At 39.2% G+C, this 49,118-nt stretch carries 40 protein-coding genes, 1 pseudogene and 1 other annotated feature; of the genes and pseudogenes, 15 read left to right on the forward strand and 26 right to left on the reverse strand.

The genetic code is table 11. The features are described from left to right. A partial coding sequence (locus ON15_RS11985) for a hypothetical protein (RefSeq protein WP_010580397.1) occupies positions 1–203 on the reverse strand: 203 nt, incomplete at its 3' end. Next, the gene (locus tag ON15_RS05065) at positions 200–1,321 is read right to left on the reverse strand and encodes a GGDEF domain-containing protein (RefSeq protein WP_010580398.1); all 1,122 of its coding nucleotides are present in this window, start codon (positions 1,319–1,321) and stop codon (positions 200–202) included. The genes ON15_RS05065 and ON15_RS11985, both read right to left, overlap by 4 nt. 423 nt (positions 1,322–1,744) lie before the next feature. Here ON15_RS05065 and ON15_RS05070 point away from each other — a divergent pair, with 423 nt between their 5' ends. Then, the gene (locus ON15_RS05070; RefSeq protein WP_010580399.1) at positions 1,745–2,602 is read left to right on the forward strand and encodes an NAD(P)-dependent oxidoreductase; all 858 of its coding nucleotides are present in this window, start codon (positions 1,745–1,747) and stop codon (positions 2,600–2,602) included. Positions 2,603–2,819: 217 nt separating this feature from the next. Here the strand turns inward: ON15_RS05070 and ON15_RS05075 are convergent, their stop codons facing one another. Together ON15_RS05075 and ON15_RS05080 are read right to left on the reverse strand one after the other, a co-directional pair. Next, positions 2,820–4,031 (reverse strand): NAD(P)/FAD-dependent oxidoreductase, encoded by a 1,212-nt coding sequence (locus ON15_RS05075; protein ID WP_010580400.1) that lies wholly within the window; start codon positions 4,029–4,031, stop codon positions 2,820–2,822. Positions 4,032–4,053: 22 nt separating this feature from the next. Further along, positions 4,054–4,959, reverse strand: coding sequence for a prenyltransferase (locus ON15_RS05080; RefSeq protein ID WP_026049498.1), 906 nt, complete (start codon positions 4,957–4,959; stop codon positions 4,054–4,056). A 119-nt stretch (positions 4,960–5,078) separates the two neighbouring features. Between ON15_RS05080 and ON15_RS05085 the strand changes: the two genes are divergently transcribed. Further along, complete coding sequence (locus ON15_RS05085) at positions 5,079–6,062, forward strand: polyprenyl synthetase family protein (protein WP_010580402.1); 984 nt, start codon at positions 5,079–5,081, stop codon at positions 6,060–6,062. A gap of 76 nt (positions 6,063–6,138) precedes the next feature. On the opposite strand, the gene cydC is transcribed toward ON15_RS05085, so the two are convergent. From cydC to ON15_RS12285, 8 genes are all read right to left on the reverse strand, one after another. Continuing rightward, entirely contained in the window at positions 6,139–7,887 is a 1,749-nt protein-coding gene (cydC, locus tag ON15_RS05090) for a thiol reductant ABC exporter subunit CydC (RefSeq protein WP_010580403.1), read from the reverse strand. Between the two features lie 2 nt (positions 7,888–7,889). Further along, positions 7,890–9,605 carry a thiol reductant ABC exporter subunit CydD gene (gene cydD, locus ON15_RS05095; protein WP_010580404.1) on the reverse strand — a complete coding sequence of 572 codons (1,716 nt, stop codon included), beginning with the start codon at positions 9,603–9,605 and terminating at the stop codon, positions 7,890–7,892. 2 nt (positions 9,606–9,607) lie between these two features. Next, the gene (gene cydB / locus ON15_RS05100) at positions 9,608–10,627 is read right to left on the reverse strand and encodes a cytochrome d ubiquinol oxidase subunit II (protein WP_010580405.1); all 1,020 of its coding nucleotides are present in this window, start codon (positions 10,625–10,627) and stop codon (positions 9,608–9,610) included. Then, on the reverse strand, positions 10,627–12,048 hold the full coding sequence (locus tag ON15_RS05105; protein ID WP_010580406.1) for a cytochrome ubiquinol oxidase subunit I: 1,422 nt from the start codon (positions 12,046–12,048) through the stop codon (positions 10,627–10,629). Before ON15_RS05105 ends, cydB begins: the two co-directional genes overlap by 1 nt. A 335-nt stretch (positions 12,049–12,383) precedes the next feature. Next, positions 12,384–12,737, reverse strand: a complete 354-nt coding sequence (locus ON15_RS05110; protein ID WP_010580407.1) for a DUF1516 family protein — start codon at positions 12,735–12,737, stop codon at positions 12,384–12,386. Between the two features lie 100 nt (positions 12,738–12,837). Then, positions 12,838–13,674, reverse strand: a complete 837-nt coding sequence (locus ON15_RS05115; RefSeq protein WP_010580408.1) for an alpha/beta hydrolase — start codon at positions 13,672–13,674, stop codon at positions 12,838–12,840. Positions 13,675–13,929: 255 nt separating this feature from the next. Continuing rightward, positions 13,930–15,396: a PTS transporter subunit EIIC gene (locus ON15_RS05120; protein ID WP_034992726.1), complete on the reverse strand. Its 1,467-nt coding sequence runs from the start codon at positions 15,394–15,396 to the stop codon at positions 13,930–13,932. 6 nt (positions 15,397–15,402) lie between these two features. After that, the gene (locus tag ON15_RS12285; protein ID WP_026049499.1) at positions 15,403–15,900 is read right to left on the reverse strand and encodes a PTS sugar transporter subunit IIA; all 498 of its coding nucleotides are present in this window, start codon (positions 15,898–15,900) and stop codon (positions 15,403–15,405) included. A 176-nt stretch (positions 15,901–16,076) separates the two neighbouring features. Between ON15_RS12285 and treR the strand changes: the two genes are divergently transcribed. The 7 genes from treR (at position 16,077) to ON15_RS05160 (ending at position 23,542) form a co-directional block, all read left to right on the forward strand. Further along, the gene (treR, locus tag ON15_RS05130; protein ID WP_010580409.1) at positions 16,077–16,829 is read left to right on the forward strand and encodes a trehalose operon repressor; all 753 of its coding nucleotides are present in this window, start codon (positions 16,077–16,079) and stop codon (positions 16,827–16,829) included. A 3-nt stretch (positions 16,830–16,832) separates the two neighbouring features. Further along, positions 16,833–18,506: an alpha,alpha-phosphotrehalase gene (gene treC, locus ON15_RS05135; protein WP_010580410.1), complete on the forward strand. Its 1,674-nt coding sequence runs from the start codon at positions 16,833–16,835 to the stop codon at positions 18,504–18,506. A 90-nt stretch (positions 18,507–18,596) separates the two neighbouring features. Beyond that, positions 18,597–19,964, forward strand: a complete 1,368-nt coding sequence (locus ON15_RS05140; RefSeq protein ID WP_010580411.1) for an NAD-dependent succinate-semialdehyde dehydrogenase — start codon at positions 18,597–18,599, stop codon at positions 19,962–19,964. Between the two features lie 242 nt (positions 19,965–20,206). Beyond that, positions 20,207–21,112, forward strand: coding sequence for an AEC family transporter (locus ON15_RS05145; RefSeq protein ID WP_010580412.1), 906 nt, complete (start codon positions 20,207–20,209; stop codon positions 21,110–21,112). 146 nt (positions 21,113–21,258) lie between these two features. Next, on the forward strand, positions 21,259–21,771 hold the full coding sequence (locus ON15_RS05150; protein ID WP_010580413.1) for a TetR/AcrR family transcriptional regulator: 513 nt from the start codon (positions 21,259–21,261) through the stop codon (positions 21,769–21,771). Between the two features lie 10 nt (positions 21,772–21,781). Then, the gene (locus tag ON15_RS05155) at positions 21,782–22,843 is read left to right on the forward strand and encodes an ABC transporter permease (protein WP_010580414.1); all 1,062 of its coding nucleotides are present in this window, start codon (positions 21,782–21,784) and stop codon (positions 22,841–22,843) included. Positions 22,844–22,846: 3 nt separating this feature from the next. Continuing rightward, positions 22,847–23,542 (forward strand): ABC transporter ATP-binding protein, encoded by a 696-nt coding sequence (locus ON15_RS05160; protein WP_010580415.1) that lies wholly within the window; start codon positions 22,847–22,849, stop codon positions 23,540–23,542. Positions 23,543–23,733: 191 nt separating this feature from the next. Here the strand turns inward: ON15_RS05160 and ON15_RS05165 are convergent, their stop codons facing one another. The 3 genes from ON15_RS05165 to ON15_RS05175 all read right to left on the reverse strand — a co-directional run bounded on the left by ON15_RS05165 (position 23,734) and on the right by ON15_RS05175 (position 26,918). Then, positions 23,734–25,389 (reverse strand): FAD-dependent oxidoreductase, encoded by a 1,656-nt coding sequence (locus ON15_RS05165; RefSeq protein ID WP_010580416.1) that lies wholly within the window; start codon positions 25,387–25,389, stop codon positions 23,734–23,736. 15 nt (positions 25,390–25,404) lie between these two features. Beyond that, positions 25,405–25,968, reverse strand: a complete 564-nt coding sequence (locus tag ON15_RS05170) for a peroxiredoxin (RefSeq protein WP_010580417.1) — start codon at positions 25,966–25,968, stop codon at positions 25,405–25,407. A 95-nt stretch (positions 25,969–26,063) separates the two neighbouring features. Beyond that, positions 26,064–26,918: a hypothetical protein gene (locus ON15_RS05175; protein WP_010580418.1), complete on the reverse strand. Its 855-nt coding sequence runs from the start codon at positions 26,916–26,918 to the stop codon at positions 26,064–26,066. Positions 26,919–27,080: 162 nt separating this feature from the next. Next, positions 27,081–27,319: a binding site (T-box leader), on the forward strand. 233 nt (positions 27,320–27,552) lie between these two features. Here ON15_RS05175 and ON15_RS05185 point away from each other — a divergent pair. Together ON15_RS05185 and ON15_RS05190 are read left to right on the forward strand one after the other, a co-directional pair. Then, complete coding sequence (locus ON15_RS05185) at positions 27,553–28,371, forward strand: 2-keto-4-pentenoate hydratase (RefSeq protein ID WP_010580420.1); 819 nt, start codon at positions 27,553–27,555, stop codon at positions 28,369–28,371. A gap of 229 nt (positions 28,372–28,600) precedes the next feature. Next, complete coding sequence (locus tag ON15_RS05190; protein ID WP_010580421.1) at positions 28,601–29,428, forward strand: undecaprenyl-diphosphate phosphatase; 828 nt, start codon at positions 28,601–28,603, stop codon at positions 29,426–29,428. Positions 29,429–29,533: 105 nt separating this feature from the next. Here the strand turns inward: ON15_RS05190 and pgmB are convergent, their stop codons facing one another. The 9 genes from pgmB to ON15_RS05235 all read right to left on the reverse strand — a co-directional run bounded on the left by pgmB (position 29,534) and on the right by ON15_RS05235 (position 44,889). Beyond that, positions 29,534–30,202 carry a beta-phosphoglucomutase gene (pgmB, locus tag ON15_RS05195; RefSeq protein ID WP_010580422.1) on the reverse strand — a complete coding sequence of 223 codons (669 nt, stop codon included), beginning with the start codon at positions 30,200–30,202 and terminating at the stop codon, positions 29,534–29,536. Continuing rightward, entirely contained in the window at positions 30,202–32,469 is a 2,268-nt protein-coding gene (locus ON15_RS05200; protein ID WP_010580423.1) for a glycoside hydrolase family 65 protein, read from the reverse strand. The genes pgmB and ON15_RS05200 overlap by 1 nt, the downstream gene beginning before the upstream one ends. Positions 32,470–32,746: 277 nt before the next feature. After that, positions 32,747–33,757: a LacI family DNA-binding transcriptional regulator gene (locus tag ON15_RS05205; protein ID WP_010580424.1), complete on the reverse strand. Its 1,011-nt coding sequence runs from the start codon at positions 33,755–33,757 to the stop codon at positions 32,747–32,749. 202 nt (positions 33,758–33,959) lie between these two features. Further along, positions 33,960–35,384, reverse strand: a complete 1,425-nt coding sequence (locus tag ON15_RS05210) for a glutamate synthase subunit beta (protein ID WP_010580425.1) — start codon at positions 35,382–35,384, stop codon at positions 33,960–33,962. 14 nt (positions 35,385–35,398) lie between these two features. Further along, on the reverse strand, positions 35,399–39,868 hold the full coding sequence (gene gltB, locus ON15_RS05215) for a glutamate synthase large subunit (protein ID WP_010580426.1): 4,470 nt from the start codon (positions 39,866–39,868) through the stop codon (positions 35,399–35,401). Between the two features lie 306 nt (positions 39,869–40,174). Beyond that, on the reverse strand, positions 40,175–41,134 hold the full coding sequence (locus ON15_RS05220; protein ID WP_010580427.1) for an ABC transporter permease: 960 nt from the start codon (positions 41,132–41,134) through the stop codon (positions 40,175–40,177). Position 41,135: 1 nt separating this feature from the next. Beyond that, positions 41,136–42,212: an ABC transporter permease gene (locus tag ON15_RS05225; protein WP_010580428.1), complete on the reverse strand. Its 1,077-nt coding sequence runs from the start codon at positions 42,210–42,212 to the stop codon at positions 41,136–41,138. Between the two features lie 12 nt (positions 42,213–42,224). Next, positions 42,225–43,751 carry an ABC transporter ATP-binding protein gene (locus ON15_RS05230; protein ID WP_010580429.1) on the reverse strand — a complete coding sequence of 509 codons (1,527 nt, stop codon included), beginning with the start codon at positions 43,749–43,751 and terminating at the stop codon, positions 42,225–42,227. Positions 43,752–43,866: 115 nt separating this feature from the next. After that, on the reverse strand, positions 43,867–44,889 hold the full coding sequence (locus ON15_RS05235; protein WP_010580430.1) for a BMP family lipoprotein: 1,023 nt from the start codon (positions 44,887–44,889) through the stop codon (positions 43,867–43,869). A 214-nt stretch (positions 44,890–45,103) separates the two neighbouring features. On the opposite strand from ON15_RS05235, the gene ON15_RS05240 reads away from it, so the two are divergent. Continuing rightward, complete coding sequence (locus ON15_RS05240) at positions 45,104–46,048, forward strand: nucleoside hydrolase (protein WP_010580431.1); 945 nt, start codon at positions 45,104–45,106, stop codon at positions 46,046–46,048. Positions 46,049–46,136: 88 nt separating this feature from the next. Then, a complete protein-coding gene (locus ON15_RS05245; protein ID WP_010580432.1) occupies positions 46,137–46,454 on the forward strand; it encodes an ArsR/SmtB family transcription factor in 318 nt (105 codons plus the stop codon). A 94-nt stretch (positions 46,455–46,548) separates the two neighbouring features. On the opposite strand, the gene ON15_RS05250 is transcribed toward ON15_RS05245, so the two are convergent. Beyond that, positions 46,549–47,001 carry a MarR family winged helix-turn-helix transcriptional regulator gene (locus tag ON15_RS05250; protein ID WP_010580433.1) on the reverse strand — a complete coding sequence of 151 codons (453 nt, stop codon included), beginning with the start codon at positions 46,999–47,001 and terminating at the stop codon, positions 46,549–46,551. An 18-nt stretch (positions 47,002–47,019) separates the two neighbouring features. Further along, a complete protein-coding gene (gene jag, locus ON15_RS05255) occupies positions 47,020–47,691 on the reverse strand; it encodes an RNA-binding cell elongation regulator Jag/EloR (RefSeq protein WP_010580434.1) in 672 nt (223 codons plus the stop codon). 166 nt (positions 47,692–47,857) lie between these two features. Between jag and ON15_RS05260 the strand changes: the two genes are divergently transcribed. After that, positions 47,858–48,712: an aldo/keto reductase gene (locus ON15_RS05260; RefSeq protein WP_010580435.1), complete on the forward strand. Its 855-nt coding sequence runs from the start codon at positions 47,858–47,860 to the stop codon at positions 48,710–48,712. A 213-nt stretch (positions 48,713–48,925) separates the two neighbouring features. Further along, positions 48,926–49,118: pseudogene (locus ON15_RS11990) on the forward strand (ISL3 family transposase); the annotation flags it as partial.

Consider the following 49,118-nt stretch of genomic DNA (forward strand, 5'->3'; position numbering starts at 1 on the left):
CCATAATAAACATAATTTAAATTATCAATTGAAATAACAATAATAAAACTTTCTTGCACCACATATAATACACTGACACACAAAATCATTATTGCCCAACTAATTTCACCATGTAAAACATAATGAAAAAAAGTATGTCGCGATAACAAAAAGCTCAATAACACCATTGGTAGTATAAACCCTATCAACAGAATCTCAATCATCCCTGATCCTCCTCACCATAATTAACCTTTGCTTTGCCACTTTTTTTAGCCTGATAAAGGAGGGTATCAGCGTATCTTAAAGCATCACGAGGATGGATAGTTTTAGTTGAACGGGCAATTCCTCCCGAAAATGAGAAATCAATTTTTTGATGTGTTTTTAACCTAAACGGATGCTCCTTTAAAACTTTTTTTAAGTTTAAAACTGTTTGATAGCAATCAGTAACTGAAATATCACGAATAATAACACAAAATTCCTCGCCACCAAAGCGATAAATAAACACCTCATACTTATACTCTTTCAAAAAAGTACTGTTTAATTTGTTCGCAAAAAAGCGGAGAATTTGATTCCCAACAATATGTCCATACTGATCATTTAAGTTTTTGAAGTTGTCAATATCAATCATCAAGATTGTTAGGTCATCCTGCGAAGTCTGTTCACTAACAAAAACTGAGAACGCTCGATAATTTAATAAATTCGTTAAACGATCATGAAGACTATCATAAGTTATCTGCTTTTTCATTTCACGACGCCGCTTAAGATCCCTTAAATAAGCATAAATAAAGATAATAATCAGTGCCGTTCCAAATAAGATGCATAAAAAAAGTATTATCCGATCTTGAATACTATAAAAATTTCTTAATGTAAAAAATGTGATCACCGTGTTGAAAATATTAATGAAGGATAAAGCCAGGCTAAACTTTCCAAAAAAACCGATATTTTTCAACATAACAATTAACCAACAAGTTAACCAAACAAAAAAAGCTTTCAAATAGATTTGAATTAATGCTGTACTGACCAATCCAGTTTTTAATTTTAAAAAGCCAAAAACTATTAAAGGTGTCAAAATAAAATTTAAGTTCGCATACCTTTTTCTTCCAAGAAAAAAAGTAGCAATTGGTAAAACATATTGAAAACAAATCAAGCCTAAACTGATAAAAGAAAAATCAATGATTATAATTTCATGAATAAAGAAGATTAATCCTTCCATTAAATAATCCAAAATAATTGATTTGTGATCAAAGCTTTCCATGACATAAGTGTAGAAAATATGACGTGCTAACAATAAACTAGTCAGCATAATCGGCATATAAAATCCCAAAATAATTAGTTTTAACATTTTCCCCTCTAAAGGTTCCCTATTTTAAAAGTTTACTTCAAATTCAGAACTTTAATTACTATTTTGTAGAATACTTTACACTAATTATAATAACAGGAAAAGTTAAAATAAACCTTTGTTAATTTAAAATAATTATTAACTTTGAATAAAAGTAAAATTTATCACCCTAGTTAGTCTAAATAACTTTAGCAAACCAATTTTTCATTAAGTTCGTCTATAATTGCGTTTGTGATTCTTGAATCCTTTATACTAATTTCTCTTTTAATTCAACGAAGTTTCGTCAAGGCTGGGAAGCTTGCTGAAAAATAAATAAATTTTGGGTTAAACAAGTCACTTGAGTTTACACCTGTCAAATCAGCCAGTATTATGAAAACAGGGTACCGTTTTATTTTTAAGTTGTATTTTCGGAAAGGAAGGATCCACTTGAAAATTGGTTTTATCGGAACTGGAGTTATGGGAGCGGCAATTGCTGAAAATTTATTAAAAGCTGGTCAAAAACTAGCTGTCTATAATCGAACTAAAAGCAAGGCTGATCAGTTAGTTGCTAAGGGAGCAGTTTGGTGTGATAGCCCGGCCCAAGTTGCTAAAACTAGCGAAGTCGTCTTTACAATGGTTGGGTTTCCGCAAGATGTCGAAGAAGTTTATTTTGGAGAAGAAGGGATTTTTAAAACTTTAACTCCCGGATCAGCAGTTGTTGATATGACAACCAGTAAACCTTCGCTCGCCGCTAAAATCGGTCAGTACGCCGCTAAACATGATTTTGCTGCTTTGGATGCTCCAGTTTCCGGTGGTGACATTGGAGCTAAGCAAGCAACATTAACAATTATGGTTGGCGGATCAAAAACTGCTTATGATCGTTTGCTGCCGCTTTTTAAGATCATTGGTCAAACTACGACTTATTTTGGTCCGGCCGGTGCTGGACAACACGCAAAGATGGCTAACCAAATCATGATCGCCGGAACAATGACTGGTTTAACAGAAATGTTGCTCTATACCCGCAAAGCCGGCTTAGATGAACAAAAGATCTTGAAAGCTTTGTCAAATGGCGGTGCTGACAATTGGAGCATGGAAAATTATGTCCCCCGGATTTTAAAGAATGATTACACCCCTGGATTTTTTGCCCGGCATTTCTTAAAAGATCTACGAATTGCTTTAGAGGAGGCCGATAACATGGGCTTGGATCTGCGAGCAACCGCCAATGCTAAGCGCTTGTACGAAATCATGGTCGACGTCAAAGGACTTGGCGATCAGGGTACGCAAGGTTTGATTAATATTTATTGATCCCCATGTATTTGCTATAGCAGCTACTCAAGTTTAACAGCTTAGTGCTGCTTTTTTATTAACAAATTTTTCACAATTCAACAATTCCAATAAACTAATATTAGCAACCAAAATATTTAAAATTTAAAAATTAGATTGACATTTTGCAAAATAATGAGCAAAATGTAGTTATTAAAAAGCCTTGACTACTAATTAGCCAAAGCTTTTAATATTGAGCCTAATGGTACAAGTCAAAGCGACCTTTGGCAAACATTTCTTTCAAACCGCCAGTTGCCAGCAATGATTTATCCATGATCGCTTTTTTCACAAATGAAGCCGGATAACCTTTGATTGCTGTCTTACCGACTAAGCCAAACGCATGCGTATTACCGATTGATGCAACTGAGCCAGCTGATTCAAACGTAAATTTGTCGCCTTTCTCTCCTTTAAGCTGAGCTAATAAGTTTTTAGCGGCTTGATCACCCATTTTTAAAGCAATCTGTGCTGTTGTCGGATACGGTCGATTGTTTTGGGCATTCATAACTGCTGAAACATCCCCGATAATATAAACATTGCTATATTCTGGATCAGTTAGATCATCAGCAACCATGACCCGACCCCGGCGCTGTTTGAAACCGGATACTTCCATTACCCGGCTGCCGCTGACACCTGTTGTCCAAATGATCGTCTTGGCAGTCAAATTCTTGGTAGTACCGGTTTCTTTGTCTTCCTGATAAACAACCGTATCAGGCTTAATGGCTTTGATTGGTTTACCAGTTAAAAACTTCACGCCCCAGTTCTTTAAATGCGAAATCCCATAATCAGCCAATTCTTCATCGAACATTGGCAATAAACGAGTAACAGCTTCCACACAATAAAATTCCAGTTCTTGCGGCTCAACCCCAGCAATTGAAGCTAAATGACGACGTGCATCACATAGAGCACCTAGCAATTCGATTCCCGTAAAACCGGCACCGCAAACTACTACCCGCAAACTAGCTGGATTATGAGTGTGCGTATAATCCTTCATTTGACTGACTAAATGCTGATAAACTTTTTCAGCCGTTTCAACATCAACCATTTCTAAAGCATGTTCTTCCACTCCTGGAATGCCAAATGATTCCGAGCGAAAGCCCAGCGAAACGATCAGATAATCATAATGCAATTTTTGACCATTTTTTAGATCAATTTCTTGGCGATCACGATTAATTTTCTCAACAGTTGCTTGAATAAAAGTCGTAACTGATGGGTTGATCACATCTTTAATCGCATAAGTGATCTTTTCTCTGGTTTGAGTTCCAGCGGCCACCTCATGCAAATCAGTTGCTTCATAATGATAATCATTACGATCAACCAAAGTAATATGAAAACTGCTGTTGCTTTGAGCCTGCAAGCGATGCAAGGCCCGTAAACCAGCATAACCCGCTCCTAAAATAACTACTTCCTTCAACTTATCCATCTCCTTATAAAATTTAAACAAACGGCATAAACACTAAATAAAATAATGCTTGACTAGCAGCACCGACAGCTAAGATCTTAACTGCGCAAATGAACGTTTCCCGCTTGACCTGTTTTTTTAGAAACAGCCGGATCTGACTAATAATAAACGGTAAAGCCAGCAAGGCCAAAAGGACTGTCCATGGTGCAATCTTGACTGCCACCGCTGCAACTAGACTGATCACCGCTATCACATTCATTATAACAAATAAATGTAGTGCACGTCTCTTTCCAAGATAGTGAACTAAAGTATATCGTTGATTACTTTCATCTTCATCCAAATCACAGATATTATTAGCCAACATCAAATTTGAGATCCATAACGTATTAGGCAGTGAAATCAGCAAAATTCTCCCTAGGTTTGCCCAATCCCAACTGAACATTTGATAAGTATTGATATAAACACAGATTAAGGTGATCATCAAGCCCATCGTTGGTCCAGAAAATAATTCACCTAACGGCAGACTTGATAACGGTCGTGGCCCAGACGAATAAAAGATTCCGACCAAATAACAAATGGCTCCCATAACCAGCAACGGCCAACCCACGATAGTGACGATCCATAAACCAATCGCAGCTGAGACTACGATCATGCTGACCATCATCCAAAAGACTTGGTGCAATGATAAATTCTCACGGCCAATAATATTAGTCTTTTGCCGATAATTATTGGTATCAACCGCATGATGATAATCGTTATAATTGTCCATGATATCAACCGACATGTTGAAAATAAACATGGCAACAAAAAAGGCTACCAACAACCCTGGATGAATGGATTGATAATTGAACCAACTAAAACATGCCCCCAAAATAAATGGCAAGACACTGGCTGTTTTCGCCTTAATTTCGACAAGTTCCAAAAAGACTGGAAGTGTCATTTTATTCGACATATTATCTACCTCCAATTTTATTCTTTCCGCTATTTAAAAAAATGTGGTTTAATAATATTTAGAGATTACCAAGCAACTAATTGTTGGGACAGGAAAGGATTTAAATCATGTTAGATTTATGGAAACATTACCCTCAGATTGCTAAGCAGCTGAATGATGTTCGTTCGCTGATGCATCAATTATTATCTTCAAACAACCAAGCGATTCAAGCACTGCTTAACGACTGTGCCCAACAGCAAGGAAAAATGTTGCGTCCTGGATTATTTCTTTTATTTGCTCAATTAGGCCAGCCAGATAAGCGGCAAACAGAAAAACTGACCAAAATAGCCACTTCACTTGAAATCTTGCACCAAGCGACCTTGATTCATGACGACATTATTGATGATTCGCCCCTACGACATGGAACAATCACGATCCAAGCCAAATATGGCAAAGATACTGCTGTTTATGCTGGTGATCTATTGTTCACTATCTTTTTTGAACTTTTGATTGAAACCATGAATGGTACCCCTTATCTGAAAATCAATTCCGATACGATGCGCCACTTGCTGCATGGTGAATTGAACCAGATGGCCGCTCGTTTTCAACAACAGCAGCCAATCAGCAATTATCTAGCCAATATTAAAGGCAAAACTGCTGCTTTATTCCGCTTAGCCTGTATGGAAGGAGCTTATTTTGGCGGCTTGAACCAGCCAAAAATGGTCGCTCTTGCAGCTCAAATTGGGGAAAACATTGGAATTTCCTTTCAAATTTACGACGATATCCTTGATTATTCAAGTTCAACAGTAACTTTGAAAAAACCCGTCTTGGAAGATGTTGCCCAAGGTGTCTATACTTTGCCGCTACTGCTTGCTTATCAACAACATCCCGCCGAATTCGACCAGCTATTAGCTAAGAAACGGCAAATTTCAAAATCCGAAATCCAGCTAGTCAGCCAGCTAGTCAAAAAATATCACGGGGTCAAACAGGCTAAACAACTGGCTTTGAACTACACTCACCAAGCGATTCAACAGATCAATCAGTTGCCCAGTGGAAAAGCTGCCGAAGAACTCCAACAATTAACTAAAAAATTATTAAAACGAACTTTTTAAGATCAGCTCTGGCACTAGGAAAGTATAACTGCTAACTGCTGTCCTAGTGCTTTTTTGCTGCTTGATCGCCAGTTATTCAAATTCCGCGGTCAATCGCTAACAGTTTTTGATAATGCTGATTATGAATTGCTAGTTCCTGTGGTGAACCGCTCATCTGTAACCGCCCATCTTCAATAAAAACTACCTGATCCATTAAAGACAGCCCCTGTAAATGATGAGTAATCCAAATCAGTGTTTTACCGGCTAACTGCTGGTTAATCGTTTCAATTAGCTCTTGTTCAGTAATTGGATCCAAACTAACAGTCGGCTCATCTAAAATGACGATTGGAACATTTTGCAGCAGAATCCGGGCTAAAGCTAACCGATGTCGCTCACCGCCAGAAAAACGCAGACCAGCTTCATCAACTTCGGTCGCCAAACCAGCGGGCAGTTTAGCGACTAATTGTTTGAGTCCTACTCGCTCCAAAGCATTCCACAACTGCTGATCAGTCGCCTGCTCATTCGCTAAGCGTAAATTATTACTCAAAGTCGTATGAAATAAATATGGCGACTGATGCAATACCCCAATATATTGGCTGATCTCTGGATTTAACTGCCAAGTTGCTACACCATTTAAAGCTACTTGACCAGCCGTTGGTTTAAGGTCGCCACGCAAAAGATGAGCTAAAGTTGTTTTGCCGGAACCACTCCGTCCGAGAATCGCCAGCCGTTCACCAGACTTGATCGTTAAACTCAAACCTGCCAGTGCTTTTTGGGCAGTTGCCGGGTATTGATAGTCCAGCTGCTGGACTTCAAGCGTCAATGGCCCTTTAAGCGCTGGTATAGTTTGATCCATTGGCGGTTGGCCGCTTTCTGTTAATGTTAGTTGATTTAACCGTTGAAGCGAATCCTGATAAATATTCGTCTCCTCAGCTGCTTGGCTTAAAGGAGCAAAAGCATCAACTAGTGGGAAAATTGCCAGCACAAAAGCTGCAATCCAATTAGCAGCTCCCCCATGACTGCCAGGAAAGCGAAAACTGGTCCACCCTAACAAAACGACGGTCAGCAAACCAAAGACCACTTGCACCAAAAAATCGCGTCGGTGGTCGAATTTTTGAAGCGTTTGGCGGACATAGGCCAAATGCTGCTCATTAGCCAAATGGGCCGTCAAATATTCTTTCGTCCGTTGACTGAAAATCCAATCAGAAACCCCCAGTACATTATCTGTCAGCTCAGTATACAGCTGATTTTTTAAAACCTTCTGTTGTTCTTGACGGGCCGCATTAGCCAATAGTGACCAAAGCGGGAAGACAAAAATAATAATCGCAAACAAGAGTAACATAGCCAATCCAAACCACCAGGAAAACCAGCCTAAGCCGATAATGATAAAAACATATAAACTCCAGGCAGTGATCGTTGGAAAAACTGTTCGTAAATATAAGTTTTCTAAATGATCAATATCGTTGGACAATAACCCCAAAACATCCCCAGTTTGATGATGGCTCTTAAAAAAGACTGCATCCTGTTCTAATGTTTGGTACAACTTCAAGCGCAATCGCGAAGTTAAGCGTAAGACCCAGTTGTGACTGGTCAGCCGTTCAGCATAACGAAAAACTGGCCGGCCAATTCCAAAAGCTCGCGTCAAGACAATTGGAACATAAATAATCAAGATATTTTCCGGCAGAGCAGCTGCACGGCTGATCAAATAACCAGAATTAAACATCAAGGCAGCTGCACAAAAGTAAGTCATAAAGCCCAAAAATAATGCCAGAATCAATGAACGGCGATATTTTTTCAAAAATGGGCGCACCCAGCTATCACGTTTAAAAAGTTTAAAAATCTGCATGATCAGACACTCCTTAATGAACGACTTAACTGAACAAATGCACCATGTTGCTGCTGCAGTTGAGCCAGGGTCCCTTGTTCGACAATCTTTCCTTGATCAATTACCAAAATCCAGTCCATTTCCTGCATCCAATGCAAACGATGAGTTGCAAAAAATACTAAATGATCTGTCATTAATGGCAACATCCGCTCCTTCAACTCAACTTCAGTTTCAATATCCAAATGGGCAGTTGGTTCATCAAATAAAAGTATTTTTCGGCTTTGATCAAGAAAAGCTCGCGCTAAAGCAATCCGCTGGGCTTGACCTCCACTCAGTGCGCGGGCACCCTCACCAATTTGCGTATCCAATCCCGCCGGCAACTGAGCTACTAATCTTTCCAAGCCAACGACTTTAACTGCCTGCTCAACTTGGGCTGTCGTTGCCTGCGGTTGATAAAAAGCAATATTGTCACGCAATGAAGCTCGAAAAATATACGGGTTTTGCGGAATATAGATTAGCTGCCGTTGCCAATCAGGCTGAGCAAAAGATGCTAGTTCCTGACCAGCGATTTTAATTTGAGCTGACTGCGGTTTTAAAAAGCCACCCAAAAGATTAATCAAAGTTGACTTACCTGAACCGCTCAATCCAATGATCCCGATCTTTTGAAAACCAATCGCTTGAAAATTCAACTGCTGTAAAGACTTTGACTGCTGCGGATAAGCAAAGTCCAACTGGGAAATTGTCAACTGGCTTTGATCATTCCAGGCTGGCAATGAAACTTTGGTTATTTCAGTTGTTTTAACTGCCAAAATCTGGTTGATTGCCGTTAAAGCATTTTTGCCATCTAAAGTTGCATGATAATCATTTGAAAAATCCCGAATCGGCAAGAAATAATCCGGACTTAAGGTTAAAATTGTCAAGGCCGGGAACAATAAGATTGTCCCGTCAACTAAGCGGATTCCTAGTAAAACAGCGACCACTGCAATCGAAAGGGTCGTAAAGAAATCGAGTGCAAAAGTTGATAAAATTGCTACTTTCAGTGTACTCATCGTTGCGCGGCGAAACCGTTCACTCGTTTTAAAAATACTGCGGGCATAGCGTTGGCTTAATCCTAAATATTTCAGGGTATCAATCCCACGTAGTGAATCAACAAAATGATTTGATAGCAGCTGATAAGTATGATATTGGCGATCAGCTTTGGCTTGGGCAGCATAGCCTAAGACGATCATAAAAATCACAATTAAAGGATAAATAATCAGCAAAAAAACACCCGAGCGCCAATCTAAATACCAAATAACTGCCAAAATCAGCCAAGGAACAACCATCATGGTAGTTGATTTAGCCAAAATCAGCCGCAGATATTTTTCGACTTGATCGATTCCCTCTAAAGCCATCGTTGTCACATTACCTGTCCCTTGACCTTGAATCAGCGATGGCCCTTGTTCAAAGACTTTGCTAAGCAATTCTTGCCGCAAACGTTGCGCTTGCTGACGCGAATAACTATCAAGCAAGTCCTCTTTGCGCCATAAAATCAAATGCCGTAGCAAATAACATAGCACAAAGAAACCAATCCATTGCCATTGCTCGCTTAATGCTTGGCCAGCCCATAAATCAGTGATTGCTTTAGCTAAAAAACAAGCCTGCCCCAATATTGAAGCGGCTTGCAAACCGGCTAATCCCAAAAGCAGCACTAACACTAGCCGAATTCGCGGGAAAGTCAGTAACTTTTTATCAATCATAATTAATACCCAGAGCCAGTTTCCGGACGGTGACTGATCCGTTCATGAAAAATATAGTAGGTCCAACCAATATAAGCCAAGACAAACGGCAAGAAGACACAAACAACGATTGTCATAACTTTCAAGGTATATGGGCTTGAAGATGCTGTCGAAATCAGCAAATCATATTTTGGGCTGATTGAACTGATCATAACCCGGGGAAATAAACCAGTAAACAAAAGTGCAACTAATGCAACAAAGGTTAAGCCACTAGCTAAGAAAGCTGGCATTTCCTTTGATTTCATTACACTAATATGAGCTCCAACTGTTAATAAAACGATCAAGACTAGCAGTCCTAAAGTTGCTGCAAAATGAACGGCGAAGAAATCCGTCTTGAAGTACATTAGAATAGCAAAAATTACTAAACCAACGTACAAGATCCAATAAAACATGCTAGCTTGATTTTTCGCCCGCTGCCGAATCGGACCAGTTGTTTTCAAAGCAATGTAATTTAAGCCGTGCAGATAACTCAGCAAAGTGACTGCCACTCCGCCAACAACCGAAAACCAATTAATATAATCAGTAAATGAAGCGCTCATATTGCCCTTAGCATCAAGTGGCATTCCTTGAATCATACTGATGAAAACCACGCCAAAGAAAAACGGCACGATTAAGCTGCCCAGCACTAATGCTGCTTCCCAAAGTCCCTTTTTATGATCCAGCGATTGTGCCTTAAATTCAAAGGAAACTCCGCGAATGATCAAACCAACTAAAATGATAAAGAACAACAAATAGTAGCCACTAAAGAGAGCTGAATACCAAAACGGGAAAGAAGCAAACATCGCTCCGCCAGCCGTAATCAACCAAACTTCATTGCCATCCCAAACCGGACCAATTGTTGCAATCAGCTGATCTTTTTCCTGCTCGTTAACAGCTAACCCCTTTGTTGCCATTCCAACTCCGAAATCAAATCCTTCAAGGAAGAAGAAACCTGCAAATAAGACTCCGATTAGTAAAAACCAAATAAATTGTAAAGGACTCATTATTCGAACGCCTCCTTGTCAAATGGATCAACTTTGTCTGCTCGACGATCTTTTTCAGCTTGTTGTTCCTCATAGCCCGGACCTTTCTTCAAAACTACCCGAACTAGTGAAATCATCGTTGCTGCCAAGAATGTGAACAGTAAGAAATATACAATATTTGAAGTCAGTAGCGAACCAACTGAAACATTTGGCGAAACACTTTCTGGAATCGTAAATAGGCCGTAAACTGTCCATGGATAACGTCCTAACTCAGTTACTAGCCAACCAGCAGTGTTTGCCAAAAATGGTGCAAAGGTACATAAACCAATGATCCATAGCATCCAGCGGTGCTCATATAAAATCGGCTTTTTTTTGCGCGTCAAGAATAAACCCAGCGCAGAAACCAGCAGCATTAAAGCGCCAAAACCAGCCATGACTCTGAAACTCCAAAACAAAGCATTGACCGGTGGATAGTAATTATTCTGCTTGCCGTATTTCTTTTCTAATTGCGCATTGACTTCATTCATCCCTTTGACTGCTCCAGAAGTACGGCCATAAGCTAAAATACTTAACATATCCGGAATGTCCAAACTGAAGTCGTTTTTATGTTCTTTTTCATTTGACCAATCGATTACTGCCCAAGAAGCGTGTTTGCCGGTCGTATTGTAAAGCCCCTCAGTTGCGGCAAATTTCATCGGTTGTTCATTGATCAAATATTTCATCTGCTGATCACCGGCAAAAATTACGAGAACTGAACCAATCAAAGCCAACAACAAACCTAAGCGCAATGACTTTTTATAAAAATGAGTCTCTTTAGCTGTTTTGCTTAAGAGCTGAAAAGCTGCCAACCCAGCAATAATGATTCCGCCAGTAACGATTGTGCCGGAAATAACATGACCAAATTCATACCAAAGCTGCGGATTTTTCAATAAAGCACTAAAGCTCGTCATGACAGCATGACCATTTTTGATAGCATAACCTGTCGGATGCTGCATGAAACTATTAGCTGTCAAGATCCACAGAGCGGAGATCATTGAAGCAAAAGTTACCAGCCAGATAAAGGTCACGTGCAATTTTGGCCCAACTTTCTCCCAAGTAAACATCCATAAACCTAAAAAAGTTGATTCCATAAAGAATGCCAGCAGCGCTTCAATCGCCAGCGGTGCTCCAAAAATATCCCCCATAAATCTTGAATAATCAGACCAGTTCATCCCAAATTGGAACTCTTGAATGATCCCGGTAACAACTCCAACGGCAAAGGTCAATAGAAAAATATTCCCCCAAAACTTTGCCATCCGGAGATATTCTTTCTTTTTAGTTACAACATAGGTCGTTTCCATAATGGCAACAGCAAGCGCGGTCCCAATTGAAAATGGTACAAAGAAAAAATGGAAGACCGTGGTCATTGCAAACTGAAAGCGTGCCAATGAAACGATACTCATGCAGATCTCCTCCTTTATAATTGCTTTTTGTCTCTTGAAAGCAACAATTGCTCCCTTCAACAACAAATAAAAATAAATAATTGAATTTACCACTCTTAATATACTCCACCTTAGTGAAAAATCCAATAAGTTTAATAAATAAAGCTTGTGAAAAATGTATTTTTCACTGCACTAGTCAGGAAGCTGAGTACTCAATCTTCCTAACACTAGTTGCCACAGTTATCCGCTTTCACCATACTTTCATGTTTATTCTTTAATTATAAAAAACAAGAAGTCTCAATTATTTACTTACTTTTAATGCATAATTATTCACAAGCTATTAAAAAATAATTTTTCTAAACTAGACTTATTAAGGGATAACCTGCTGATAACAGCAAACCAAAGATGATCAGCACAATCACTGACATTAAAATCAGTCCGCGACCAAGACCCGTAAGCTGGCTGACACGTTTAAAGAGAATTTCACAAAGTCCAATCACTACCAAAGCCGCTAATGCTTTTAAAACAGCCAACACCGGCGACTTTGACCAAGCATAGTCAAACAGCATTATTCCACTAATAATGGCAATTAAATAATCAATTCGAGCCGTCATTACAACTGTTGCAAGTGCCTTTTTTTTAATAACAGTGATCAAAATTACGCCAAATAAGATAACTGCTGCTAATAAATGGAGCCATAACCAAATCATCAATATTTCCTCCAAATTATGTAAGTTCAAATCCATAAAAAAGTGTACCTTGTCTGCAAACACAATTCAAACAAAGTACACTTATGTTTTATTTTAAATTCTAAGAAGCTTTCCATAAAAACTGGTTAATCAAACGACTGACTTTAAGATTATGGTGTAATTGGCTATGTTGGGCTGATGCTCCAGAAATTTTAATTTGCTGATAGCTTTTAGCACGATGTTGCAATAAATATTTTAGAGAACGAGCTGAAACTGTGCTAACACGTCCATCAGAATTACTTCCATTATTCAAATTTCCATAGATATTCATCACTCTTGTCTGGTCAAATGAATAATGATCGCGATGAGTTAAAAAGTAATGATAAAAAAAGCTAAGTCTCGTCGGTAAACCATTTTTTTGTAAACGATTATTTAAAAAACTATATCCATCAATATTAGATCCGTCAAATGGACCTGCGATATCAACTTGATGCTTAAGTTTAAGCCCTGACAAGCGTTTGTCTCCCAGTAAATAATACATCAGATCTAAGTTTCCCATCGAGTGAGCTACAACGTTATATTTATGAAAATGATATTTTCGTTGCAAACGATGTAAAACATCCGCTAACCAATCTGCATCTTGATGATAATTTCGATCCCGATTATCAACAAAATCAACTTCAACAATTGGATTACGACTATTCCTTCGCCAGGTAGCTGAATGTTGCAACAATACCTTTCCTGTTGGCAAAACATTAGCTCGAACTACTGAATCAGTTACTCCAGCTTGTTTCGCTTTCCGAACAAAAAAAAGTTCTGCTCGATAGCTGCTGCCATAACCATGCAAGAAAAACGTTGGGGTTTGTGTCCGATTGTTGGTTTGGCTCCCCTTTGTCCATCCCACCATGGTCACACCTAAAATAGCCAAAACAACCCATAAACCGTAATATCTTTTCATCCAGCCCACTCCCTTGAGCTTATTTTCGCTTAGAATACCATAATTTCTATAAGAATCAATCGCTGAAGGTTTAAAAAATCATTAAGGTTGCTAAAGATTTACTTAAAAATTTAAAGTTCAGTTAAAGAAGCTAGTCATCAGCAGATGTTTGGTCGTAAACATTTTTAAATCCTAAAAATAAAAAAATACTGTTTCACTCGAGAACGTTTTTGTTCTTTCTTTGTGAAACAGTACAATTTTAATAATTTTTTTCAACTAAGCTTTCGCCGGATTCTTCTTCTTTTCAACTTTTTGGCCCATGACCATTTTATCATTGTAACCCCAGAACCAGGTTACCAAGAAGCTAACAATAATCGCTGCCAAACTTGATAATAAGAAAGCATAAAAGCTGGTCAAATTAGTCGGATTTTTTGGATCAAAGAATGATGAAAAGCCAATCAACGATCCCGTAAAGCCAAACATATTACCATGCATTAAACCAGTAATGAAACCACTGACAGCGGATCCAATCAAGCCAGAAACAAAGACGCGCCGATAACGCAGGTTAACACCGTAAATTGCGGGCTCAGTTACTCCACAGAAAGCTGAAATTGCAGCGGCAAAGCCAAGTTCTTTTAATTCACTTTTATGTGACTTAATAGCAACTGCTAGGACCGCAGCTCCTTGTGAAACCATTGTACCAGAAATAATTGCGTTCAAAGCACTTTCGCCACTGCCGGAAATTTGCTGAGCGACCAGTGGCACAACGCCCCAATGCAAACCAAAAATCACCAAGACTTGATAGAAACCGCCAATTACTAAACCACCAAGCCAACCAGAAACACTAACTAACCAATTAATAAAATCAGCAATTCCGTTGGCAGCCCCTTGAATAACCGGACCAGTAATCACTAAAGTAATTGCACTGACAATTAAGATTGTAAATAATGGATTAAAAATCATTTGCAAATAACTTGGCAAAACTTTTTTAAACCAGTCACCAATTTTTTTAGCTAACCAAGCTGCCAAAATCATTGGAAAAATTGAATAGGTATACTTCAAAAACTGAAAATCAAAGCCACCAATCGAGAACATCGTCTTAAAGGCTGTGCCCCAAGTAACAATCTGCGGATAAGTTAAAACACCGCCGATAACGGCCGCTACGATTGGATCTCCGCCTAAATAACGAGCAGCTGCAAAGCCAACCATAATTGGCAGGAAATAAAAGGCCGAATCTGCCATTGCGCTAATAGTAATATAGACTGTACTCTTAGCATTTAAAATTGCGCCAAGCTGAGGAAGTGTTAATAATGCCAAAATACCTTTAATAATCCCAGAAGCTGCAATTACTCCAATTACTGGCGTCATTGATCCAGTGATCAAGCCAATCAACTTATTGACCGCACGAACAAAACCATTACCGCTTTCTGGTTCTGCACTAGCTGCTGTTTCACTAGCAGTACCATCATTTAATTTAGCTGCAAATTGTGGCCCTAGTTCATCAACAACCGCATCATAGACATTGGTTACTTCGTTGCCGATAACAACTTGATACTGACCGGAAGCTTTAATAACGTCGATTACACCTTTAGTATTTTTCAAGGCTTCATCATTGGCTTGACTTTCATCTTTTAAATAAAACCGCAACCGGGTAATGCAATGGATCAGATTATTGACATTTTCTTCCCCACCAACATCTTGGATAATTGTCTTGGCTAATTCTGAATAATCTTTTTTTGCCATTTTTGATCACTCCTTTTCGTGAATGAGAGTTGCTACTGACTGACCTACACTGACTTGCTGTTCCGCAATTGGCTGTAATTCAATTGCTTGATCAGCTGAATTGGTAATCACTAAAATCACAGTCGTTGGCAGACCGGCCGCTTTAACGGCAGCTAAGTCCATTGCCATTAATTTCTGACCGGCTTTGACCTGCTGACCTTTTTTAACATAGACTTCAAATGGTTTTCCATTCAAACCAACTGTATCGACCCCCAAGTGCAGCAAAACGTCCAAACCATCGGCCGTTTTGATTCCCAGTGCATGTTTAGTCTCAGCAATCATTGAAATTTCACCAGCTACTGGGGCACTAATTTCCCCACTAACAGGTTCAATTCCTAAGCCTTTTCCCATTGCTCCTCCAGAAAAGACCGCATCTTGAACTTTGCTCAACGAAATCAAGTTCCCATTAACTGGGGCTGTCAATTCTGTTGTTGGACCACTTTTTTTCTTTTTGAACCCAAACAAACCAACCACTCCTTTTAAGCGTTTTCAATTTTCGATATTATCTTACAACTTGTCTATACATCTGTCAAATAATTTGAAAAAGTCTTTTAAAATCAAATGTTAATCAATGCACTTGTTTGTCTATACATAAATGCTATAATAGTTTTTAGAAAACGATTTCTAAGGAAGTGAGCTAAATGCAGCCAGCCAACAAGCAAAATATTATTGCTCAAGATATTGCTTCAAAGATCCATCACGAAATCTATGCACCAAAAACCTTTTTACCGAGCGAACACCAGCTTTGCGAACTATATGGGACTTCACGTGAAACGATTCGTAAGGCTTTGGATCAGCTAACTGAATTAGGACTGATTCAAAAAATCAAGGGTCGAGGTTCTTTAGTCTTAGACATTCAGCGCTACACTTTCCCAATTTCTGGAATTACCAGTTTCAAGGAATTGAACGCTGCTTTAGGAATGCATGCTTGCACTAAAGTTCTACATTTAAAGAAAACAGTTTTACCACCTCAACTGATCACTGAAGAAACCAATAAAAAGCAGCCAGCTTTTTTTGTTGAACGCTTACGACTGATTAACCAGCAACCAGCTGTTTTAGATCGTGATTATCTATTGTCCCCACCGGTTAGTACTTTGCCAAAAACCGCAGCAGCTGATTCAATCTATGCCTATTTGGAAGGAAAATTAGGCTTGCAAATTTCTTATGCCACTAAAGAGATCACCGTTGAAAAAGCTGATCCAACTGTTGCGAAAAAACTGGCTCTGCTGGCTGATGGGCTAGTTGTGGTTGTCCGCAGTCATAGTTATCTGGAAGACACAACTTTATTTCAAATCACGGCTTCGTTTCACCGGCCGGATAAATTCAAATTCATTGACTTTGCCCGACGCAAAAAAATCTTATTGCATCCAACAACAGCGAAAAAGGAGTTTTAAATCATGGAAAATTCAGATAAGCAGATAAATTTAGGCCAAAAAATAATTTACCAAATTTATCCCCGCTCATTTTACGACAGTAATCAAGATGGAATTGGCGATTTGCGCGGAATTATTCAAAAAATTCCTTATCTCAAACAACTAAAGATTGACATGATCTGGTTTAATCCTTTTTTTGTTTCACCGCAAAATGACAACGGTTATGATATTGCTGATTATTACCAAATCGATCCACAATTTGGCACAATGGCTGACTTTGAAGAATTAACTGCTAAATTGCATGAAAATCATATCGACGTCATGCTTGATATGGTTTTCAATCATTGTTCAACCAGCCATCCCTGGTTTCAAAAAGCCTTAGCTGGTGATCAATTCTACCAAAAATTCTTTTATTTGCGGCCACCAAAAAAAGATGGCAGCTTGCCAACTAACTGGCAATCAAAATTTGGTGGCCCAGCTTGGGCGAAATTTGGCGATTCTGGTTGGTACTATTTGCATCTCTATGATCCAACCCAAGCTGATCTCGACTGGCACAATCCGGCCGTTCGACAAGAAGCTGCTAAAATTGTAAATTTCTGGCGCAAAAAAGGGGTCAAGGGATTTCGTTTTGATGTTTTCAATGTCACTGGTAAAGATCAGCAATTAGTTGATTCAACTGATCCGCTGCAAGAAAAGAAGCTCTACACTGATACGCCGATCGTTCATCAGTATCTCAAAGAACTCAACCAGGCCAGCTTTGGTCAAGATACCAGCATTATTACCGTGGGAGAAATGTCATCAACCACCATTGAAAACTCAGTTAAATACACACAGCCGAAGAATCATGAACTATCGATGATTTTTACTTTTCATCATTTAAAAGTCGATTACCGCAATGGCAATAAATGGGATAGCATGCCGTTTGACTTTTTGAAACTCAAGCAGCTGCTGTTTGACTGGCAAGTAGAACTTGATCAACACGCTGGCTGGAACGCACTTTTTTGGAACAATCATGATCAGCCACGAGCTTTAAGCCGCTTTGGCGATCCACAAAACTATCGGATTAAATCAGCTCAAGTTTTGGCCACGGTTATGCAACTAATGCGCGGAACCCCATTTATTTATCAAGGTGAAGAAATCGGGATGACTGACCCAGACTATCAAAAGATCAGCGATTATAAAGATGTTGAATCGTTGAATGCTTATCAAGAACTCTTAGCAGCTGGAAAAACACCAGCCCAAGCCTTAGCTGCTATCAAAAAGAAATCACGGGACAACAGCCGAACGCCAATGCAATGGAATGCTGACCAATTTGCTGGTTTTTCAAAAGTCAAGCCTTGGTTAAAGCCGACCAATCAAACACAGATCAACGTAGCGGCTGAATTGGCGACTGGACAAATTTTCAATTACTATCAGCAGCTCTTTCAGTTAAGAAAAACTGAACCACTAATTTATCAAGGACATATTCGGCCATTATGGATAGATCACCCACAAGTTATGGGCTATTTACGTTATTTAAAGCAACAGTGTTTATTAGTGATTACTAATTTCTATGGCAAGTCGACCCAAGTTATCTTGCCGCCAGAATTACAACAACAATCCTGTCAAGTTCTATTAACTAATTATCAACAAAACATCAATAAAATTCCAAGTAGCTTAAAATTACAGCCTTATGAGGCTATCGTACTTAAGCTTTAAAGCTTTTTAAACTTTTTGCTTCTTTTATTAGTGATTTTTCATTATAATGAATTTGTAATGTCGCTTAAAGAAGAAAGGGGAAGATTTTTAATGGCTTATCGTGCAGTTAATCCATACAATGGGGAACTGATCAAAGAATTTCCAGCTGCAACTGATGCTGAAGTTGAACAAGCCTTAACAGCTGCCAAGGCTTTTTATCAACAAGCTAAGCAGCAACCGCTTGAGCAACGAGCTAAACAATTAGCAGCTTTAGCGAATGAATTTACTCAAAAGACTGATTATTATGCTAAATTTTTGACAACCAACATGGGAAAATTAATTAATGATGCTCGTGGAGAAGTCCAAAAAACTGCGGCATTCGCTAATTACTATGTTGAACACGGGGCAGCAGCTTTAGCAGATCAAGATTATACTGCCATAGCTGGTCGTAAAGCCCATCTGGAGTTCAGTTCAATTGGGGCAATCGTCGCCGTTGAACCATGGAATTTTCCATATACCCAGGTTATGCGTGTTTTTGCACCAAACTTCATTCTTGGCAATCCAGTGATTCTCAAACATGCCAGTATTGTCCCAGAATGTGCCCAAGCTTTTGAAGATGCCTGCCAAGCTGCTGGTTTGCCAGCTGGCGCCTTTAAAAATTTATTTGCCACTTATGATCAAGTTAATCGCATGATCAGTGATCCGCGAGTTCAGGGCGTTGCTTTAACTGGCTCTGAAAAAGCTGGTGAGCGAATTGCTGCTGAAGCTGGACATAATCTGAAAAAATCAACAATGGAACTGGGTGGTACCGACGTATGCATCGTCTTAAATGATGCTGATCTCAAAAAAGCTGTTGCTGGAGCTGTTAATGGTCGTTTACGCAATTCTGGCCAAGTTTGTACCTCAGCTAAACGCTATCTGGTCCAAAGCGGGATTTATGATGAATTTTTAGCAGCCATCAAGGAAGAATTTGCTAAATATCAGCCCGGCGATCCTTTAGATGAAAAGACAACCTTAGCTCCACTATCCTCTAAGAGCGCTCAACAAAACTTGCAAACTCAAATCAAAGCCGTCTTAGCTGGTGGTGCTAAAGTTTTATGGGGTGATCCGACCCCAGTTACCGGTCCAGGCGCATTCTTCATGCCTTTGATTATTACCGGCATGACTTATGACAATCCAATGTACGATCATGAACTATTTGGACCAGTTGCACAGATTTATCAAGTTGAAGATGAAAGTCAGATCGTTGAATTAGCAAATCACTCCAATTATGGTCTCGGTGGCGCAATTTATTCTGAAGACTTAGACAAAGCCCGTCAGTTAGCTTCAAAAATCGAAACCGGACAAATTGCAGTTAATCAGCCATTGTCCTCTTTGCCAGAATTACCTTTTGGCGGAATTAAAAAATCCGGCTATGGTCGTGAATTGAGTGATCTGGGAATTAGAGAATTTGCTAATATTAAAACTGTTTTAGGTTAATCATTTATTAAAGCTTGAATTTTCTAACGTGAAATTTCTAATCAGAATTTCACGTTTTTTGTTTGAATTTTCAGCAGTTATCTTTGAATTATTAACAATGATCAAAGATTAACTTAAATATAGCTGAAAATAATTGGCCTAAACATTATAAACCAATCATTTTTATCATTACCTTGTAACTAAAATTAAAACTCGTATACTTTGGTCATATTTAGTTACTAAAATTGCGAGGTCCTTGTTTAATGCTTAAAACTTTAATTTTTGCACTACTACCGATAATTGTGACGATTTTTTTAGGCTATTTTGCAGCCAGCAAAAACTACTTTAACGATTACGACAGCCAAAAATTTGTACGGTTAGTCATGAACTTCATGCTCCCACTAAGTGTTTTTGCTGGGATTTGGCAGACGCCCCGCAAAATTATTATCAGCGACTTGCCGTTAGCTGGTTGGCTACTAATCAGTATGCTTGGCTGCTATTGTTTAATGCTCTTAATTAATCTTCGTCACCATTCGCTTCAATCCGCGACTTTATTTGCTATGTCAGTAGCTGATCCTTCAGTCCCTTTTGTTGGTTCAGCTATTTTGCCTTTATTGTTTGGCAGTTCAACCAGTGCAATTACGATTGGAATTTGCACCTTGATCATCAACATTTTACTGCTGCCAATCGTTTTTAGTTCCTTAAATCACGAACACTCTTTTAGAAAAAGGATCCTTGGCACTCTTAAAAAGCCTTTAGTTATCAGCGCACTGCTTGGTTTTATTTTGGCTTTACTTGGCTGGAAAATGCCAAGTGAATTAGTGAATTCATTTGAGTTATTGGGCAAAGGAGCAGGTGGTCTAGCTATCTTTGCCATTGGGATTGTTTTATATACCAGAAAAATTTTAACCAATCGGATTGTTGTCTTAACGGTCCTTGAAAAGAACTTGCTGTTTCCCTTAGTTATCTGGTTAATTATGCTTGGTCTCCGGCTCCCAACTGAGCTGCAAAAAATCGTTATTTTAACGCTTGCTATCCCCACTGCCACAATGCCGACTACTTTGGGAATTCAATATAATCTAGCGGAATCTGAATTAGCTTCAATTCAATTTTGGAGTACCATTTTCTCATTTGTGACCTTATCATTGTTTCTGCTAATTTTAAGCTAGCAATCATTTTTATTACCACTTGAAGATTGGAGCCTAGTCAGCGACATGCTTGACTGGGTATTTTTTCATTTTAATTGACACGGTGTCAATTAAATGCTAATTTAAGAATAGTTATCTTGACATGGTGTCAATCAAAGGAGGAAATCATGACACTAACGAATTTATCCCATCTTTCCCCAACTAAATTAGGACGGATTCAAGCAGCTTTACTGCAAGAATTTTCAACTTATCCTTTAAGCCAAGCCCAAGTTGCCCGCATCGTCAAAACGGCAAGAATTTCACGGGGAGCCTTTTATACCTACTTTACTGATCTGTCAGCTGCTTATCGCTACCTTTATCAGCGAGCTCTAATTGAGCTTCACCAGCCGTTGACTTTTGAAAATTCGCTACTAATCAATTATGATCCTCAGCTTTATTACAAGGTTGCTGCCGACTTTACCCGCCGGCTTCAAAATAGCTGTTACTACGACTTCATCAAACTCCATCTAATCTATAATGAACCATTTTTAAACACGCCAGCGAGTTCTTCAATGCTTTTAGATTCCCAACACTGGCAAGCAATGGTTCTGGTACACGCAACGATTCAAGATATTTTGTTAAAACCAACCCAGCGCGAAAAATATTTAGCCCGTTTAAAAGCCGCATTGATTAAACAATAAAGGAGAAAAAATGTTTTTAGCCTTCAAAGAAATCCGTCACGAAAAATTGCGTTACGGTCTAATTATCAGCATGATTGTTTTGATTGCTTACCTAGTTTTTATTTTAACTAGTTTGGCTCAAGGACTTGCCGAGGAAAACACTGCTGCTATTCAAACTTGGAACGGGCAGCGAATCGTCTTAAATCAAAATGCGGATATCAATCTCAGTCAGTCACTGATCACTAAAAAAGCCAGCCAGCAACAAAAAATCACCCAGCAGGAAGCATATCTCGGTCAAGCAGCTGTGGTAGCCAAAAAAGCTGGTCATGCTAAAATCTCAGCCCAATTTATCGGAATCAAAAATCACCAATTCATTGCCAAAAATCTCAATTTAACTCAGGGCAAGCTGCCACAAACTCCACAGCAAATCGTCGTTGATCAATCCTTTAAGGACCAAGGCTATCATTTGAACGACCAGCTGCAGTTAAATTCACAAACAGCCCCTTTTAAAATCGTTGGTTTCACTAAGAATGCCAAACTGAATATTGCCCCGGTAATTTATGGACAGCTTACAGCTTGGAAAAAATTAAAAAATTTAACTGGTGACTTCCAAGCCAGTGCGATCATTTCAAAAAAAGCTTCTTATCAAGCAACTGCCAAAGGGTTAACGGCTTACCCAATTAGCAAATTTATTAGCGAATTGCCTGGCTATGCTGCCCAAAATGCAACTTTTAGTTTGATGATTGGTTTTTTAATGGTTATTGCCTTAATTGTGATCGCTGTTTTCTTATATATTCTGACGATCCAAAAAGCCCGTAATTACGCCGTTTTACGAGCTCAAGGTGTTCCAGCAGGCTTTTTAATCAAAGCGACTCTAGCCCAAGCTGGTTTATTAGTCATTGTCGGGATCTGCCTCGCTGGGGTCTTAACTGGCCTAACTGCGTGGCTGACTCCAGCCAATGTGCCAATGAGTTTCCAGCCAGCAGTTTTAGGTAGTCTAGCGGCTGGCTTAGTCGTTACGGCTATGTTAGGTGCATTAATTCCAATTTGGACAATTATCAAAATCGACCCAGTCAGTGTAATTGGAGGATAAATTATGAATTCAGCAGCAATTCTAACCTTAGAAAAAGTCAGCAAAGTTTTTGGCCAGCAAGAAAGTCAAATCGAAGTCTTACATCAGATAAATTTTACGGCTGCCAAGGGTCAATTGAATCTGATTATTGGCCCTTCTGGTTCTGGCAAGAGCACCCTTTTGACCATTGCTGGCGGCTTGCAATCAGCCACGCACGGTACTGTCAAAATTGCCGGCCAGAATTTAGCGCAAATGACCGCCAAACAGCGTGATGCTTTACGCTTAACCCAAATCGGTTTTATTTTGCAATCATACAATCTGCTGCCTTATTTGACAGTCAACGAACAGTTTACTTTAGTCAAGAAATTTAAAAAAACTGCTAATCTCAGCTCAACTAGCTTAGCGTCCTTATTAAATGAATTGGGAATTGCTGCTTTAAAAGACAAATATCCAGCTGAATTATCTGGCGGCCAACAGCAGCGTGTTGCGATTGCCCGCGCACTTTATCCGGATCCGCCATTAATTTTAGCCGATGAACCGACAGCTGCGTTAGACAGTCAGCGTGTCAAACAAGTTGGCCGCTTGTTCAGTCAATTGGCCAAGCAACGCCAAAAAGCCGTGATCATCGTGACTCATGATTTACGACTACAACAGTTTGCTGATCATCTATATCAAATCAGCGATGGTCAAATTTCCGAGGTTAAGCAGCTCAAAGTTTGATTTGAAGCCATTAGCTAGATTGTCACTGCTAATTCTCCAAGCCACTTTTAATTTTTTTGAATTGATTTGATGACTTTTATTTTAATTGTTCCAATAACCAAACACCTCTCCAGCAGAAGTTAAAACTTCTACCAGAGAGGTGTTTTTTATATCCGTTACTTCTTAAATTTTATTATTCAAAAACTTACTTATCATTGCTTTTCACAAGCTGCTACTAGCTGCTCAGGTGTTTGACTACCGAAAATAACCTCACCATCATTGATCATCGTTGCCGGCACACTCATAATATGCTTTTGTTTCCTTAATTCAGGAAATAGCTGTAAATCAAGCATTTCGGCTGAAACATTCGGATTGAGTGCTGCCATATGCTGACAAGCCGCAACGACATCTGGGCAGAAATGACAAGTCAATGCTACTCCAATTTTGATTCTCGTCGGCGGCAATGCCTTGATCCGCGCAATCAGTTGCGGACTGAGTTCTTGCCCGGGACCTGCTAGATTATAGACCGCCAAAACTAATGAGTTAAGCTCATGACCGGTTGGGATACCTCCAAAACGAATCCCAGTGTCCTTTTGCTGGTCATTCAATAATCGCAAAACTGGTAAATAAGTCTCCTGACTTGGCGCCGGGGCAACCTGAAATTGCAAATGCTGGTCTAACTGACAAAACTCAGTAGCAAAGCTTTGCAATTCCTGACTTTTTTGACTGCCATCATCCCAAACCTGTAAAATGACTTTTTTAGTCAGCCGTGCTAAGATCTGCTGCAGCTGCTCTTTCATTTTAACTGGGAACCAAGCACCTTGATGGACCACTGATGCCGCTGAGTCATCAGCTAATTGACTGGTTTGTCCAACCGTTTTTGCCGGCTGTTTCTCCTGTCGCTTAATCGGAATATGCAGCCGCTCTTTCAAAGCGGTGACATAATGTTCAGCACTCGTAGCAGCTAAAGCTCCATCCCCAGCAGCCGTGACGATCTGCCGCAATGGTTTAGCAACAATATCCCCCGCCGCAAATACGCCCGGCAAGTTAGTCTGCAGTTGCTGATCAACTTTGAGATAGCCATGCTGATCATGCTCTAGAATCCCCGTTAACCCGGTGGTAGCTGGTTGCGTACCGATATAAATAAAAATTCCAAATGTTTGAGCTTGTTGATCAGCTTGGTAGGTGAACTCTTCACCAGTCTGATTGTTTTTAAAGACTGCCGTTTGCAAATAATCTTGGCCCGTGACTCGAACAATTTCCGTATTGAATTTAACTGTAACTTTGGGATTATTTAATGCACGCGCTGCCGTTAGTGGTGCACAAGTAAAATGATCCTCGCGGGCAATTACCGTGACGTGTTTCGCGTAACGCGTCAAATAGTCAGCTTCTTCAGCTGCTGCGTAGCCTCCACCGATGACAAAAACTTCTAAACCACTGAACAATTCACCATCACAGGTTGAACAAAAAGCAATTCCATGCCCGCGAAATTGCTTTTCCCCTGGGAAATCCAGTTCTCGCGGTTTAGCACCACCAGCTAGAATAACGCTGCGGGCATAATAATTTTGTTTAGAACCGTGCAGCACTTTCAAATCATCTTTTAAATCATAACCCGCAATTCGATCTTTAGTCAGCTGAACTCCAAAATGGGCTGCCTGTTGCTGCATTTTATTCATTAACGCTGTTCCGTCAACTTTTTCAACTCCCGGATAATTCCAAACTACAGAAGTCGTTGTGACCTGACCACCAATCTGATCCGCTTCGATCACTAAAGTATCCAAAGTCGCCCGACCGGCATAAATTGCGGCCGTTAAACCAGCAGGCCCAGCACCAATAATGACCGTGTCATAAATCCTTTTCTCTGTCATTGGACACGACCTTCTTTAAATTTTGCCGACTAAATCAAGACTTGGAGTGATGGTATCATCACCTGGATGCCAATGAGCGGGACAAACTTTATCACCATGTTTTTCAACAAACTGAGCCGCTTGCAATGTTCGCAAAATTTCTCCAGCATCCCGGCCAATGCTCATATCGTTGATCGTATATGATTTGATCTTGCCCTCTGGATCCACAATAAAGACACCACGATAAGCTTGGCCTGATTCCTCATCTAAAACGCCAAAGAAACGTGCCAATTGGCCAGCAGGATCCGCCAGCATTGGATATTGCACATTGGCAATCGTCTCAGTTGCTTCTGCCCAAGCCTTATGAACAAACTCAGTATCTTCTGAAACTGAATAAACTTCCGCATTTGCTTTTTTGAACTCCGCGTAATGATCTTGCAGATCTCCTAATTCAGTTGGGCAAACAAATGAAAAATCAGCTGGATAAAAGAAGAAGACCGACCATTTACCTAAAACATCTTGCAACGATACTTGATGTGTCTCACCTTTTTGATAAGCATTGACTTTGAAGTCGGTCAACTTTTGATTGATAAAGTTCATAAAAGCACCCTTCCTTTGAAAGTTATTTAGAATTTTTCTAATTCCATTGCCTATTATAGAATTAATTGTACACAATGTAAATAGCTTTAAACGAATTATTTTATACTGACTGCCATTTTTAAAGCCGTTTGCGGTGTATGAGTCTGCAATCGGTAAACCACATTATTTTTTTGCCAAATAATTTCTTGATCACGCTGACGATTGGTAATTGCCGTTTGAAAGCTGATTCGGCCATATTTTTGCGGAGCTGGCAGACTATTTGATGCTAAAAATGCTACCGTCTGTTTAGCTAATGGCGTTGGATCCTCTTGATTCACAGCTGCTGCATGAACTGTTAAGTACCAATTGCCTTCATACCAGCTTAAGTACCGTTGGCCCGCACCAGCATCAATCGTTCCGGTGATCCCATAACCCAAGTTGGTCTGCGGTAAACCAGAAAACTCATCAGCTGAGCGATAATTGATCTGTTGAGCAGCTTGCGTTGAATTTTCAAAAGTTTGTTTGCTGTAAACCGCATATGGATTTTCTTGGTTTAAAGAAGAATCATTAAAGTCTTTGGCTGTTGATCCAACACTATAATCGATTGTAAAATTAGCGGCATTGCCTCGATAACGAACATTCAAGCGCTGGCTGCCAGCATCAAGACCATCAACTTGGGGCAAAACAACTTGACCTAGCGCTTTAACCAGTTGTTGATTCATTAAAATGATTCGCGGATAAGTTTGATTTTGATTGCTACTCTGACTGCTAACTGATGAACTCGTTGTCGTCGCAGAGGCTGAGGACGTGACTGCAGAAGATTTTTCAACGCTGTTAGTCACCGAAGATTTTTTTGCCGCTGAGGTTTGTGAACTATTAACTTTGGAAGTCGCAGATACTGCTTGCTTTGATTGCCCACCACAACCGCTTAATAACAGTAATGCTACAACGAAAAATAATTGCTTTTTCAATTCGATCCCTTCCCTTAAATTAAATTTATCCCTTGCTTTCAGCTTACCTGAAGACTAAGGTGAAAACAAACAATATAATATTTTGTTCAAAAAATTCAAAGTTTCTCTTGACATTTAATGATAGTCGGGTTAAGATACAGTCATTAAATCATTAGATTTCGGTTAAAAGCAATGACGAGGATAGTAATTATGATTTAACCAAAAAGAGAACTGTTGGTTGGTGCAAAACAGTGGTTTAGATCTTAATGAATATCACCTTTGAGCTGTCAGTCGAACTTAATTAAGTAGACTTAACTGGTTCCCTCCATTATCAGGGTTGCTGATTGTTAGCACAGTCAGTGCAAGTGGCAATTTTTAATAATTGCAATCAAGGTGGTACCGCGTTCGTTGACGTCCTTTTGAAACAGAAAACTGTTTCAAAAGGACTTTTTTTATCGAAAACTAAAATTCCGTTTAAAAAGAGGTGGGGGATCGTGAAAGATTCCAGTGAGATTCAGATTTCAGATGATGGTCAGATTCAGATTAAGTTGATTCATTCAGTCCAACGATTGGTTCTTAAAATTCACAGATCTCCCCAGAGTGTGGGCAACTAATTTTGGGGGAGACTGTTCATAAAAAACGGAGGTAATTGATTATGACAGATACACAAACCAAAAATACAGTAACATTAACAGCTAACGAGGAAAAATTTGCACAGGCTCTTTACCAGGCTTATACTTCACAAAAGCCTCTGCAAGAAACAACTTGGAAAGATACCGTAACTGACGATCAGACCGCATACCAAGTCCAGGCACGACTAACTGAACTAAAACAGGAGACAGTCGGCGGTTATAAAGTATCTCTGACAAGTGAAGAAACACAAAAGATGTTTGCTTCGACGACTCCACTTTATGGTGCCCAAGTCAAAAGTCATTTCTTAGCTTCCCCTGTTAAACGCAGTCTGAAAACGTTGATGGAACCCTTAGTTGAAGTCGAATTAGAATTCCGAGCTAAAGAAGATCTCCGGGCAAGTGACTCACTGGAGGAGCTAATGCACAAAACTCAAGTTGCAGCCGGTATGGAAGTCCCAGATTCTCGTTTTAGCAACTGGTTCCCGAAGCTTTCAAAATATATGGTCATGTCCGATGCGGCTGTCGGCGGTTTAGTCCTTTACGGTAAAGAATTCGAAACTACTAACGTCTTCAAAGATGTCGCTGACGTCGCCACCGTCAAATGCGAGCTATACCACAATGACGAAAAGGTCAGAGAAGGTGTGTCAGCCGAAGTTCTGGGCAATCCTTTAAAATCACTCCATTGGTTGGTAGCCAAACTTGAGGAACAAGGCAAAAGCTTCAAAGCTGGTCAAATGGTTTCGTCCGGCACATTTGTTTTGCCTCCCAAACTGAGTGTCGGCAAGTGGTCAGCCCGTTTTGATCATGGCCTAGGCGCGGTTGACTTTGAGGTAACTGACTAATTTTACTTAACCATAATCACTCATGATTCAACTATCTTAAAACTGGTTGACAGCAAGAAAATTTATCAGGCAATCATTGGCCTGATAAAAGTATTGACTGGCACCAGTTTTTTTATCAAATCGTTTGAATTTAAATTAACCTTAAATCATCAGCTCCAAATTGTTTAATTTAATTAATTGCTGTATTATTAAGCGGTAGCATTGATTTTTAATTAAGGGGAATATTTTTATGTTTGATATTATTAAAGCTGCTATTTTGGGTATCGTGGAAGGAATCACCGAATTCCTGCCGATCAGTTCAACTGGTCATTTGGTACTAGTTGACGAGTTTATCCAATTACAGCAGTCAAAGCAGTTTATTGATATGTTCAATGTCGTGATCCAGTTAGGAGCGATCATGGCTGTCGTCGTCATTTACTTCCACAAGTTAAATCCTTGGTCGCCGCAAAAGACTAACTTAGAGAAAAAACAGACTTGGACCCTATGGAAAAAAGTCATCTTAGCTGTTATTCCATCGGTGATCGTTGGCTTGCCCTTAAATGATTGGATGGATGCTCACCTGATGAATTGGCAAGTCGTTGCTGGTGCATTGATCATTTATGGTATTTTGTTTATCATTATTGAAAACCATAATCGCAACAATCGGCCACGATTTGCTGATTTGAATAACTTGCCATATTCGATTGCGTTGGCAATTGGCTTATGTCAAGTCTTGTCACTGGTACCGGGGACCTCACGTTCAGGTTCCACCATTCTTGGTGCGATCACGATTGGAACTTCACGTTATGTGGCAACTGAATTTTCATTTTTCTTAGCAATCCCAACTATGTTCGGAGCTTCCTTACTGAAATTATTTAAGTATTTCGTTCATGGCGGTAGCTTAGCCGGCTTGCCTGGAATCGTTTTGCTGGTTGGTGTCGTGGTTTCATTTGTCGTTGCTTACATATCAATCAGATTCTTATTAAACTATATTAAAAAGAACGATTTCAAAGTGTTTGGTTGGTACCGAATTATTTTAGGGATCATTGTGATTGGCTACTTTTCATTAGTTCATTAATCTAGCAAAAAAAGATTGGCTGAAAATTCAGCCAATCTTTTTTTGCAAATGATATAAATAGACCATACTGATTAACAAAACTAATAGCGGCATTTAGACAGACCTTCAGCTGTTGACCCGGCGCCAAACTGATTCTAATAAGACAAAAGAAAGTTTTGCCGTACTTGTCACAACTTCATCAGCTTGTCGCAGTTCGTGCGGATCGCCGACGCCGATTGCTGGCATCCCGGCTGCTTTAATTGCCTGGATACCGGCAACTGCATCCTCAATTCCAATACATTCAGCTGGCGGCAAATTAATTTCAGCGGCACCTTCTAAAAAGATATCCGGTGCTGGTTTGCTGTGAGCGACCTTTGCTGGATCAGCAATCGCATCAAATCGGTCATCTAAACCTAATTTTTTTAAAATAAAGGGAGCATTTTTACTGGCTGAGGCTAAGGAAAGCTGAATATCATGTTCTTGCAGTTGATTAATCAACGTAGTAATTCCGGGCAGGATATCACTAGCTGTCAGATTAGCAATTTCTTTTAAATAATAATCATTTTTTTGAGCTGCTAAATCAGCAATTTGTTGATCATTATAATGTTCACGAATTTTGCCCCAGTTTAAAATTCGAATTAAAGAATCAATTCGGCTAATTCCTTTTAATTCAGTTTCAAACTCGGCTGGCAGCTGTAAAGTTAGTTGATCGGCTGCCAATTTTTTCCAAGCGGCAAAGTGGTACTTGGCAGTATCAGTAATTACGCCATCTAGGTCAAAGACACATTCTTTCATTATTTAGCCTCCTTTAGTGTTAATGCTACTTGTCGATCATGAAGTTCAATCGTGATCGGTTCTCCCTTTAATAATTCGATCTTGGTTGCTTGTTTGTTAACTGTGACTTTTAATAGCCGGCCACGAAAATTAACATGGAAGCGATAGCCGTCCCAATTTTTAGGAGTAAATGGATCAAAATGCAGTTTCCCCTGACGGACACGCATTCCAGCAAAACCCTGAACGATTGCCAACCAACTGCCGGTCATTGAAGTAATATGCAGACCATCTTTGGTATCATTATTGTAATTGTCCAAATCTAAGCGGGCTGTTCGCTGATACATTTCAACTGCCTTTGCTTCCTTATGCAAATCAGCAGCTAAAATTGCATGAATCGATGGCGACAGACTTGATTCATGCACCGTCAGCGGCTCATAAAAATCAAAGTTTCGTTCTTTTTGTTCTTGGGTGAAATCATCAATGAAGTAATATATTCCTTGTAAAACATCTGCTTGTTTGATATATGGTGAACGTAAGATTCGATCCCAGGACCAGTGTTGATTGAGCGGCAATTGATCTTGCGGCAAATCTTTAACCAACGTTAAATCTTTATCTAGATAATCATCATTTTGGACAAAGATTCCTAATTCTTTATCAGCTGGCAAATACATATTATCAGCAATCTCGTGCCATTTTCGCCGTTCCTGATCGGTTAAATTCAATTCTTTGAGTTTAGTTGGATCAACTCGTTGGGCGACTTGATTAGTATAATTAAGGACCCATTTAGCCAACAAATTAGTGTACCAATTATTATTGACATTATTTTCATATTCATTCGGCCCAGTAACGCCATGAATCATGTAACACTGTTTACGCTTTGAATAATGGACTCGATCAGCCCAAAAGCGGGCAATGCCGGTCAAAACATTAAAACCTTCATGTGTTTCATATTCATGATCGCCTGTATAACGCGTATAATTAAAAATCGCATAAGCAATTGTTCCATTCCGATGAATCTCTTCAAAAGTAATTTCCCATTCATTATGGCATTCGATTCCATTGAAGGTCACCATTGGGAAAAGCGCTCCTTTAAGTCCTTGCTGTTGAGCATTATGATATGCACCAGGCAACTGTTTATAGCGGTACTCCAACAAGTTATGAGTAACTTGCGGATCTGCTAGCGCTAAATATAACGGAACAGCAAACGCTTCTGTATCCCAATAAGTTGCACCACCATATTTTTCGCCAGTAAAACCCTTTGGCCCAATATTCAAGCGAGCATCTTCACCATAATAAGTTGAAAATAGCTGAAACAAATTAAACCTAATTCCTTGTTGGGCAGCAACATCACCCTGGATTGCAACATCTGACATTTCCCAGCGCTTAGCCCAAGCTGTTTCTTGGGCAGCTTTTAATTCAACAAAACTTTTTTGTAAAATTTGATCAGTCAGCTGCTGAGTAGCTTGATCCATTGCCATAGACGTCGCATAATCACGCGAAGTTGTCACAATCACACGCTTTTCAAAAGCCTTGTCAGTCTGCGGCATTAATTTGCCGATAAAGCGGTTAACAACTGCTTTTTCACTTTCAACTGCAGGAACGGCCTGTAAGCTGGTCTGATGTGACATCTGCATTTCAGTCGTAAACTCTGGCGTACCAAAATTATTTGGCTTGGTTTTAGCTACTAACACTCCGCTAGTCAAATCACTACGTTTAGCTTGGACTAACCAGAACTGTTCATCGTAGTTGGCATCTTCATTAAAGACATCAGCATCAATTTTTGAATCAATTTCAAGTGAAACCGGTTGAGCACTTAAATTTTTAAATTCCAAATGATTAGCATAAAGCTGCTTTTGCGCAATGCTGACAAATCGTTGGGCCGTAACTGCTACTTGGCAATCTGCACGTTGAATAACAAACTTCCTGGAAAGGATACCTGTTTTCATATCTAAACAAAGTTCAAAATCACTAAATTTGTCTTTAGCTAAATCAATTGATTGACCATTTAGTTTAATATCCAGACTAACAAAATCAACCGCATTGATCACCTTGCCGAAATATTCAGGATAGCCATTTTTCCACCAGCCAACACGTGTCTTATCTGGGAACCAGACCCCTCCTAGATAAATGCCTTTATGCGTATCACCGGAATATTGTTCCTCAAACATTCCCCGCATCCCCATATACTCGTTGCCAATACTGGTCATACTTTCTTGCAACCGTTTGCTTTTTTGATCAAACGTATGGGTAATAACTTTCCATGGATCAATTTCAAAGATTCTTTGCATTTGAGTTCAATCCTCCTCAAGCGTTTTCATATTTCCACTTTATTATAATTGCAATCGTTTGCATATTCAAGCGTAATTAGTTGAATTTTATTTAATTTAGCAAATAGTTAACTCACTTATCTGGCAAAAAAAAATTATATAACATCAATTACCTATTATCAAAAATTTTTAAACCGCAAATAAAATTTAAAAATTTACCTTACATTTTTAGTTACTATTATTTTTAACTTGGAAGGTTCCAACTAGAAATATCAAAAGTATTGCTAGTTTTAAATTCTTAATTGCGGGTTGAGTTTCTCTCAATAATCTGATGATCAACAATCAAAGAAAAATTAGGCTCCTGATTCGCTAATCCAAGCGCTAATAAGGCTGCCCTTTCACCTAATTGCAATGGAAAAACTTCAACTGATGTCAAAGAAGGATGTGAGATCCGGGAAAAAATTGAATTATTGAAACAAATGATTCCGTAATTTGTTTGATGAGCTATTGACGAGCTTTTTAACAGTTGCTGCAAACGAATGCCCACTGTATCGTCACAAGCAACAAAACCATTGACTTGCGAATCATTCTTTAAGAGTTGTTGAAAGGCCTGCCGATTATAGAGATAATCATCCAATTTCAGTTTTAAGCAGAGTAGTTGCTCAGACGTCTGTTGGTCAACCACTTGCTTGACACCTAAATAACGATCATTTTGGACGACTTGTCTCAAGTCAGTATAAACATAAGCCAATTTATTAAAATGCCGTCCCAATAAAAAGTTAGCTGCATCTGAACCGGCTTGCAGATTATCATTATCAACAAATTTAAGGTTTCTTTCCCGTTTATCACTTGGTTTGCCAATCAATACACAGTTAATTCCTGGTTGATCACTCACATAATTCAACACTGGATCTTGCTGACTGGAATAAGTAAAAATAAAGTTCTTAATATTTCCGCGTTTAATCATCGATTGAACATTTTGCAGTAATTCTTGACTGGTTTTTCCAGCTGCTAATAAAACTAAGTAATCATGTTGGTTGCAAACTTGGGTAATTCCCTGAATGATTTTTAAAAAGAATGGATCGTCTACCACGCGTTGCGAAGTCAATGGCAAAACGATTCCAACCATATTAGTTTTTTGGTTTGCTAAATTTTGAGCCGTAAAATTAGGAGAATAATCTAATTTCTCCATTGCTGCTCGAACTCGAATTTTAGTTGGTTCACTGATTAATGGACTATCATGAATGACTCTTGAAGCCGTTGATGGTGACACTCCCGCTAAACGGGCAACATCCTTAATCGTTGCCATTGCAAACGCCTCCTACTATAAATTTGTCGATCTTAGTCATTATAGAATTTTTATTAAACCCTTTTCAAGCTATTTAAGAACTTTCCTTGCATCCTCAACTAAAAAAGGCCCTAAACTAAAACGACCGCCAAAAGTTATTTCAACCTTAGCGATCGTTCTAAATTAATTTATTTTGCCAAACAATTAGATTATTTTAATCCTGTTAAAGTTTAACTTCACATGACCGGGCAACCTGATCAGCTACCATTCGACCTTCATGAATCCCCCAAATCACTAAACTTGGACCCCGTCGAGCGTCACCAGCAACATAAAGCTGATCTTGATTGGTTGTATAATCTTCATTGACTTTCTTAATGCCAAAAGCATCCATAATCGACTTTTGTGCTCCGGTAAAGCCCATCGCCAATAAAACTAGATCAACTGGCTGCTCCTGCTCAGTTCCTGGAATTGGTTTAAATAAGCGTACTTTGCTGGTCGTCATACTGGACAGCTGCCCATTTTGGCCCTTAAAACCGACTGCAGTTGCTTCATAAGTTGTTAAATCTTTGCCAAACAGTTCTTGGGCTTCTTGCTGGCCATAACCCAATTTAGCAACCATCGGCCATTGTGGCCAAGGATTGCTTGCTAACCGCTTAGTTGGTGCTTGCCGGGTGATTTCCAGCTGCTTAATATCAGCAGCACCTTGTCGAACAGCAGTAGCGATACAGTCATTGCCGGTATCGCCACCACCGATCACGACTACTTTTTTGCCAGCTAATGCTTTGTTAGCTTGAGTTCCATCCTTCAACACCTGTTTCGTTGCTAAAGTCAGGAAATCAACTGCCTGCATGATTCCATTCAATTCGCGACCAGGAACCGCCAAATCGCGCGCTGCCCGAGCACCAATCGTCAAAATGATTCGTTGATACTGAGCTCGTAATTCCTCTGCCGTAATATCAACACCAACATTAGTATTGACAATAAACTTGATCCCGACAGCTTCCATCGTTGCAATTCGACGAGCAACAATCTCCTTTGGCAGCTTCATGTTGGGGATCCCATACATCGTTAAACCACCAGGACGATCATCACGTTCATAAACTGTAACATCAAAACCAAATTTATTTAATTGCCAAGCCGCAGACAACCCAGCTGGTCCGCTACCGACAATGGCGACTTTGATCCCATTACGCTGCAGTGGCATCCCGCTGTCGATCACCCAGTCATGTTTGAATGCTTGTTCAATAATAAATCGTTCATTATCTTTGATCGTAATTCCCTGACCATTTAAAGCTTCATTACAAGCTACTTCACAAGGAGCCGGACAAACACGACCTGTAAATTCAGGTAATGGGTTAGTTTTTGTCAACCGTTCAAATGCTCGTTTATCTTCCTGGCGATAAACTAAATCATTCCATTCGGGGATCAAATTATCATTCGGACAGCCACTGACAGCTCGCCCTCCAGCATAAAAGAAACCAGCATGACAATGCGGTACACCGCAATTCATGCAGCGGGCAGCTTGGCGGCGGCGTTCTTCATCACTTAGCGGTCCTTGCATTTCTTTAAAGTCTTTGATGCGATCTTCAACCTTACGAAAGGGATTATTTACCCGCGGATATTTCATAAAACCAAATGGATCTGCCATCTTCGCTTTCCTCCCTACTTCATGATCGTTGGCTGTGCACCAACAACGACATCAAATGCTTTTTGTTCTAATTCTGTTTTTGAAACTCCCTTGCCAGCGTATTTTGCCATAATTTCATTGATTTTCCGATACTCTTTCGGATAAACTTTAACAAAATGCTGCTGCTCGGTTTCCCAATTATCTAATAAATATTTTGCTTTTAATGACGCTGTATAGTGATAATGCTTTTTAATCAATTCTAATAAAAGACGATCATCACCAGTTTCATTTAATTTGAAAAGTTCGATCATTTCTGGATTGCATTCTTCTGGGAAATTGCCAGCTGGGTCATAAACATAGGCCAAACCGCCTGACATGCCAGCTCCAAAGTTACGACCAGTTGAACCCAAAATTACCGCAATTCCATCAGTCATATATTCACAGCCATGATCACCGATTCCTTCAACAACGACTTGAGCACCTGAGTTTCGAACACAGAAACGTTCACCAGCACGGCCATTAAAGAAAGCCTCCCCACCAGTTGCTCCAAAGCAGGCAACATTGCCAACGATTGGCGCATTGCTGTAAATTTGCTTAGCACTGGCAGGAGCTTTGACAATCAACCGGCCACCACTGAGGCCTTTGCCAACATAATCATTGGCTTCCCCAGTCAGTTCCAGTTCCAAGCCTTGAGTAATAAAGGCTCCGAAACTTTGACCAGCAACTCCAGTATATTCAAACTTCAAACGACCAGCTGGCAACCCATTATCACCAAAGCGTTGGGCGATCCAGCCTCCAATACGGGCTCCAACCGTCCGCATTCGATTATTGATTGGCTGTTTAATAACAATTTTCTTGCGACCGTTAATGGCTGCTTCAGCAAATTGGTTCAATTCTGGCCACTGATCTTTTGGCTTGAATGGATCCTCGGCTTTTCGCTGAATTCCCACTGAAGTTCCTAAGATTCTTGAAAAATCAAGTGATTTGGGTTTCCCTTTAGCAATGAAACGTGGTCGCAAGTTTTCAGTATGACCAACTAATTCATCAACTGTCCGATAACCCAAAACCGCCATTTCTTCTCTTAAATCTTCTGCTAAAAAGCGCATGCAGTTTTTAATGTGTTCTGGCTTGCCGACAAAGAACTTCCGTAAGCCAGGATTTTGAGTGGCAATTCCGGTTGGACAAGTGTTTTTGCTGCAAACCCGCATCATGATACAGCCAATTGCTACTAACACTAATGAAGCAAAACTGAACTCTTCAGCTCCTAGCATAATCGCAATTGCAATATCGCGACCGGTCATCAATTTACCATCCGTTTCCAAAGTTGTCCGCTGGCGCAAGTTATTAAGCGCCAACGTCTGATGAGTCTCAGCTAATCCCATTTCCCATGGCAAGCCAGCATCCCGAACTGAATTTCTTGGTGCCGCTCCAGTTCCACCATCATAGCCACTAATAACAACCTTATCCGCACCTGACTTAACGACTCCAGTAGCAATCGTGCCAACTCCGGTGCTTGAAACTAATTTAACAGTAATTTTTGCAAATGGATTAACCTGTTTTAAATCATGGATCAGTTGTTTCAAATCTTCAATTGAGTAAATGTCATGATGCGGTGGCGGTGAAATTAACCGGACACCCGGAACTGATCCCCGAACTTCAGCAACCCAAGGAAAGTTTTTGCTGCCAGGCAACTGACCACCTTCACCAGGCTTGGCTCCTTGTGCCATTTTAATCTGAATTTCTTCCGCACTCATTAAATATTCAGCGTTAACTCCAAAGCGGGCTGAAGCTACTTGCTTAATCTTGCTATTTAAGTTGCGGCCATCTGGTTGGGCCCTAAAACGAGAGCGATTCTCGCCGCCTTCACCGCTGTTGCTTTTAGCACCAAGTTCATTCATTGCCTGTGCAATACATTCATGGGCCTCTTTTGACAGGGCTCCGAAACTCATCGCACCAGCTTTAAAACGTTTGACAATCTGACTAACGGGTTCGACTTCACTTAGTGGAACTGCTGGCTGCGTTTGTTTAATGTCCCATAAAGAACGAATAGTCGTTGGTGTTTCTAACTCTTCTTGATGCATTTCCTTAACATAGTCTTGATACATTTTGTAATCATCTGTCCGAACTGCTTGTTGGAACTTATACATTGTTAATGGATTATATAAATGATGCTCGCCATCACGACGATATTTAAAACTCCCCCCTGAAGGCAGATCCTCATTGGCTTTTAAACCAAAAGCTCGTTGATAACGCTGCAAGTACTCTACTTCAATTTGATCTAAAGTTAATCCACCAATTCGGCTTTCAGTACCAGTAAAGTATTCATCAACTACTTTTTGTGAAAGACCCACCGCTTCAAACAGCTGAGCCCCTTGATAGCCAATAATTGTTGAAATCCCCATTCGGCTCATAACTTTGACGATCCCTTTTTCGGCCGCTTGACGATAGTTTTCCAATTTATCACCTAGGCCATAAGCTATCAAGGTTGTGTAAGCTCCATATGGATGAATTGCTGAAGCACCATAACCCAATAAAGTGGCAAAATGATGAACCTCACAAGCCTCGCCAGTATCAACAATGATTGAAACCAATTCGCGCTTGCTCTTGCGAACCAAATAATTATTCAATCCCGATACTGCTAATAAAACTGGGATGATCAATTTATCACGGGTTGCTTCACGATCAGTTAAAATAATCAAATTCGCACCATTATCGATTTGGTTTTCTGCCGCTTTGAACATATCATCCAAAGCTTGTTCTAAACGATTGGTTCTTAAAACGTTATCGTAACAAATAGAAACTTCCGCCGCGTTGAATCCATATTTTCCATTTAAGTGCCGCAACTTTTCATAATCTGAAGAAGTCAATAAAGGCGAATCTAACTTGATTTTTTTAGCATTAATCGGTGTATCAGCTGTAATATCGCCATCAGCTCCCAAAAACATTTCGGTTCCGATCACTAATTTTTCACGAATCGCATCAATCGGTGGATTAGTAACTTGGGCAAATTGTTGTTTAAAGTAAGTGAACAGTGATTGCGGCTTTTGGCTTAAAACAGACAATGGTGAATCATACCCCATTGAAATAACTGGTTCTTCACCAGTTTTAGCCATTGGGATCAAGGCATCTTGAATAACATCTTCTGTATAACCATGTCGTCGCCAAAGCGTCTTCAGGGCATTAGCTGAAATATTTTCATCAACATCTGCTTCAGGCAGGTCAGCTAGCGTTAATTGTTCATCCTTTAGCCACTGACCATAAGGATGTAAATTGGCATAATGTTCTTTGATTTCAGCAGTTCGATAAAATTTCCCTTGACTGGTATCAACTAAAATCATATCAGCTGGTCCTAAGATCCCTTTATCAAGAATATCAGCAGGATTAACATCATAGACACCTGATTCCGAAGCAACAATCAAAAAATTGCCCTTGACTAACTGATAACGTGATGGACGCAAGCCATTTCGATCCAAAGCTGCTCCAACTTGGATACCATCAGTAAAACACAACGCGGCTGGCCCATCCCATGGTGCAATAAAACTTGAACTATATTCATCAAAGGCGCGCTGCTTAGCTGTTAGCTTGGTTCCTTCACCCCAAGCCTCTGGCAACATCATCAACAAAATTTGTGGAATACTGCGTCCATGGCGATATAAATATTCTAGACAGTTTTCTAATTTTGCTGAATCAGAATCATCTTCATTGTAAATTTCAATATTGTGACTGACCATCCAATTTTCAGCTCGTTTTAGGGTATTGATTTCTCCGTTATGAGCCAAGAATCTAAATGGTTGAGCACGTTCCCAACTTGGAAAAGTATTGGTAGAAAAGCGGGAATGGATTAAAGCAATTGCAGCTTCCATGGTTGGTTGATGCAAATCGGGGTAAAATTCGCCAACTTGGTAGGCATGCAGCATTCCTTTATAACATAAAGTTCGACTCGAAAGACTGACAATTCCAAATTCTTCAGCTGAGAAAGTCTTCTCTAAATGACGACGCAAAAGATAAAGTGCATCTTCAAATTTTCGACCAGCTAACACATCAACCGGCTTTTTAATAATGACTTGAGCAAATCCTGGCATTGCTTTTTGAGCAGTGGGACCACAACTTTCATAAACATATGGTACATCCCGCACAGCAAGGACTCCAAAACCTGCCTGTCGAATTTCATCAGTTACTGATTGCAACATTGCTTGTTTTTTATTTTCTTGCTGTGGCAAAAACAGCATGCCAATTGCATATTCTCCCAGTGGCGGTAATTCAAATTCTTGTCGCTGAGCATACTCCCTGAAAAACTTATCCGGCATTGAAATTAAAATGCCTGCTCCATCGCCGGTGTCAGGTTCAGCTCCGGTCCCACCACGATGATTCATCCGTCGTAACATGGTTAAAGCACGCTCAACTAATTCATGGCTGGTTTTACCATCAATTTGAGTAATAAAACCCATCCCACAAGCGTCATGTTCAAAAGCCGGACTATACATCGTCTTTTTTTTGGTTTCCATTGTTATTCCCCACCTTATTTGCAAAAAATGCCACCAGACATCAAGATAACCCGAACATTATAAAATAAAAGATTCTTAAAAATTGTCTAATGTTCTTTTAATTTTAGTGGTAGATTCAGAAAATAACAAGATGATGGAGTAAATTCTTTGGAAACTAAAGAATTTAAGCGCTAATAGTTTGTTATTTTACGTGAAAGTCCCTAGAATTTGCCTTTAAGCTGACATCAGCTTCCTAGTTTTGTTAACTAAAAAAACACGCAGCTTGATCTGACTCTAAAGAGATCAAAAACCGCGTGTCATAAAAAACTATTTGCTTTTAATGTAGTTTTGTCCATCAGCTGCAGGTGCAACTGCCTTACCTAAGAAAATTACTAACACAACAATTGTAATCGCATATGGCGCAATCTGGAACCAAACTGAATTGACATGTGCCAAGAATGGAACATATCCGCCGATAATTGGCAAACTCTGCGCAAGGCCAAAGAAGATAGCAGCAGCTGTTGCCCCTAATGGATTCCATTTACCAAAGATCATCGCTGCTAATGACATGAAACCTTGACCAGAAATCGTGCTGACAGAAAAGTTCAAAGTAATCGATTGTGCCATGACGGCTCCACCAATGCCGCCTAAAAAGCCAGAAATTAAAACTCCCAAATAACGATACTCAGCAACATTGATTCCTAACGTATCGGCCGCAACTGGATTTTCTCCGACTGACCGCAAGCGTAACCCGATATTCGTTCGATATAAAAAATACCAGCCGATAATTCCAACGATAATTGCCAAATAAGCAACTAACGATGTATGGGTAAACAACATTTTACCTAATAATGGGATTTTCGATAATCCTGGAAAAGTAAAGGTTCCCATACTTTGATCAATAATTGGTGTCTGGCCTTTACCATTATAAAAAATTCGGGTCAAGAAGACACACAATGCTGGTGCAAGCATATTCAAAACCGTTCCACTAATGATATGATCTGCGCGAAAATTGATCGTCGCCACTGCATGCAGCAGTGAAAATAATAGCCCGAATACTGCGCCAATCAGCAATGATATCCATGGGGTAGCCGCTCCAAAAATTTTAGCACAAAATAAATTAAAAACCGTACTGCTAAATGCCCCAACGATCATCATACCTTCAAGGCCAACATTAACAATTCCACTATGTTCTGAAAAAGCTCCCCCTAACGCAGTAAAAATCAGCGGAGCAGCATAAATCAAAGTTGTTGAAAAAACTGTCATTAAAACCGTTGAAAAGCTCATTTTATCTGCCCCCTTCGCTTAGCTTGGTTTGAGCATGGTGTCTTTTCTTAGCTAGCAACCACTCAAATAGATACTTGATGCCCACAAAAAAGATAATTGAAGCAATCACAATATCAACAATTTCACTCGGGGTATTTGAATAAACAGAAATACTTAGACCGCCTATCTGCAAAGCTGAAAATAGCAAAGCAGCAAAAATAATTCCAAACGGATTCTCACTTGCTAATAAAGCAACCGCCATCCCATTAAAGCCAACATCAGGTAAATTGTTTGAGACCGAAATGTTCTGAAAATTTCCTAAACCATCAATTGCGCCACCTAAACCAGCTAGCAATCCAGAAATCAGCATAGCAACAATAATTGTTTGCTTGACATTGACCCCCGCATAACGGGAAGCAGTCTCGTTAATTCCAACTGCCTTGATTTCAAAACCAGAATTAGTTTTATTAAAGTATAGCCAAACTAGGACAACTACGACTAAAGCAATAAAGAAGCCCCAATTAAATGTTGAATTGTTTGTAATTGATTTTAAAAATGGCGTATTCAAACTGGCTTTAGCAACAATATTGGGCGAAGAGTCATTGCCCTTTTTGGCTAGCCAACTTCTAATTGCGTAATTAATGAAGTATAACGAAATATAATTTAACATAATCGTCGTAATAACCTCACTGGTACCAAAGTATGCCCGTAAAACTCCTGCAATCATTGACCAAATGCCACCTAAAATTGCGCCGCATAATAAAGAACCAATAATCAAAATCAGCCCAGGTAAATGGGGAAATGCCAAGGCAAAACTAATTCCTCCAAACCAGCCAAATAAATATTGACCAGGACCACCAATATTAAAGAAACCAGCTTTGCTAGCAACTGCAAAGCCTAACGCCGTTAAAATCAAGGGCGTCATATTACGAAGTGTCTCCCCAATCGAATAAATGTCTCCCAGCGAGCCAATAAACAAATTAATATAATTTTGTAACGGATCATAACCAAAAATCAGCATGACAATCGCACCAACCAAAAATCCAGCAATTACTGACAGCAGCGGGATCATTAAACCCTTCAAAGATTTAATCTGCATAATTTCTCTCCTCTATCCTTTCTGCATAACTGGTTTTTTCCCAGCCATCATTAAGCCTAATTCTTCACTAGTTGTTGTCTTGGGATCTAATTCGCCAACAATTTGACCTTCATGCATAACAACGATCCGATCAGAGAGCTTTAAAATCTCATCAAGTTCGAAACTAACTAGCAAAACTCCACGACCAGCATTTCGCTGAGCCATAATTTTTTCATGAATATACTCAATCGCTCCAATATCGACTCCGCGAGTTGGGTTAGCCGCTATCAATAATTTAGGCTGAGCGGCAATTTCTCGAGCAACAATGACTTTTTGCTGATTACCTCCAGAAAGATCAGCTGCCTTTTCTTTTTCACTTTGCGAACGAATATCAAAATCCTTGATTAGCTGCCGGCCATGCTGATTGATTGCTGCATAATTCAACCAGCCATGACGACTTGCTGGTTGATGATAGTAGTCTTTTAAGACTAGATTTTCAGCAATCGTCAAAGGCAAAATCAATCCGACATTTTGTCGATCTTCAGGAATGCAGCCAACTCCCGCTTGACTGATCTGGCGTGCGCTTAAGTTTTGCAATGGTTGATTCAACAACTTGATTATCCCAGACTTGCTTTTGATCAAGCCTGTCAAAGCGGCAATTAATTCACTTTGACCATTACCATCAACTCCAGCAACTCCAACTATTTCCCCACTATGCACGGTCAAATTGAAATTGCGAACTTTGAGTCGGCCATGATTCTCAACTGTTAGATTTTCAACCTTTAAAATCTTTTGACTTTGATCAGTTTCTTGTTTGATAATGCCTAAGTTAACTTTTCTGCCGACCATCATTTCTGCCAAAGCTGCTTCCGGAGTTTCACTGACTTTAACGGCATCAATTACTTTCCCGTTCCGAATTACTACACAGCGATCCGCAACTTCTTTAATCTCTTTTAATTTATGCGTAATAAAGATCACTGAGTTGCCTTCATTTGCTAGTGCCCGCAAAATTTTAATCAATTGTTTAATTTCTTGCGGTGTCAAAGCCGCTGTTGGTTCATCAAAAATAAAAATATGCGCTTGGCGGTATAAAGCTTTCATAATTTCAACTCTTTGCTGCATTCCAACAGTAATATCACGAACCTTAGCTTTTAAATCAATTTTCAAATGATATTTAGCTGCTAATTGCTGAATATCCTTAGCAGCTTTTTGAAAATTGATCTTGATGCCCTTCGTTGGTTCGTCACCTAAAATAATATTTTCGAGTACGGAAAAAGCTGGAATCAGCATAAAATGCTGGTGAACCATTCCAATTCCTAATTTTTTAGCATCACGTGGATCGTTTAAATGAGCCGGCTGACCATCAATTAAAATTTGTCCACTGGTTGGTTCTAATAAGCCGGAAAGCATCCTCATCAAAGTCGACTTTCCAGCACCATTTTCACCTAACAAAGCAAGGATCTCACCTTTTTTTAATTGCAGTGAAATATCATTATTGGCTTTATAATTACCAAACTGCTTAGTAATGTGTTGCATTTCAACTACATAATTTTCTGCCATTTGCTCCTCCTAAAGATCAGCTATTCTTTTATGCAATAAAATGGTGAAGCATTGATCCGCGCCAACTCTTCACCATCATTAAAATATTGTTAACTGTAGGAATTGAATCAAAAATTTATTTAGGACTGACTTTGATCTTGCCACTTTCAATTTGCTGCTGATAATTTTGAACTACTTTCCAAGCTTTAGCTGACATATTATCATTGACCAAACCAACACCATTATCTTTCAAATCATAAGTAACAGTTTTACCACCTGGAAATTTACCCTTCATTGCCTGATTTGACAGATCCTTAACAGCTGTTCCAACTTTCTTAACAGCAGAGGCCAAAGTTACATTACCACCCTTATAGGCACCATCAGCTTTTTGATCTTGATCAACACCAATTACCCAAACCTTTTTACCGTTCTTAGCTGCATTTTTAGCTGCTGTGAAAACGCCAGCGCCCGTGCCGCCAGCAGCATGGAAAATAACATCTTCATTATTGTTATACATTGCCGTTGCCAATGATTGACCAACATCAGCTTTACTGAAGGAACCAGCATATTTAACATCCACTTGGATCTTTGGATTAACTGCTTTGACCCCTTGTTTGAAGCCTGCCTCAAAAGTCTTGATCACATCACTTTGCATTCCGCCAACAAAGCCAACTTTATTAGTTTTAGTCGTTTCTGCTGCTGCTACTCCAGCTAAAAATGATGACTGTTCAGTTTTAAAAGTTACTGATGCGACATTCTTCCGATTCTTTACGACCGAGTCAATAATCGCAAAATTAGTTTTGGGATTCTCTTTAGCTGAAGTACTAATTGCATTATCTAATTTGTACCCAATCCCAAAAATTGTGGCATATTTTGCCTTGATCAACTTGTTAATGTTTGGCAAAAAGTCCGAATCATCATCAGACTGTGCGTAATTATAGCCATTAACGCCCTTTTTCAAATTATGACTCTTGCCCCAGCTTTTCAAACCTTCCCATGCTGACTGATTGAATGACTTATCATCGATTCCTCCACCATCAGTAACCAATGCGGCTGAATGCTTCGTGCCTTTGCTGCTTGAAGATTGACTACCACATCCCACTAGAACTGTTCCAAGTGCAAAAGTTGTTGCAATCAATGCCATCCATTTCTTTTTCAATCAAATAACCCCCAAAGTTATATTTTTCATGATTCACAGTATACCCTTCTTCGACAATTAAATCAATACGTTTATTTTAATTATAATCAAAATCGTTCGCTTTTTGTTGTGTACATCAATGTGTTAGCTTTATAGCGACACTTTTAATTAATTTTGACGAACGTTTTTATATTTTATATAATTGAATTAATTTTATAATGTAAGGAGATTAAATATGCTTAAAAATATATACTTCGACCATGATGGTGGCGTCGATGATCTAATTTCGCTTTTTTTGTTGCTGCAGATGGATAATATTCGGCTAATTGGAGTAGCAGCAGTTAATGCTGATAGTTACTTACAACCCTCATTGGCAGCTAGCCGCAAAATCATTGATCGCTTTGGTCATGGCAAAAAACTGGCTGTGGCAGCTTCAAGTGCCCGCGGAGTTCATCCTTTCCCTAAAGAATGGCGTCTGACAACTTATTCAGAAAATGCTTTACCACTTTTGAATGAAAGCGGCAAAATTATTACACCGTTAGCTGAACAACCTGCACATTTAGATTTGATCGCTAAGCTGCAAGCGGCAACTCAACCGGTAACTTTATTATTCACTGGGCCGCTTACCGATTTAGCTGCGGCTTTGAAAGTTGATCCAACGATCAGTCAAAAAGTTGAACGGTTGATTTGGATGGGCGGAACATTTCTAGAAAAAGGCAATGTTGAGGAACCTGACTCCGATGGAACCCAGGAATGGAATGCTTTTTGGGATCCAGCAGCTGTCAAAACCGTTTTTGATGCACCAATTAAGATTGACTTAGTCAGTTTAGAAAGTACTAACAATGTTCCATTAACGCCTAAAGTCAGATTGCATTGGGCTGCTTTGCGTCGCTTCACTGGCCTCGATTTTATTGGTAACAGTTATGCTTTTGTCCCTGAGCTTAATCAATTTGCTACTAACTCAACCTATTACTTATGGGATGTATTAACTACCTGTTATTGCTATGATCATTCTCTGGTCAAAACCAAAGCCATTAATTGTGATGTCAGTTTAGCTGCTCCCAGTGATGGAAAGACCTTCTTGACTACTAATGGTCGACCAGCTACTTTAGTTTATGACGTTAATCGATCACAATTCTTTAATTTGATTGATCAACTAGCCAAACGTGCCGATAATTAAAATTTCAAATTCACGGCCTGCAAGCGTATAATAAGTATTAACAGTTTAATTCTTATTACTGTACTCTTTCTGGTGAAAGGTGAACTAAATGACAAAGTCAAATAATCCTCAATTGCCTTCATTCCTTGAACTTGAAAAAAGCGTTCAATTATTTAAAGCTTTTGGTGATCAGACAAGATATAAGATTTTATTCCTATTAGCTGAAAAAAATTTAACTGTTAACGAAATAGCTGACATTATTGGTATCTCTCAATCAGCTATTTCACACCAGCTGAAACTATTGCGGCAAACAGGATTAGTTCGTGGTTTACGCGCTGGGCAAAAAATAAATTATCAGCTGTCTGATCGACACGTAATTACCATCTTTAATCAAGTCAGAGAACATGTTCGTGAAAAAAACATTTAAAAAAGCTCCAGAGTTATTATGCTCTAGAGCTTTTTAGCTATTTATTATTCAAATAACTGAGGCAATTTTTAGTTTTGTTTCACGTGAAACGAGACTATGCTTGTGTCCCTTTTTTGATATTCTTAGCAATATTTTTGATTAGTTCAACATCATGTTGATATTCTTCAACCGTCATGTCAACTTGTGAAAAGCAGGACTTCATTTTTCGTTTAATTTCGCATTTCTTAATTTTGGCTTTGCGGCTTAAACAAATATAAACTTTGCGTGCATCCGTTTGGGAGTGCTTTCTGACAATCCAATCACCCTTTTCCATTCTTCGTAATAAAGGTGTTAATGTTCCATTATCCAAATCTAACTTTTTTCCTAATTCTTTAATCATCATTGGTTCATCATTTTCCCAAAGTGCCAAAAGCGTAATATATTGAGGATAAGTTAAATGATACTCTTTTAAAGAATTGACATAAAATTTATTATAAACTTTTTGGGCAGTATAAATAGCAAAGCAAAGTTCGTCATCTAATTTGTTAGGTTCATGATTCAATCCCATTTTTTTTGCCTACTTTCTTCATTTTTTATCAGGATAAATTTTAACATATCGATGTGGCTCTTTGCCTATCGATATAGTTTTAACATTGCTTCTAGCTAATGTTTGGTGAATAATTTTCCGCTCAAATGCTAACATTGTCGGACAATTAACTGGTTGCTGGGATTTAAGAGCCTGTTTCGCCTTTTGCTTAGCCATTTTCACCAATTTTTTTCGCTGTTCTTCACGATAATTAGCAACATCTAAAATTATATCCAATTTTGGGGCCTTATGTCTAGCTAAAAAAGTTTCAGCCAACGTTTGCAATGCATCTAGTGTTCGACCATGTTTGCCAATCAATTGGCCAATTTGTTGGGTATCAAAAACATAAGTCACCAACTTTTCATCTTGCGTAACTTCAATTTCTGTTTTAATACCCATCGCCTCAGTTGCATCCGCTAAATATTCGCCTAAAGCCTCAACTGCTTGATTTTTAGTCAATCTTTTTGCCACTAATGTTGACTTCTTTTCAACATCTGCGACTTTCTTACTTGATTCCTGCAGCTCGATAACTGCTGGCTTAGTTCCAATTCCCCAAAAACCTCGTGAGCCCTCAGTTATAACTTTTAAATTTACCTGATTTCGATTTAATTTTAATGCTTTCAGGCCTTCACTTAAAGCATCATTAACCGTTTTCCCAGTAAACTTTGTCATTATCTATCCTCCGTATACATTTATAAAATATTATAACATTAAATTCTATTGAAAGTTGGGCTAACTTCTTAAGCTTCAAAGTCAGAAAATAGCTTAATAATCATTTTACAATCAAATTGTAGTAGAATAGTGGTGAAAATCAAAATAATAAGTGAGGTCTTGTTGAATGAAGAGCTTAGTTGATGCTTATACATTAGCAAATGGTGTAAGAATTCCAGTAGTTGGTTTTGGTACTTGGCAAACCCCAGCTGGTGAGATTGCCAAAACTGCTGTTAAAGCGGCTTTAACTTCAGGATATCGTCATATCGATACAGCCGAAATGTACGGGAATGAACAAAGTGTTGGTGAAGCCATCAAGGAAAGTGGTATTGCCCGGCAGCAAATTTTCCTAACTAGCAAATTGAATAACCATGCTCATAATTATCAAGCTGCAACAGCAGCGATTGATCAATCACTGAAAACTCTTCAGGTCAAATACTTGGATCTATTTTTAATTCATTGGCCAAATCCTAAGGCTGCACGCAATGCCAACTGGAAACAACATTTGCAAGATACTTGGGAAGCCCTAGAAGACGCTTACAAAGCTGGCAAAATTAAAGCAATCGGCGTTTCTAACTTTCGTCCTCATCATTTACAAATTTTAGCAGAAACACAGACAATTCAGCCAATGGTCAACCAAATTCGAATTTGCCCTGGTGATTTAGATCTAAAAACTATTGATTACTGCCGGCAAAATAATATCTTATTGGAGGCTTATAGTCCTCTAGGAACTGGTAAGATTTTCACTAATGACACTTTAAAACAAATTGCTGCTAAAAACCAGCGGACAGTTGCTCAGATCTGCTTACGTTGGTCTTTACAACATCAGTTTCTTCCATTACCTAAATCAGTTCATGAAAATCGAATTGAAGAGAATTCACAACTTTTTGACTTCAGTCTGTCTAAAGCAGATATGGAAACCATCGACCAGCTTAAAGGAATTGTTGGTTATGCAGCTGATCCAGATACAGTTGAATTTTAGGTGAACCCCCAAAAATTTGATGTACTTTTGTCTCCCGTTGATATTGATTATATATGATTTTTCTTCTATATCGGTTCTATAATATTTGGTACTGATAGAAATTTTTCTATCCTAGTACCAATTTTTGTTTTATGCTATAAAAAAAGATGAAGCGCTAACTTCATCTTCAAAATAAACTCGTTTTTCAACGAGTATAGAAAGAATGTTTAATTCATGGATTATTGTACCCGATTTTTACTTGGAATTAAAGACACAAGGCTGATTTTTGATCCTAAATTTGGTAAAAATTTCATTACTGAAGGATCTTATCATCATCAAAATGTTCATTTCGTCCATTTGTTACAAACTTATCCTTGTTTTTGCCCTGTTTGTCAGCGAAAAATGTTGCGAAATGGTTTTAAACTAA

Source organism: Liquorilactobacillus vini DSM 20605 (genome assembly GCF_000255495.1).
Classification (GTDB): Bacteria; Bacillota; Bacilli; order Lactobacillales; family Lactobacillaceae; genus Liquorilactobacillus; species Liquorilactobacillus vini.

Excerpts from the sequence above, each read along its gene's own strand:
- treR (WP_010580409.1), top strand. The coding sequence starts at position 16,077 with ATGCAGCCAGCCAACAAGCAAAATATTATTGCTCAAGATATTGCTTCA.
- ON15_RS05250 (WP_010580433.1), bottom strand. The coding sequence starts at position 47,001 with ATGGGATTGAATCATGAACCTAACAAATTAGATGACGAACTTTGCTTT.
- ON15_RS05160 (WP_010580415.1), top strand. The coding sequence starts at position 22,847 with ATGAATTCAGCAGCAATTCTAACCTTAGAAAAAGTCAGCAAAGTTTTT.
- ON15_RS05140 (WP_010580411.1), top strand. The coding sequence starts at position 18,597 with ATGGCTTATCGTGCAGTTAATCCATACAATGGGGAACTGATCAAAGAA.
- ON15_RS05200 (WP_010580423.1), bottom strand. The coding sequence starts at position 32,469 with ATGCAAAGAATCTTTGAAATTGATCCATGGAAAGTTATTACCCATACG.
- ON15_RS05105 (WP_010580406.1), bottom strand. The coding sequence starts at position 12,048 with ATGAGTATCGTTTCATTGGCACGCTTTCAGTTTGCAATGACCACGGTC.
- ON15_RS05170 (WP_010580417.1), bottom strand. The coding sequence starts at position 25,968 with ATGAACTTTATCAATCAAAAGTTGACCGACTTCAAAGTCAATGCTTAT.
- ON15_RS05185 (WP_010580420.1), top strand. The coding sequence starts at position 27,553 with ATGACAGATACACAAACCAAAAATACAGTAACATTAACAGCTAACGAG.
- ON15_RS05120 (WP_034992726.1), bottom strand. The coding sequence starts at position 15,396 with ATGGCAAAAAAAGATTATTCAGAATTAGCCAAGACAATTATCCAAGAT.
- treC (WP_010580410.1), top strand. The coding sequence starts at position 16,833 with ATGGAAAATTCAGATAAGCAGATAAATTTAGGCCAAAAAATAATTTAC.
- cydB (WP_010580405.1), bottom strand. The coding sequence starts at position 10,627 with ATGAGTCCTTTACAATTTATTTGGTTTTTACTAATCGGAGTCTTATTT.
- jag (WP_010580434.1), bottom strand. The coding sequence starts at position 47,691 with ATGACAAAGTTTACTGGGAAAACGGTTAATGATGCTTTAAGTGAAGGC.
- gltB (WP_010580426.1), bottom strand. The coding sequence starts at position 39,868 with ATGGAAACCAAAAAAAAGACGATGTATAGTCCGGCTTTTGAACATGAC.
- ON15_RS05190 (WP_010580421.1), top strand. The coding sequence starts at position 28,601 with ATGTTTGATATTATTAAAGCTGCTATTTTGGGTATCGTGGAAGGAATC.
- ON15_RS05065 (WP_010580398.1), bottom strand. The coding sequence starts at position 1,321 with ATGTTAAAACTAATTATTTTGGGATTTTATATGCCGATTATGCTGACT.
- ON15_RS05165 (WP_010580416.1), bottom strand. The coding sequence starts at position 25,389 with ATGACAGAGAAAAGGATTTATGACACGGTCATTATTGGTGCTGGGCCT.
- ON15_RS05205 (WP_010580424.1), bottom strand. The coding sequence starts at position 33,757 with ATGGCAACGATTAAGGATGTTGCCCGTTTAGCGGGAGTGTCACCATCA.
- ON15_RS05230 (WP_010580429.1), bottom strand. The coding sequence starts at position 43,751 with ATGGCAGAAAATTATGTAGTTGAAATGCAACACATTACTAAGCAGTTT.
- ON15_RS05260 (WP_010580435.1), top strand. The coding sequence starts at position 47,858 with ATGAAGAGCTTAGTTGATGCTTATACATTAGCAAATGGTGTAAGAATT.
- ON15_RS05210 (WP_010580425.1), bottom strand. The coding sequence starts at position 35,384 with ATGGCAGATCCATTTGGTTTTATGAAATATCCGCGGGTAAATAATCCC.
- cydD (WP_010580404.1), bottom strand. The coding sequence starts at position 9,605 with ATGATTGATAAAAAGTTACTGACTTTCCCGCGAATTCGGCTAGTGTTA.
- ON15_RS05225 (WP_010580428.1), bottom strand. The coding sequence starts at position 42,212 with ATGCAGATTAAATCTTTGAAGGGTTTAATGATCCCGCTGCTGTCAGTA.
- pgmB (WP_010580422.1), bottom strand. The coding sequence starts at position 30,202 with ATGAAAGAATGTGTCTTTGACCTAGATGGCGTAATTACTGATACTGCC.
- ON15_RS05145 (WP_010580412.1), top strand. The coding sequence starts at position 20,207 with ATGCTTAAAACTTTAATTTTTGCACTACTACCGATAATTGTGACGATT.
- ON15_RS05150 (WP_010580413.1), top strand. The coding sequence starts at position 21,259 with ATGACACTAACGAATTTATCCCATCTTTCCCCAACTAAATTAGGACGG.
- ON15_RS05115 (WP_010580408.1), bottom strand. The coding sequence starts at position 13,674 with ATGAAAAGATATTACGGTTTATGGGTTGTTTTGGCTATTTTAGGTGTG.
- ON15_RS05085 (WP_010580402.1), top strand. The coding sequence starts at position 5,079 with ATGTTAGATTTATGGAAACATTACCCTCAGATTGCTAAGCAGCTGAAT.
- ON15_RS05155 (WP_010580414.1), top strand. The coding sequence starts at position 21,782 with ATGTTTTTAGCCTTCAAAGAAATCCGTCACGAAAAATTGCGTTACGGT.
- ON15_RS05245 (WP_010580432.1), top strand. The coding sequence starts at position 46,137 with ATGACAAAGTCAAATAATCCTCAATTGCCTTCATTCCTTGAACTTGAA.
- ON15_RS05080 (WP_026049498.1), bottom strand. The coding sequence starts at position 4,959 with ATGACACTTCCAGTCTTTTTGGAACTTGTCGAAATTAAGGCGAAAACA.
- ON15_RS05110 (WP_010580407.1), bottom strand. The coding sequence starts at position 12,737 with ATGATTTGGTTATGGCTCCATTTATTAGCAGCAGTTATCTTATTTGGC.
- cydC (WP_010580403.1), bottom strand. The coding sequence starts at position 7,887 with ATGCAGATTTTTAAACTTTTTAAACGTGATAGCTGGGTGCGCCCATTT.
- ON15_RS05240 (WP_010580431.1), top strand. The coding sequence starts at position 45,104 with ATGCTTAAAAATATATACTTCGACCATGATGGTGGCGTCGATGATCTA.
- ON15_RS05220 (WP_010580427.1), bottom strand. The coding sequence starts at position 41,134 with ATGAGCTTTTCAACGGTTTTAATGACAGTTTTTTCAACAACTTTGATT.